General features: G+C 60.5%; 54 protein-coding genes and 2 pseudogenes (2 of these 56 cut by a window edge). 22 read left to right on the top strand and 34 right to left on the bottom strand.

Going from position 1 to position 55,940, the window contains the following annotated elements; translation table 11 throughout:
- The 3 genes from AWB69_RS16585 to adh all read right to left on the bottom strand — a co-directional run.
- Positions 1 to 1,768: the 5' portion of a sigma-54-dependent Fis family transcriptional regulator gene (locus AWB69_RS16585; protein WP_156528876.1), read on the bottom strand. Its footprint begins 128 nt before the window's first position; the window shows 1,768 of its 1,896 coding nt (coding positions 1–1,768); it begins with the start codon at positions 1,766 to 1,768; its stop codon lies off the left edge, out of view.
- A gap of 195 nt (positions 1,769 to 1,963) precedes the next feature.
- Positions 1,964 to 2,356: a DUF779 domain-containing protein gene (locus AWB69_RS16580; protein WP_062086556.1), complete on the bottom strand. Its 393-nt coding sequence runs from the start codon at positions 2,354 to 2,356 to the stop codon at positions 1,964 to 1,966.
- Positions 2,357 to 2,430: 74 nt separating this feature from the next.
- Positions 2,431 to 3,951, bottom strand: a complete 1,521-nt coding sequence (gene adh, locus AWB69_RS16575; RefSeq protein WP_062086554.1) for an aldehyde dehydrogenase — start codon at positions 3,949 to 3,951, stop codon at positions 2,431 to 2,433.
- A gap of 274 nt (positions 3,952 to 4,225) precedes the next feature.
- On the opposite strand from adh, the gene AWB69_RS16570 reads away from it, so the two are divergent.
- On the top strand, positions 4,226 to 4,951 hold the full coding sequence (locus AWB69_RS16570; RefSeq protein ID WP_062086552.1) for a haloacid dehalogenase type II: 726 nt from the start codon (positions 4,226 to 4,228) through the stop codon (positions 4,949 to 4,951).
- A gap of 55 nt (positions 4,952 to 5,006) precedes the next feature.
- Here AWB69_RS16570 and AWB69_RS16565 read toward each other — a convergent pair whose 3' ends face one another.
- The 4 genes from AWB69_RS16565 to araD form a co-directional block, all read right to left on the bottom strand.
- Complete coding sequence (locus AWB69_RS16565; protein ID WP_062086606.1) at positions 5,007 to 6,077, bottom strand: LacI family DNA-binding transcriptional regulator; 1,071 nt, start codon at positions 6,075 to 6,077, stop codon at positions 5,007 to 5,009.
- A gap of 83 nt (positions 6,078 to 6,160) precedes the next feature.
- On the bottom strand, positions 6,161 to 7,495 hold the full coding sequence (locus AWB69_RS16560; RefSeq protein ID WP_062086550.1) for an MFS transporter: 1,335 nt from the start codon (positions 7,493 to 7,495) through the stop codon (positions 6,161 to 6,163).
- Positions 7,496 to 7,547: 52 nt separating this feature from the next.
- On the bottom strand, positions 7,548 to 8,282 hold the full coding sequence (locus tag AWB69_RS16555; protein ID WP_062086548.1) for a ribonuclease activity regulator RraA: 735 nt from the start codon (positions 8,280 to 8,282) through the stop codon (positions 7,548 to 7,550).
- A 19-nt stretch (positions 8,283 to 8,301) separates the two neighbouring features.
- Positions 8,302 to 10,095: an L-arabinonate dehydratase gene (gene araD / locus AWB69_RS16550; RefSeq protein WP_407923043.1), complete on the bottom strand. Its 1,794-nt coding sequence runs from the start codon at positions 10,093 to 10,095 to the stop codon at positions 8,302 to 8,304.
- 256 nt (positions 10,096 to 10,351) lie between these two features.
- Here araD and AWB69_RS16545 point away from each other — a divergent pair, with 256 nt between their 5' ends.
- From AWB69_RS16545 to AWB69_RS16525, 5 genes are all read left to right on the top strand, one after another.
- Positions 10,352 to 10,603, top strand: a complete 252-nt coding sequence (locus AWB69_RS16545) for a type II toxin-antitoxin system Phd/YefM family antitoxin (RefSeq protein WP_062086546.1) — start codon at positions 10,352 to 10,354, stop codon at positions 10,601 to 10,603.
- Between the two features lie 99 nt (positions 10,604 to 10,702).
- Positions 10,703 to 10,921 (top strand): type II toxin-antitoxin system RelE family toxin, encoded by a 219-nt coding sequence (locus tag AWB69_RS16540; protein WP_197500252.1) that lies wholly within the window; start codon positions 10,703 to 10,705, stop codon positions 10,919 to 10,921.
- Between the two features lie 744 nt (positions 10,922 to 11,665).
- Positions 11,666 to 12,739 carry a fatty acid desaturase gene (locus AWB69_RS16535; protein WP_062086544.1) on the top strand — a complete coding sequence of 358 codons (1,074 nt, stop codon included), beginning with the start codon at positions 11,666 to 11,668 and terminating at the stop codon, positions 12,737 to 12,739.
- Between the two features lie 32 nt (positions 12,740 to 12,771).
- Positions 12,772 to 13,122 carry a non-heme iron oxygenase ferredoxin subunit gene (locus AWB69_RS16530; protein ID WP_062086542.1) on the top strand — a complete coding sequence of 117 codons (351 nt, stop codon included), beginning with the start codon at positions 12,772 to 12,774 and terminating at the stop codon, positions 13,120 to 13,122.
- Positions 13,119 to 13,322, top strand: a complete 204-nt coding sequence (locus AWB69_RS16525; RefSeq protein ID WP_062086540.1) for a hypothetical protein — start codon at positions 13,119 to 13,121, stop codon at positions 13,320 to 13,322. The genes AWB69_RS16530 and AWB69_RS16525 overlap by 4 nt, the downstream gene beginning before the upstream one ends.
- Here the strand turns inward: AWB69_RS16525 and AWB69_RS16520 are convergent.
- Positions 13,312 to 14,352, bottom strand: a complete 1,041-nt coding sequence (locus AWB69_RS16520) for a LacI family DNA-binding transcriptional regulator (RefSeq protein WP_062086538.1) — start codon at positions 14,350 to 14,352, stop codon at positions 13,312 to 13,314. The genes AWB69_RS16525 and AWB69_RS16520 overlap by 11 nt on opposite strands.
- A gap of 120 nt (positions 14,353 to 14,472) precedes the next feature.
- Between AWB69_RS16520 and AWB69_RS16515 the strand changes: the two genes are divergently transcribed.
- Positions 14,473 to 14,700 carry an ABC transporter permease gene (locus AWB69_RS16515; RefSeq protein WP_062086536.1) on the top strand — a complete coding sequence of 76 codons (228 nt, stop codon included), beginning with the start codon at positions 14,473 to 14,475 and terminating at the stop codon, positions 14,698 to 14,700.
- On the top strand, positions 14,697 to 15,038 hold the full coding sequence (locus AWB69_RS50350) for an ATP-binding cassette domain-containing protein (protein WP_062086534.1): 342 nt from the start codon (positions 14,697 to 14,699) through the stop codon (positions 15,036 to 15,038). Before AWB69_RS16515 ends, AWB69_RS50350 begins: the two co-directional genes overlap by 4 nt.
- 98 nt (positions 15,039 to 15,136) lie before the next feature.
- Here AWB69_RS50350 and AWB69_RS16505 read toward each other — a convergent pair whose 3' ends face one another.
- The 4 genes from AWB69_RS16505 to AWB69_RS16490 all read right to left on the bottom strand — a co-directional run bounded on the left by AWB69_RS16505 (position 15,137) and on the right by AWB69_RS16490 (position 19,062).
- On the bottom strand, positions 15,137 to 15,712 hold the full coding sequence (locus AWB69_RS16505) for a hypothetical protein (RefSeq protein ID WP_156528871.1): 576 nt from the start codon (positions 15,710 to 15,712) through the stop codon (positions 15,137 to 15,139).
- Positions 15,713 to 15,822: 110 nt separating this feature from the next.
- Positions 15,823 to 17,508: a fibronectin type III domain-containing protein gene (locus AWB69_RS16500; RefSeq protein ID WP_062086529.1), complete on the bottom strand. Its 1,686-nt coding sequence runs from the start codon at positions 17,506 to 17,508 to the stop codon at positions 15,823 to 15,825.
- Between the two features lie 199 nt (positions 17,509 to 17,707).
- Positions 17,708 to 18,604, bottom strand: a complete 897-nt coding sequence (locus tag AWB69_RS16495) for a patatin-like phospholipase family protein (protein WP_062086527.1) — start codon at positions 18,602 to 18,604, stop codon at positions 17,708 to 17,710.
- A 164-nt stretch (positions 18,605 to 18,768) separates the two neighbouring features.
- Entirely contained in the window at positions 18,769 to 19,062 is a 294-nt protein-coding gene (locus AWB69_RS16490; protein ID WP_062086525.1) for a hypothetical protein, read from the bottom strand.
- Positions 19,063 to 19,661: 599 nt separating this feature from the next.
- Between AWB69_RS16490 and AWB69_RS16485 the strand changes: the two genes are divergently transcribed.
- Positions 19,662 to 19,871, top strand: coding sequence for a hypothetical protein (locus tag AWB69_RS16485; RefSeq protein WP_062086601.1), 210 nt, complete (start codon positions 19,662 to 19,664; stop codon positions 19,869 to 19,871).
- Between the two features lie 288 nt (positions 19,872 to 20,159).
- Here the strand turns inward: AWB69_RS16485 and AWB69_RS50345 are convergent, their stop codons facing one another.
- Positions 20,160 to 21,758, bottom strand: coding sequence for a methyl-accepting chemotaxis protein (locus tag AWB69_RS50345; protein ID WP_082913435.1), 1,599 nt, complete (start codon positions 21,756 to 21,758; stop codon positions 20,160 to 20,162).
- Positions 21,759 to 22,065: 307 nt separating this feature from the next.
- On the opposite strand from AWB69_RS50345, the gene AWB69_RS16475 reads away from it, so the two are divergent.
- A complete protein-coding gene (locus AWB69_RS16475) occupies positions 22,066 to 23,130 on the top strand; it encodes an SGNH/GDSL hydrolase family protein (RefSeq protein ID WP_062086523.1) in 1,065 nt (354 codons plus the stop codon).
- 9 nt (positions 23,131 to 23,139) lie between these two features.
- Here AWB69_RS16475 and AWB69_RS16470 read toward each other — a convergent pair whose 3' ends face one another.
- The 5 genes from AWB69_RS16470 to AWB69_RS16450 form a co-directional block, all read right to left on the bottom strand.
- Positions 23,140 to 23,991 (bottom strand): carbohydrate ABC transporter permease, encoded by an 852-nt coding sequence (locus tag AWB69_RS16470; protein ID WP_062086521.1) that lies wholly within the window; start codon positions 23,989 to 23,991, stop codon positions 23,140 to 23,142.
- A gap of 14 nt (positions 23,992 to 24,005) precedes the next feature.
- Positions 24,006 to 24,914 (bottom strand): carbohydrate ABC transporter permease, encoded by a 909-nt coding sequence (locus AWB69_RS16465; protein WP_062086519.1) that lies wholly within the window; start codon positions 24,912 to 24,914, stop codon positions 24,006 to 24,008.
- 75 nt (positions 24,915 to 24,989) lie between these two features.
- Positions 24,990 to 26,234 carry an ABC transporter substrate-binding protein gene (locus AWB69_RS16460; protein ID WP_062086517.1) on the bottom strand — a complete coding sequence of 415 codons (1,245 nt, stop codon included), beginning with the start codon at positions 26,232 to 26,234 and terminating at the stop codon, positions 24,990 to 24,992.
- Positions 26,235 to 26,269: 35 nt separating this feature from the next.
- The gene (locus tag AWB69_RS16455) at positions 26,270 to 28,210 is read right to left on the bottom strand and encodes a beta-galactosidase (RefSeq protein ID WP_062086515.1); all 1,941 of its coding nucleotides are present in this window, start codon (positions 28,208 to 28,210) and stop codon (positions 26,270 to 26,272) included.
- 11 nt (positions 28,211 to 28,221) lie between these two features.
- Positions 28,222 to 29,364 (bottom strand): ABC transporter ATP-binding protein, encoded by a 1,143-nt coding sequence (locus tag AWB69_RS16450; protein ID WP_062086513.1) that lies wholly within the window; start codon positions 29,362 to 29,364, stop codon positions 28,222 to 28,224.
- 291 nt (positions 29,365 to 29,655) lie between these two features.
- Here AWB69_RS16450 and AWB69_RS16445 point away from each other — a divergent pair, with 291 nt between their 5' ends.
- Positions 29,656 to 30,672: a LacI family DNA-binding transcriptional regulator gene (locus AWB69_RS16445; protein WP_062086511.1), complete on the top strand. Its 1,017-nt coding sequence runs from the start codon at positions 29,656 to 29,658 to the stop codon at positions 30,670 to 30,672.
- Positions 30,673 to 30,701: 29 nt separating this feature from the next.
- On the opposite strand, the gene AWB69_RS16440 is transcribed toward AWB69_RS16445, so the two are convergent.
- Positions 30,702 to 32,087, bottom strand: coding sequence for a dihydrolipoyl dehydrogenase family protein (locus tag AWB69_RS16440; RefSeq protein WP_062086508.1), 1,386 nt, complete (start codon positions 32,085 to 32,087; stop codon positions 30,702 to 30,704).
- Positions 32,088 to 32,408: 321 nt separating this feature from the next.
- Here AWB69_RS16440 and AWB69_RS16435 point away from each other — a divergent pair, with 321 nt between their 5' ends.
- On the top strand, positions 32,409 to 33,326 hold the full coding sequence (locus AWB69_RS16435) for an AraC family transcriptional regulator (RefSeq protein ID WP_062086507.1): 918 nt from the start codon (positions 32,409 to 32,411) through the stop codon (positions 33,324 to 33,326).
- Positions 33,327 to 33,345: 19 nt separating this feature from the next.
- On the opposite strand, the gene AWB69_RS16430 is transcribed toward AWB69_RS16435, so the two are convergent.
- The 3 genes and pseudogenes from AWB69_RS16430 to AWB69_RS16420 form a co-directional block, all read right to left on the bottom strand.
- Complete coding sequence (locus tag AWB69_RS16430) at positions 33,346 to 33,699, bottom strand: DOPA 4,5-dioxygenase family protein (RefSeq protein WP_062086597.1); 354 nt, start codon at positions 33,697 to 33,699, stop codon at positions 33,346 to 33,348.
- 130 nt (positions 33,700 to 33,829) lie between these two features.
- On the bottom strand, positions 33,830 to 34,258 hold the full coding sequence (gene tssE / locus AWB69_RS16425; RefSeq protein WP_062086505.1) for a type VI secretion system baseplate subunit TssE: 429 nt from the start codon (positions 34,256 to 34,258) through the stop codon (positions 33,830 to 33,832).
- Positions 34,255 to 35,010 (bottom strand): annotated as a pseudogene (locus AWB69_RS16420) (AAA family ATPase); the annotation flags it as partial. The pseudogene AWB69_RS16420 and the gene tssE, both read right to left, overlap by 4 nt.
- Positions 35,011 to 35,029: 19 nt before the next feature.
- On the opposite strand from AWB69_RS16420, the pseudogene AWB69_RS16415 reads away from it, so the two are divergent.
- The 3 genes and pseudogenes from AWB69_RS16415 to tssJ form a co-directional block, all read left to right on the top strand.
- Positions 35,030 to 35,809 (top strand): annotated as a pseudogene (locus AWB69_RS16415) (type VI secretion system baseplate subunit TssF); the annotation flags it as partial.
- A 74-nt stretch (positions 35,810 to 35,883) separates the two neighbouring features.
- Complete coding sequence (tssG, locus tag AWB69_RS16410; RefSeq protein ID WP_062086595.1) at positions 35,884 to 36,852, top strand: type VI secretion system baseplate subunit TssG; 969 nt, start codon at positions 35,884 to 35,886, stop codon at positions 36,850 to 36,852.
- 17 nt (positions 36,853 to 36,869) lie between these two features.
- Positions 36,870 to 37,553, top strand: coding sequence for a type VI secretion system lipoprotein TssJ (gene tssJ, locus AWB69_RS16405; protein WP_063977825.1), 684 nt, complete (start codon positions 36,870 to 36,872; stop codon positions 37,551 to 37,553).
- A gap of 126 nt (positions 37,554 to 37,679) precedes the next feature.
- Here the strand turns inward: tssJ and AWB69_RS16400 are convergent, their stop codons facing one another.
- Positions 37,680 to 39,191: a CoA-acylating methylmalonate-semialdehyde dehydrogenase gene (locus AWB69_RS16400; protein WP_062086501.1), complete on the bottom strand. Its 1,512-nt coding sequence runs from the start codon at positions 39,189 to 39,191 to the stop codon at positions 37,680 to 37,682.
- 108 nt (positions 39,192 to 39,299) lie between these two features.
- Between AWB69_RS16400 and AWB69_RS16395 the strand changes: the two genes are divergently transcribed.
- Positions 39,300 to 40,241, top strand: a complete 942-nt coding sequence (locus AWB69_RS16395) for a LysR family transcriptional regulator (protein ID WP_062086593.1) — start codon at positions 39,300 to 39,302, stop codon at positions 40,239 to 40,241.
- Between the two features lie 4 nt (positions 40,242 to 40,245).
- Here AWB69_RS16395 and AWB69_RS16390 read toward each other — a convergent pair whose 3' ends face one another.
- A complete protein-coding gene (locus AWB69_RS16390; protein WP_062086499.1) occupies positions 40,246 to 41,469 on the bottom strand; it encodes a diaminopropionate ammonia-lyase in 1,224 nt (407 codons plus the stop codon).
- On the bottom strand, positions 41,469 to 42,677 hold the full coding sequence (locus AWB69_RS16385) for a M20 aminoacylase family protein (protein WP_062086497.1): 1,209 nt from the start codon (positions 42,675 to 42,677) through the stop codon (positions 41,469 to 41,471). Before AWB69_RS16385 ends, AWB69_RS16390 begins: the two co-directional genes overlap by 1 nt.
- A 153-nt stretch (positions 42,678 to 42,830) precedes the next feature.
- Here AWB69_RS16385 and AWB69_RS16380 point away from each other — a divergent pair, with 153 nt between their 5' ends.
- Positions 42,831 to 43,322 carry an Lrp/AsnC family transcriptional regulator gene (locus AWB69_RS16380; RefSeq protein ID WP_062086495.1) on the top strand — a complete coding sequence of 164 codons (492 nt, stop codon included), beginning with the start codon at positions 42,831 to 42,833 and terminating at the stop codon, positions 43,320 to 43,322.
- Positions 43,323 to 43,374: 52 nt separating this feature from the next.
- Here AWB69_RS16380 and AWB69_RS16375 read toward each other — a convergent pair whose 3' ends face one another.
- Both AWB69_RS16375 and AWB69_RS16370 read right to left on the bottom strand, forming a co-directional pair.
- Complete coding sequence (locus tag AWB69_RS16375) at positions 43,375 to 44,562, bottom strand: pyridoxal phosphate-dependent aminotransferase (protein ID WP_062086493.1); 1,188 nt, start codon at positions 44,560 to 44,562, stop codon at positions 43,375 to 43,377.
- Between the two features lie 103 nt (positions 44,563 to 44,665).
- Positions 44,666 to 45,601, bottom strand: a complete 936-nt coding sequence (locus tag AWB69_RS16370; RefSeq protein WP_062086491.1) for a LysR family transcriptional regulator — start codon at positions 45,599 to 45,601, stop codon at positions 44,666 to 44,668.
- A 77-nt stretch (positions 45,602 to 45,678) separates the two neighbouring features.
- Between AWB69_RS16370 and AWB69_RS16365 the strand changes: the two genes are divergently transcribed.
- Positions 45,679 to 46,350 carry an HAD-IA family hydrolase gene (locus AWB69_RS16365; RefSeq protein ID WP_062086489.1) on the top strand — a complete coding sequence of 224 codons (672 nt, stop codon included), beginning with the start codon at positions 45,679 to 45,681 and terminating at the stop codon, positions 46,348 to 46,350.
- Complete coding sequence (locus AWB69_RS16360; protein WP_062086488.1) at positions 46,347 to 47,489, top strand: DSD1 family PLP-dependent enzyme; 1,143 nt, start codon at positions 46,347 to 46,349, stop codon at positions 47,487 to 47,489. The genes AWB69_RS16365 and AWB69_RS16360 overlap by 4 nt, the downstream gene beginning before the upstream one ends.
- Before the next feature lie 17 nt (positions 47,490 to 47,506).
- Here AWB69_RS16360 and AWB69_RS16355 read toward each other — a convergent pair whose 3' ends face one another.
- Entirely contained in the window at positions 47,507 to 48,967 is a 1,461-nt protein-coding gene (locus AWB69_RS16355; RefSeq protein ID WP_062086486.1) for a purine-cytosine permease family protein, read from the bottom strand.
- 416 nt (positions 48,968 to 49,383) lie between these two features.
- Between AWB69_RS16355 and AWB69_RS16350 the strand changes: the two genes are divergently transcribed.
- Positions 49,384 to 50,643 (top strand): MFS transporter, encoded by a 1,260-nt coding sequence (locus AWB69_RS16350; RefSeq protein ID WP_062086484.1) that lies wholly within the window; start codon positions 49,384 to 49,386, stop codon positions 50,641 to 50,643.
- A 37-nt stretch (positions 50,644 to 50,680) separates the two neighbouring features.
- Here AWB69_RS16350 and AWB69_RS16345 read toward each other — a convergent pair whose 3' ends face one another.
- The 4 genes from AWB69_RS16345 to AWB69_RS16330 all read right to left on the bottom strand — a co-directional run bounded on the left by AWB69_RS16345 (position 50,681) and on the right by AWB69_RS16330 (position 54,023).
- Entirely contained in the window at positions 50,681 to 51,349 is a 669-nt protein-coding gene (locus tag AWB69_RS16345) for a YceI family protein (protein ID WP_062086482.1), read from the bottom strand.
- Between the two features lie 57 nt (positions 51,350 to 51,406).
- Positions 51,407 to 51,919, bottom strand: a complete 513-nt coding sequence (locus tag AWB69_RS16340; protein ID WP_062086480.1) for a DUF3455 domain-containing protein — start codon at positions 51,917 to 51,919, stop codon at positions 51,407 to 51,409.
- Between the two features lie 100 nt (positions 51,920 to 52,019).
- On the bottom strand, positions 52,020 to 52,625 hold the full coding sequence (locus AWB69_RS16335) for a superoxide dismutase (protein ID WP_231937134.1): 606 nt from the start codon (positions 52,623 to 52,625) through the stop codon (positions 52,020 to 52,022).
- A 381-nt stretch (positions 52,626 to 53,006) separates the two neighbouring features.
- Positions 53,007 to 54,023 (bottom strand): 1-aminocyclopropane-1-carboxylate deaminase, encoded by a 1,017-nt coding sequence (locus tag AWB69_RS16330; RefSeq protein WP_062086476.1) that lies wholly within the window; start codon positions 54,021 to 54,023, stop codon positions 53,007 to 53,009.
- A 160-nt stretch (positions 54,024 to 54,183) separates the two neighbouring features.
- Between AWB69_RS16330 and AWB69_RS16325 the strand changes: the two genes are divergently transcribed.
- Positions 54,184 to 54,693, top strand: a complete 510-nt coding sequence (locus tag AWB69_RS16325) for an Lrp/AsnC family transcriptional regulator (RefSeq protein ID WP_062086474.1) — start codon at positions 54,184 to 54,186, stop codon at positions 54,691 to 54,693.
- 149 nt (positions 54,694 to 54,842) lie between these two features.
- Entirely contained in the window at positions 54,843 to 55,163 is a 321-nt protein-coding gene (gene ppnP / locus AWB69_RS16320) for a pyrimidine/purine nucleoside phosphorylase (RefSeq protein WP_062086472.1), read from the top strand.
- A gap of 85 nt (positions 55,164 to 55,248) precedes the next feature.
- Here the strand turns inward: ppnP and AWB69_RS16315 are convergent, their stop codons facing one another.
- Together AWB69_RS16315 and AWB69_RS16310 are read right to left on the bottom strand one after the other, a co-directional pair.
- Entirely contained in the window at positions 55,249 to 55,644 is a 396-nt protein-coding gene (locus tag AWB69_RS16315; protein WP_062086470.1) for a hypothetical protein, read from the bottom strand.
- A 283-nt stretch (positions 55,645 to 55,927) separates the two neighbouring features.
- Positions 55,928 to 55,940 carry the end of an alpha/beta hydrolase gene (locus tag AWB69_RS16310; protein ID WP_269447483.1) on the bottom strand. Its footprint extends 878 nt past the window's final position, so 13 of the gene's 891 nt are visible here — the last part of the coding sequence; its start codon lies off the right edge, out of view; its stop codon occupies positions 55,928 to 55,930.

Here is a 55,940-nt window from a genome sequence, read left to right as displayed (position 1 = left end):
ACGCGAGATCGTCCAGGCGCACGCTGTCCTTCGTCGGCGTCGCCGATATCCCGGCATCACGCTCGTCATCGAAGAAATCTTGCGGCAGATGGTCCAGGCCGATACACGTTTCATCGTCGTCGAGCATCGCGCATGCGGTCCTCAGCACGTTCGCGAGTTGGCGGAAGTTTCCGGGCCACGAATGCCGCATGAACGCCGCCAGCACCTCGGGTGAAACCCTGATAGTCGTACCGGTCGCACGCTCGCCGCGCAGAATTTTTTCGACGGTCATGGCCAGATCGGTGCGCTGGCGCAGCGGCGGCAGCGTCACGAGCAAGCCGTTGATCCGGTAATAGAGATCCTCGCGAAACTCTCCCGCAGTGACGCGTTCGCGCAGGTTGCGATTGCTCGCGCAGATCAGCGCGAAATCCACGGGCACGGCCCGCGTACTGCCAAGCGGTGTCACCGTGCGCTCTTGCAGCACGCGAAGCAAACGGCTTTGCAATGAGAACGGCATATCGCCGATTTCATCGAGGAACAAGGTTCCGCCATCAGCTTGCAGAATCTTGCCGCAAGCACCGCGCTTCGATGCTCCCGTGAAGGCCCCTTCCTCGTAACCGAACAACTCCGCTTCAATCAACGTGTCAGGTATCGACGCGCAATTCACGGCAACGAAAGGCCCTCCACTGCGCGGTGAATCACGATGCACTGCGCTCGCCAGGACATCTTTGCCGGTGCCCGTCTCGCCGCCGATAAGAATCGGAATGTTTTTACCGATCACCTTGCGCACCCGTTCAACAAGTGCTGCGACCTGCGCGTCGCCGGTCATCAGGTAACGCAGGCCGGAGAGCTTCGGCTGCGGTTCCGGCATGCGTTTGCTCGGGACGACGTCGGTGACATCGTGCGTATCTGCCGAGAGTGCGACGGCCGCCGAGCGCCTCAGGTCCACGCTCGCAAATACGTTGACGCCGCTATGCAGCCGCAGCGAAATCGTGCGTTCGACGGGCGCACCCGCGCTGCTGCGAATCCGGTCGATCAGTTCACCCGACGAGACGTTGAACAACGACGACAAGCTATGCGCGCGCAACGAAGCCAGCGGCAAGCCGAATTGAAATTGTGCACTGCGATTCGCCGATAAAAACCGGCCATCGGCCCTGAACGCGGCAAGGCCTTCCATCAACGTGCCGATGAATTCGGGGCGCCCGTGAAAATGGATTCGCAATGCTTCGGGAAAAGCGCTCGTGAACAAATGGTTCTCGATCATCTGCGCGGACATCTTAGCGAGCGCCATCGTGTGGCGGCTATGACCGCGGCAATCGCCGGTTACATCGAGAACACCCAGCAGTTCGCCGAAGGGATCGAGAATCGGCACGCTGGAACACGCGAGAAACCGGTTCGCGCGCAGGTAATGCTGATCGCCGAAAACCATGGTGGCGTCGCCCGCGGCAATGGCCGTGCCTATGGCGTTGGTGCCCTGCTGCTGTTCGCTCCATAGCGCGCCGGGACGCAGTGCGACACGGTCGGCGCGGGCGAGGAAATCGTCGTCGCCGAGCGAATGCAGGATCAGCCCTTGGGAGTCGGTCAGTACGACCATGCTGTGCGTATTGGCGATCTGCCCGTAGAGCGTTTCTATGACGGGCAGCGCATGCGTGCAGAGCGCGCGGTTCTGCTCGCGCTTGAGTATGAGATCGGTTTCGCCGAGCACGCCGTAATCGGGACGCATGGTGTCCGTCAGGCCGAAGCTGCGGGAACGTTCGTGCGATTGCCTGATGATATCCAGCCCTTCCATACGGCCGGCGGGGTCGCCAACCAGCAGCGCGGATAGACCTGATCCGCTTGAACGGTCGATAGAAACCGGGTTCATAACCATTGTCTCCTCCGCCAGCATTCGCGGAGGGAGCGTCTCACAAGCTCCGCCCGTCGCGTGGTCGATCGCGACAATGTACCACTGCTACCGTGCTTGACTCCGTGTTTAACCCTACGTTTAACCAGTGACGCGCTCCACCGGATGACGTTCGAGCCAGGCAGATTCGGTGTCGTCGAAAAGACGTGATCGCGTCAGAAAACGCAACCCGCTGGGGCGTTCCAGCGAAAACATGCCGCCATTGCCCGGCACGCAGTCGATGATCAACTGCGTGTGCTGCCAGTACCCGAATTGCGATTCGCTCATGTAGAACGGCACGCCGGCTATCTCGCCAAGCTTCACATCCGACGAACCGACCATGAAGTCGGAGACCGGGAAACACATGGGTGCGCTGCCGTCGCAACAACCGCCGGACTGGTGGAACAACACCTGCCCGTGTTCGGCCTTCAGCGTCTCGATCAACTCGATCGCCGCCGGCGTGGCGACCACGCGCGAAACTTCTTCTTCGGTCATAAGGGTTTCCACTGAACGGGCAATAGGGCGAGCCGCAAAAGCGGCCCGCCATTCAGATCAAACAACCGCTTCGATCAGAAGAAACCGAGCGGCTTCTGGCTATAACTCACCAGCAGGTTTTTCGTCTGCTGATAGTGGTCGAGCATCATCTTGTGATTCTCCCGGCCAATGCCCGATTGCTTGTAACCGCCAAACGCCGCATGCGCCGGATATGCGTGATAGCAATTGGTCCACACGCGCCCAGCCTGGATGTCGCGGCCGAAACGGTAGGCTCTCGTACCATCGCGCGTCCACACGCCCGCACCGAGGCCATAGAGCGTGTCATTGGCGATTTCCAGAGCCTGCGCTTCGTCCTTGAACGTTGTCACCGACACCACCGGCCCGAAGATTTCCTCCTGGAAGATGCGCATCTTGTTGTGACCGCGGAAGACGGTCGGCTTAACGTAATAGCCGTTTTTCAACTCGCCGTCGAGCGCATTGCGTTCGCCGCCAATCAGGCATTCAGCGCCCTCCTGCTTGCCGAGATCGATATACGACAGGATCTTTTCAAGCTGCTCCTGCGAGGCTTGCGCGCCGATCATTGTCTTCGAATCGAGCGGATGTCCCTGGCTGATCGCCGCCACGCGCTTGAGCGCGCGTTCCATGAAGCGGTCATAGATGCTTTCTTCAATCAACACGCGCGACGGGCACGTGCAGACCTCGCCCTGGTTCAACGCGAACATGGCGAAGCCTTCCAGCGCCTTGTCGAAGTAGCTGTCGTCGGCGTTCATGACATCGGCGAAGAAAATGTTCGGGCTCTTGCCACCGAGTTCAAGCGTCACCGGAATCAGGTTCTGGCTGGCGTATTGCATGATCAGGCGGCCAGTCGTGGTCTCGCCGGTGAACGCAATCTTCGCAATCCGCTTGTTCGATGCCAGCGGTTTACCCGCCTCCAGCCCAAAGCCATTGACCACGTTCAGTACGCCGGCCGGCAATAGATCTTCGATCAACTCGATCAGCACCAGCAGCGAAGCGGGCGTCTGCTCAGCGGGCTTGAGCACGACGCAATTGCCGGCGGCCAGCGCAGGCGCCAGTTTCCACACCGCCATCAGGATCGGGAAGTTCCACGGAATGATCTGTCCCACCACGCCTAGCGGCTCATGGAAGTGGTACGCAACCGTGTCTTCATCGATCTGCGAAATCGAGCCTTCCTGAGCCCGCACACAACCGGCGAAATAGCGGAAATGATCGATCGCCAGCGGGATATCCGCGGCCATGGTTTCGCGCAGCGGCTTGCCATTGTCGATGGTTTCCGCCACAGCGATGCGCGTCAGGTTCGCTTCCATCCGGTCGGCGATCTTGTTCAGGATGTTCGCTCGCTCGGCGGGCGAGGTCTTGCCCCAGGCGGTCTTGGCTTTATGCGCGGCATCGAGTGCTAGTTCAATATCAGCTTCGCGCGAGCGCGGGATGGACGTGAACGGTTCGCCCGTGATCGGCGAAATATTATCGAAATACTCACCACCTACCGGCTTGACCCATTGACCACCGATGAAGTTGCCATACTGCTTTTTATACGGGAAATCGGTGTTCAAAAATTGCATCTCGGCGTGATTCATGTGCGTGCTCCTCGCATGTCGGTGAGAATGACCGTCGCGGCGATGATTGCCTTGACCGGTAGGAACATGCTTGCCAGATGCGTGCCAATGGGCGTCTTGTACATAAGCAGAGGCTGAGCGGGTTTTTCGCTTGGCGCAGAGGGTGATCAATCGTTCCGTTTCGGAACACCCGCGTCGAAAAACGTGTTGAAACGGAACAGTGACGCGCCGCGAATTTCTTGTGCAATATGTTGGTTCTAACCCTTGGCGTGGGAGCAAACGAGAGAGGGAAGCGATGGCATTGAGCGGCTTGGTAAAAGCATTCGTATTCGATGTATTCGGCACGGTTGTGGATTGGCGCAGCGGCGTCGCGCGTGACGCTGCACCGTTTCTCGCGCGGCATGGGATCAGCGGCGTCGAGCCTCTGGAATTCGCCGATGCGTGGCGTCGCCGGTATGGCCCCGCCATGGAAGAAGTGCGCAGCGGCAGGAGAACGTTTGTCCGGCTCGACGTGTTGCATCGGGAGAACCTGCTGGCCGTGCTGGCGGACTACGGAATCGATCCCTCCCGCATTCCGGCCGAGGAACTGGATGAACTGAACCGGGCATGGCATCGGCTGGATCCATGGCCCGATTCGCTCAGCGGCCTCACGCGGCTCAAAGCCAGGCACATCATTGCGCCGCTTTCGAATGGCAACATTATCCTGATGCTGGACATGGCGAAACGCGCCGGTATTCCGTGGGACGCAATTCTGGGTGCGGAAGTCGTACAGGCGTACAAGCCGATGCCCGAAGCGTATTTGCGAACCGCCGATGTCCTGGGCCTTCAGCCGGAACAAATGTGCCTGGTCGCTGCGCACAACAGCGATCTCGCGGCAGCAAGGCAATGCGGGTACAAGACGGCGTTTGTCGCGCGCCCGACGGAACATGGGCCAGGGCAGACCACGGACCTGACAGCCGAAGCGGACTGGGACGTGGTCACGCGTGACTTCAATGATCTCGCGGATAAGGTGGGGGCTTAGGGCGGCTTAGGGCGGCTTAGGGCGGCTTATCGTGGCTTAGGGCGGCTAACCCAACTCAAACCGTCTGCCGCTCGACAATTTGAAAGCCGATATCAATCACATTCGCTTCCTTCACGCCTTTCAGGCGCTCTAACAAACAGCGCGCCGCGTTTATGCCAATACGCTTGCCGTCCACGCGTACGGTCGTCAATTGCGGGCTGGTTTCCGAAGCGAACTCCAGATCGCCAAAGCCGCAGATGGCCAGTTGAGAAGGTACGTCGATACCCCGGCGTTTGGCCTCTCCAAGCACGCCGATAGCAAGCAGGTCCGAGCCGCAGAAAACCGCATCGAGTGATGACGTCTGCTCCAGCAGCTTGGGCAACGCTGCCTTGCCGATGGCCACCGAACTCGGCGGCGCGACAATCACCTCCGCTATATCGTGAATTCCGGCGCGCACCAGGCGCTCACGAAAACCGGTGATACGTGCAATCGCGCGATCGTCGTTGGCCGATACCAGGCCGGGATGCGAAACGCCTCGCGCAAGGAACCGCTCCGCAACCGCAACGCCTACCTGATAGTGCGAGAAACCGACGAGCATATCGATCGGCGTCTCAGTCATGTCCCACGTTTCCACAATCGGAATACCGACATTGCGCAGCCTCTCGCGCAACGAATCCGTATGCGCGACGCCCGTCAGCAACACCCCTTCCGGGCGCCGGCTCAACACGGCGTCGAGCAGCGTTTCCTCGTTTGAATCGCTGTAGCTGCTCAACGCGAGCAGTACCTGATAACCGGCCTTCGACATGGTCTCGCTGAACACCTGAACGGTCTCGGAGAACAACGAGTGCGAGATGGTCGGGACAATCGCCGCGATCAGCCGCGACTTCGACGACGACAAGCCGCCCGCCAACCGGTTAGGCACGTATCCAAGCTTCTGCACGACCTGACGAACGCGTTCGAGCGTTTCCGGCGCAACCGATTCCGGGTTGTTGAAAACCCGTGAAACCGTGATAGGCGAGACACCCGCGACAGCCGCGACATCGGTAATGCGCAACCCTTTCGGACCGCCGCGCGAGCGCTTGGGCGGAGCGCTCGGAGCTTCGTCCGGGGTGTCGATAGGAAAGTCTGTCGGCTTGTCGTTCGGCATGGTTTGCTTGAGTGAGGAAGGCTCGGCGTGGCTATTGCGGGTATTGTAGTCAACGCAGGCCGAGCCTTGTCGCAGGAACAATTCTAGGTCGCTTCCACCCTCCTCCGATTGCCCGCCTCCTGCGTACCGTCATGACGGTTACGCCGAATCAAGATCAGCGTGACAACACCGAACGTAAAGAGGCATGCCGCAGGAATCAGCATGGGCGCCTTCGTGCTGCCGCTCACCTGCCGGACCCACGGCACGAGGTTCTGCGCAATAAAACCGCCCACGTTACCCAGCGAATTGATCGCCGCAATTCCCGCCGCGGCGCGCGCGCCGGTCAGGAACTTCGGCGGCAGCGTCCAGAAACACGGCAGCAGCAAATACATACAAGGCGCTCCAAGACTCAACGCAATGAAACGCAGCGTGTTGGTCGGCAGGAACACGCTGCCGAGAAAGAACATCACGCCGAGCGCCGACGCACAGAGCATCGCGGTCATCGTCCGGTCGGCTGCGCGCAACTTCGAAGGCAACCACACCAGCACGATAGTCGCGAGCAGCCACGGCACGATGTTGATCAGACCGTTGACGGTATTGCTGACACCGAAGCCCTTGACCAGCGTCGGCAGCCAGTAGCTCACGCCATACACAGACATGGACAGCATCATGTAGTACAACGCCATACCAATCACGCGCGGTTCCGTCAACACGCTCAGGAAGTTTGTCTTGCCCGCTTCGGTTTGCGCCGCGAGGGTGCGTTCGTTGTCGAGCGTATCGGCCAGCCATTTCTTTTCGGCATCCGACATGAATTTCGCCTTGAGCGGAGACTCGGGCAAATACAGCAGCACGACGGCGGTCAGGAGAATGGACGGTATGCCCGTGACGATGAACACGAGCTGCCAGCCTTGCAGGCCAAGAAGCCCGCCCTTGTCCAGCAGCCAGCCGCAAATAGGCGCGCCCACCATGTTGCCCAGGCTGCTGCCCACCGTGAAATACCCCAGCATCCGCACCCGGTGCCGCGACGGAAACCACAACGTCAGGTAATAGATCACGCCGGGATAAAGCCCGGCTTCGGAAGCGCCGAGCAGGAAGCGCAGCACGTAGAACGTTGTGGCGTTTTTCGTGAACGCGAGCAGCACGGTAACAATGCCCCACGTCAGCATGATCCGTGCGATCCAGCGCGGTGCGCCGTACTTGTGCAGCAGCACGTTGCTCGGCACTTCGAAGATCAGGTAGCCGATGAAAAACAACGACGCGCCCAGTCCATACGCCACTTCGCTCAAGCCGAGACTGCCCAGCATCTGCAACTTGGCGAAGCTGATATTGGAACGATCGATATACGCAATCAGGTACAGCAGGCCAAGCAGCGGCATCAGCCTGAATGCCAGCCGGTTGATCAACGGAATTTCATCTATCGCATGCGGAACAGTATTCACTGCGTCTCCTGCGCCCGCTGCGTGTCAGCGAGCCGTTATAGGTCGAACATCGTTATTGTTTTTGCGCGCGCCATTGCGCGTAGGCTGCGAGCGTTTCTTCATTCGGTGGATAGGTGCCGCGCAACGGCCTGCCTTCATCAATACGCTGTGAGATGAAGATTTCCAGCTGCTCCTGCTCGGCCGCATCGCGCGCCACATCTTCCGCCATTTCGTGCGGCACGATTACGACGCCATCCACATCGGCGACGACAATATCGCCCGGATACACTGCCACGCCGCCGCACGCTATCGGCACGTTCATATCCACCGCGTGATGTTTGGCGAGGTTCAGCGGCGCGCTCGCGCCCGCGCACCACAGCGGCAGGCCGAGGTCGGAGATCGTGCCGCTGTCGCGGACGGCGCCGTCCGAGACCATGCCCGCCACGCCGCGCTTCGCCAGCCGGAGCGCGAGAATCGATCCCACCGACGCCACCGAGCGGTCGCCGCGACAGTCCTGAACCAGCACGCTGCCCGGCGGCGCGCTCTCCACGGCCTTGCGCTGCGGATGGTCAGGGTCCTGGAACACACCGACGTGATCGAGGTCTTCACGCGCCGGAATATTGCGCAGCGTGAATGCCGGTCCAACCAGGTTCGGTGCACCCGGCGCGGGTTTGACAAGCGGGGCGACGCCTTGCAGAAACACGTTGCGCAAGCCGCGCTTGAACAACTGCGTGGTGAGTGTAGCCGTGCTGACGTGGCGCAACAGTTCGAGCGCGGCGCTGCTGACAGGGGTATCGGATGAGGTCATGGAAAGGTTCTGGATAAGGTTAGTGAATCTCGGGTTCGTCGCGATGCGCGCTCGTTGCCGCTGCCATGGTCTCAGACGACGCGGTCACCGGCTCCTCCAGGAAATCGAAGTCGCAGCCCTTGTTTGCCTGCGTGACGTGAAGCTGATGCATCACCCCAAAGCCGCGTTCGAACGGACGTTTCGGCACCTTCCACGCTTGCTTCCGGGCGGCGAGTTCCTCGTCGCTGACATCGAGATGAAGACGTCGGCCGGGCACATCGAGTTCGATCATGTCGCCGTCTTTCACCAGCGCAAGCGGGCCGCCGACAAACGATTCCGGCGCCACATGCAGCACGCACGCGCCGTAGCTCGTGCCGCTCATGCGGGCGTCGGAGATCCGCACCATGTCTCTTACCCCTTGCTTCAGCAGCTTCTGCGGGATCGGCAACTGGCCCCACTCCGGCATGCCGGGCGCGCCCACCGGACCCGCGTGTTGCAGCACGATCACGGACTGCTCGGTGATGTCGAGTTCTTCGCTGTCGATGCGCGCCGCCATATCGGCGTAATCCTTGAATACGACGGCCGGTCCGCGCGCCTTCAGCAAGTGCTGCTCCATCGCGGCCGGCTTGATGACGGCGCCATCCGGCGCGAGGTTGCCGGTCAGCACAGCGAGGCCGTCGCGTTCCACCACCGGGTTGGCGCGTTTGCGAATCACGTCTTCGTCGAAGATCTCCGCGCCCGCGATGTTTTCACCGAGCGTCGCTCCGCTCACCGTCATCTGCGTGCCGTCAATGAGGCTACCCAGTTCAACGAGCAACGCGCGCAAACCGCCTGCGTAGAAGAAGTCTTCCATCAGGTATTTGCCGGCCGGGCGCAGGTTCGCGAGTACCGGCGTGATGCGCGCGAGTTCATCGAAGCGCGCGGTTGTCAGGTCGATACCCGCCCGGCGCGCGACCGCCACCAGATGCACGATCGCATTCGTCGAACCCGACATGGAAAGCACGGTGGTGACGGCGTTATCGAATGATTTCGCGGTCAGGATGTCCGATGGTTTCTGGTCGGTCCAGACCATTTCAACGATCCGCTGGCCGGTCAACGATGCGAACTGCGCGTGGCGAGAATCGACTGCGGGTATCGACGAAAATCCAGGCAGCGTCAGGCCAAGCGATTCCGTGGCGGTGGTCATGGTCGAGGCGGTGCCCATGGTCATGCAGTGGCCCGGCGAGCGCGCAATGCCGCTTTCGATGCCCTTCCACTCTTCTTCCGTAATCTTCCCGGCGCGCAGTTCCGCCCAGTATTTCCATGTGTCGGAACCGCTGCCGAGCGTGCGGCCGTTCCAGTTGCCGCGCAGCATGGGGCCAGCCGGCAGAAAGATTGTCGGCAGGTTCATGCTGATCGCGCCCATCAGCAGGCCGGGCGTGGTCTTGTCGCAGCCGCCCATCAGCACGCAGCCGTCGAACTGGTACGACTTCAGCAATTCCTCAGTCTCCATCGCGAGGAAGTTTCGATACAGCATGGTCGTCGGTTTCTGGAACGGCTCGGCCAGCGTCATCACGGGCATCTCGACCGGGAAACCGCCGGCCTGCCAGACGCCGCGCTTGACCTCCTCCACGCGTTGCTTGAAGTGTGTATGGCACGAGTTGAGCTCGCTCCACGTATTGACGACGGCAATGACCGGCTTGCCCATGTAATCGGATGGGTGATAGCCCATCTGCGCCGTGCGCGAACGGTGCCCGAACGAGCGCAGGTCGTTCACGCCATACCAGCGGTAGCTGCGCAGTTGTTCAGGGGTCTTGCGGGGGGGCTTGGGGCTTGATGGCAAATTCGAAGACAAACTTGTTCTCCTTGGTAGCGTTACCAATTGCTCTTGAATTGACGAATGGTAGCGATATCATTTCGGAACGTCCGTAGGGGATTTCACGAATAGGGAGAGGGTTGTTTGCGAATTAAATCTGGCCCGGAGAGGGACCGGGGTCGAAACGGAGGCAAAGAAAAATGGCGCGGCGCAAACAACCCTCTGATCTCACGAGGGCTTTCTGACCAAAGACGGTGTAAAACAGGTCTAAATTATTGACCTATCTGGTGTCGCCATGGAAAACATTCATAGCCTGCTGTCCGTCAGCATCTCGCAATTTGAGCAAAACCCCGGAAAGGTAGTCGAGGAAGCACATGGCCAGCCTGTGGCCGTGCTCAATCACAACCGGCCGGCTTTCTACACTGTCTCGCCTGAGCTCATGGCCCAGATGGCCGAGCTCTACGATGAGCGGCAACTGGCAATGCTAATGCAGTCCCGCCTCAAGTCGGTGAGCCGGGCAGTCAAGGTCAACCTCGACGACATCTGATAGCGCACGAAATCCGATTCGTGCCGAAGGCGCTCGTTTGACTGGGCGGACCTTGATGGCTCGCCAAAGGCGTTGTTCAAGAGCGAGTTGAAAAAGCGTTTGTTGACGCCTAGGGTCCCGGGCGCAGAACTCCGATCGCCGCTCGTCGATTGCCACAAAATCAAGCTGCGGGGTGTCGGATACCGGCTGCTCTACCTGGTCCGCGATAGCGAAAATCCACCGGATATTGTCGTGCTGGCGGTTGGGCGTCGCGACGGAGGCAACTACGAGGCCGCAGCGGCTGCGTGGGAGGAAGGGCAGGGCCTTCAAGGAGACTGACGCGCAGGACATAGCAACACGAATGCTTGGGACGTTACTACCCTGCAGCGGAGTATCAGCCGTCTAATGGCGGTCGCACGACACTTGTCATGAGACGCAATCTCGCTTGCCGTGCTGTAACTTTGCGTTCCTGCCAATCTCGACGCCATGGTCGACAGGTTCCAGGAACTACCTGCATAGGCCCACGACTGAAGTGTGCCGCCCTGCCGCCGTCACTTCGTGGGCGTGGCCCCGCTCTGGCCAGTATCCAGTCCAGTTCTACGTCAATTGGCCGGGAGCTATGCCGGCGGGCACGCAGCGAAGGCGCATCCCGCGACGCTTGTGTGATCGCGGTCACCGGCAGGACAGATCTGCGAATGCGCACTGCGCCCGGTCCGCGCAGCAGCGCTTCAACCACCCCTTCAGGCGTCACCACACTGACTTCCATGCTGTTCACAGCAGTCTCCTTGACGATCAACGCAGCACTCCGGCTGCTAGTTCAAAGAAGCATGGAAGACCGCCTTCATCAATGCAAAAGAAATTTCACACGCAAATTTTGTGGAATCTAATTTCTATTTCGATCAGCCATAGCTGACGCGGCGTGCAGCCGTGTTTGATGGAAATCCATCATTTTTCTGAGTGAGCGGCAAGCGCAGGTCATCTATCGTTCTCTCAACAAGAAGGCCGTCCAGCAGTTGGCAGTGACGGGAAGCGCTCAAACATCGCTTGAAGATCGCCTGAACATAATCAAGCAGGAGACAACCTATGTCCTCGACTCCCGACGTCAGTGGCGGCGACGCGGCCAAACCCGGCCTGACCGACCCGACGCTCGACGAACGTATCGGCCAGCAGTGGTATCAGCCGCGCATTCCGCGCGCCGTTCTGAAAGAGCTGATGAAGCGCAGAGATGCCGAAGGCCTCCGCAACTTCGTACCGTGGCTGTTGCTTCTGCTCGCGTCCGGTCTGGTGGCGGCGTTCTGCTGGGGCACGTGGTGGGCGGTGCCGGCCTTCCTGGTCTACGGCACGATCTATTCGTCCAGCGACGCGCGTTGGCACGAGCTCGCCCACGGCACGCCGTTCAAGACCCGCTGGCTCAACGACGCCTTCTATCACCTGTCTTCGTTCATGACGATCCGCGAAGGGTACTGGTGGCGCTGGAGTCATGCGAGGCATCACACGCACACGTATTTTCAGGAGCGTGATCCGGAAATTCAGGTCGCGCGGCCGACGAAGGTCTGGCCGATCATCGTCGATTTCTTCGGACTGCTGGGTAGTTCGCTTGAGATCCGCAAGATCGTCCGGCATGCATTCGGCCGGGTGGATGCCGCTACCGATGCATTCCTCCCGGCAACCGAAAAGCCGAAGATGATCTGGTCATGCCGCATCTATCTGCTGGTGATCCTGGGCACGATCGGACTTGCTATTGCGCTCCGTAGTTTCCTGCCGCTGATGTTCGTATGGACGCCCCGTTTTTACGGCGGCTGGCTGCATCAGTTGCTCGGCCTGACGCAACATGCTGGCCTCGCGGTCAACGTGAAAGACCATCGGCTGAACACACGCACGGTCTACATCAATCCGGTCTTCCGCTTTCTGTACCTGAACATGAACTACCACCTCGAACACCATCTTCTGCCGATGGTGCCGTTTCACGCGCTGCCGCGTTTGCACGAAGTCATCAAGGATCAGTTGCCGCCGGCTTATCCGAGCCTTTACGCGGTGTATCGCGAGATGGTGCCCGCGTTATGGAAACAGCGTTCCGACCCGGGTTATGTGATTGAACGCAAGGTGCCGGTTGAAAACACTCCGCACGGCTCATTTGCGACCCAGTCGGGCATCTGAACCCGAACCACTCCAACAATCCGGAGGCTCTTGTGGCCGTTGAACCGAATGACATCGAATGGGTCGCCGCCTGCGCTGCCAGCGAGATCGCCGAAGAAGACGTAATCCGCTTCGATCACGCTGGTGCAAGTTACGCGGTGTATCGCATAGCCGAGGGGTTTTTTGCGTCGGATGGCTGGTGCACGCATGAACGCGCGCATCTCGCCGATGGTTTCGTGCTCAATCGCGAGATTGAATGTCCGCTGCATCAGGGACGTTTCGATATTCCCACCGGCAAGCCCAAAAGCCCGCCCGTCTGCGTGCATTTGAAGACTTACCCCGTGCGTATTGAAGGGGGTGAAGTGCTGCTCGGCTTACCGGCGCAAGCGAAGGCAGCTTCATGAAACGCCAACCCGCAATGGTGATTATCGGCGCCGGGCAAAGCGGAGCACGCGCCGCCCGTGCGTTGCGCGACAACGGCCGGGACGGCAACGACACGACCGACCGCTGGGCCGAAGGCCTTCTGATGCGTGACTGGATTCGCGAACTCTGGAATGGCCTGACGCCGCAAGACACGTTCGCGCCGCTGGCGCTTAGTCGCTAAGTGGAAGGTTTTCGCGCAACAACACCGTGACCGGAATCTGCTGCGGCAACGCCACGCCGGGGTCGCGATGATAGTGCCGCAAGATGATTTCGATGGAACGCATTGCTTCGGCGGCCGGGTTCTGGTCGAGCACGGCGTCGAGCGTTCCTTCAATGAGCAAGCGCCGCGAAATGTCGTTGAGTTCGTGGCCCACGAACACCGTCGAGCGAACGCGGTCGAGCGCCTGGAGCGCCGCGCCAACGCCTTCGTCGCCGACTGAAATGTTGTAGATGCCGCGCAGGTCGGGATAGCGCCGGAAGGCGTCGCGAGTCAGGCTTTCGGTGACCGCCGATTGCTCGCGGCTCTCAACCGTCTCCACGATGTCGCAGTTAGGGAAACGCCGCCGCAGCACCGAACGGAAACCGCTTTCACGTTCTTCATGGCCGAGGAAATCATGCATGCCTGTCATCACGAGCACCTTGCCTCCCGCATCGCCGAGAAAGCGGCCCATCAGCTCGCCCGCCACCCGTCCCGCGCCGCGATTGTCGATCCCCACATACGCCAGCCGCCCCGTTCCCGGCAAATCGCTGGCAAGCGTGACAACCGGCATCGCGCGGCTGACCTGATGCAGTGCCGCCGTGATGTCGGGGTGCTCGTACGCGACGATGATCAGCGCGTCGGCCTTCTGCGTCGCGCGGTTGATGGTCTCGACCACGCGCGCCGGTTCGAGGTTGTCGAAATAAGTCACCGCGCAGATCACGCGTTGCGCTTCGAATGCCTTCTGGGCGATTTCAAAACCCTGCTTGAGATAGATGTAATACGGCGCAACAGGCTGCTGCAACAGGATCGCAATGCGCAACCAGCGCACCGATACCGCGTCGAGCGCCCGATCGATCTTGAGCTTGCGCGCCCATTCGAGCACGCGCCGCTCCTTCTCGCGCGAAACGCCGCCGCGGCCGTTGAGCACGCGGTCAACGGTTGCTTCGCTGACGTCGGCGGCCTTGGCGATATCGGCCATGCTCGTCTTGCGGCGGTGGGTCAGGTCGGGCATGAGCCTTACACGTTTTAGGAAAGTAACCACGGGGCTGGCCCGATAATCGCATCAACTCATCGGGCCATCAAGCTGGTGCAGGTGTGAAGCGTTGACAAGTCACCGGCCAGGAACGGCGAGGTGGTGGCGGCTGCGGTGATTGGCGGGACCGCCCTGTCAGGCGGGATCGGCAATGCGCTTGGCGCAGTGGTGGGTACCTTGCTGATTCGCGTGATCGATAACGGACTCGTGCTGACCCAGGTCGATGCCAACTGGTTCAAGTTCGCGGTCGGCAGCCTGACAATTTTCGCGGTGGTCGCCAACGCATGGATGCGCCGCACGGCGCGACATCTGAAGGTACAGCTATGAACACACTCTCCTCCGCGGCTCACCATACCGGTCTACGTTCGCATGAAGACGGCGCCGCCGCTGATGCGCTAAGCACGTCGACCTCGCTGATGGCCGTGCGCAACCTGCACAAGTGGTACTCCGGCGTGCATGCGCTCAAAGGCGCGAGCCTGGACTTCAAACGCGGCGAAGTCGTGGGCCTGCTAGGTGACAACGGCGCGGGCAAGTCGACGCTCATCAAGATTCTCTCGGGCGTGCATCGGCCGGATGAAGGCGAGATCCTGTTCCAGGGTCGGCCTGTGCGCATCCCCACAAGAAGTGACCGAGATGCTTTGATCGAATACAGGATGGAGGGATAAATCGATAAACGCGCCGCATCCGGGGACCGCGCTTTAGAGCGCGTGATCAAGCCGGCGGAACCGTTGCGCGGGTCCGTCGGCCTATGTGCCCTCAAACCTCAATCAGCTAATTTGCCCGCCATCCGGAACGGGTCAACGGCCCACATTTCGTCGGCCCGAATTCGGGGCTGTGCAAGCGCCAACCACTCCGCCAGCGGTGTAAGGCTTATCCCGGGCTGCGATGAACTACCGAAGGACTCGGAAACGAATGGCGCATCATCGTCCGGGCGACGAACGACCTGGACAATGTGCGTAATCCCGCGCGGACGCGGGTGATTGGCCGCCCATGCAGGCTCTCCCATCTTCAACCCGATAGCCGCGCATCGCGGCAGGCTGGCAGCCGTGATCTTGCATGCCTCAAGAATGAAGCCGGTCCGGGTTTCAATCTCGTGAAGGATCCTATCCGACCACGTTTGCAAAGCAAGCATGTCGTCAGCGCCAAACACTTCACGGCCAGCCGCCTCGTTCTCCGCTTGCATGGCTTGCGTGAGAAGCAGCGCTGTCCATCCCGAGCAATCGATGACCGGCGGGTTGGCGGACAGCCCTTCGGACTTCACCCCACGCTGATACCCGACTTGACCTGTGTAGCGCTGCACAAGCCGCCACATGGCCACCTCCCCTGCCTCGAAGCTCATGGCGCAAACCCTCGTCTTGTCAGAAGTGCCGTCATGAAAGCTGTCCAGCATTAGCGCAATGCTGGAATCATCCAGGAAAACGCGCGGTCATGTACTGACAAGACCGCGAATCAGCTTCGACGCGCCTTGGAAAGCGTGATGGTCTCGAACAGCTCATAAGTTGCAGTCGGCGTCTGGTCGGCGCCGGGCGCGTGATAGTAGTTCATCGTAATGGTGGTCTTGCCACCCGGCGTGCCGGGATCATGATCGAACACCGCAATGCCATAACCGGTGCCGGTATCGCGTTGCGCCGACCAGATGGCGTCTTCCAGCGCATCAGCCGGCTGGCGCACGAACGTGTTCGCCGTGGTCCCGGCTACCGGACGGTTAGGCTTGGTGAACACCTTTGCCTGCACCTTGCCGGTTCCGGTGTCCAGGCCGTACACATCCAGAGGCGCACTGGTGCCGCCGCCGCCCAGGATCAGGTGAATCGTCCCCTGGCTGGTATCGAAGGCGCCGTCAGCGGGATTCGACGTCATGACCGGCCGGGGCTGCAGCGTCTCCACCGGTTCGCCCGTCACGGCGTCCATGCCCGCATGGTGGTTGCACCCACGCACGGGATAGCTGCGCTCGTAGTCGTGATCATGGCCACAGAGCACAAGATCGACGCCATAGCGGTCGAACAGGGGCAGCCACGCCTCCCGGATGCCCTTGTCCGAGCCGTTGCCGGTCTTCGACGATGTAAGCGCGTCCTGGTGCATCTGGACGACGATCCAGTCGATGTCCTTGTTCTCGGCCGCCTCGCGCAACGTCTCGCCTAGCCAGCGCGTCTGCTCACCGCTGCTATAGCCACGCACATAGAGCGACGTACCGGGAGCGATCGGCGGGTTGCCCGTGCTCCCGGCCGGCACCAGCGGATCCGGACCCGCGACAAATGCGGCGGCATCCTGGTAGACCACGTCGTCCGCATCGAGCGAGACGAACAACACCGAACTCACACGAAAGCTGTACCAGCGGCCGGGAAAGCGGGTGCCGTTCTCCGGCAGCGTATAACGCGCCAGATACGAGTCAAGTCCCTGCTCGCCGTTGTTGAATTCCAGCTCATGATTACCCGGACAAGGCATCCATGGGCGATTGGCCGCCGACGTCTGGGCGTTGTTGCCGAAGTCGCGCCAGACCTCGGGCTGATGCGCCGGGTTCAGGTTGGCATAACAAAGATCACCGTTGAGCAAATGAAACAGCGGCTGGAACCGCTCGACTGCCTGGACGGCAAAGCGGCTTTGTGGCGAAGAGAGCACCCAGTTGGTATTCGGCGTCGCGAGGTCGCCATAGCTGGTCCATCGAAACGCGGCCCGGCCGTGTGGCGCAGTCTGGAAACTCGCCGTAAAGGGGCGGCCCGTGTTGCTGTCGTTGTCGGCAGTGACTTCGTACTCGTAGCCGGCTGCGGGTTTCAGTCCATGAAGGCGCGCGTGATACGTGCAGACAATCTCGCCGTTGAGCCCATCGGTATAAGTGCGCTGCACGCCATGCACCGTCGTCTTCGTCTCGCCGGTACGGCCAAAGCGCACTCGCGGATTGACCGCCGGGGCAAGCGAGGCCCACGAGATCACCACCTCGGACCACGGCTCCTTGCCCCAGGTCAGGTGGATCTGTTCGGGCGTGCCATCCGGACTCGCCGCAGCGGCCCGGCTCGCTGAAGCCAACCCGCCTGCAGCCGTTGCGAGCCCGGAAGCACCGGCAAGCTTGAGAAAACCACGCCGCGAAACGGAAGCGCCCTGCTCGGCCGGCGAAATATCATCAATGTTCTTGTTTGGCATGTCTGGTGTTCCAATCCTTGAGGGGATAAGCCAGCGCAAGCCGCCCACGGCGGCGAAGAGAGCGGACCGGCTCGAAGGACTCCATTATTGCCAGATGTGTTTACCGGGCCATGACATGGTTGCGATGACGCGTTTTCGACGTGAAATGTGCGTTGTCCCGCCAGCAATTGGCGTACGGCCTTTTGGCGCACGCCCTTCGCTAACCCGCCTGGGCATGCTCATGCTCGTGCAGTTCGGCCGGGACAACCCCGCGTTCGAGACCACCGTCGCTCAGCCACGCAAGCGTTTGCTCGGCGGCACGTTCGATCAGGCGATTGCACTGCGTGTAGTCGTAAGGCGATACATCGAGCGGACACAAGGGCGGTACGACAACAATCTCCGCACGCGACGAATAGAACGCCAGATCACGCACAAGCTGCCGCGCGACGACAAGCGTCAACGCATGAATGGCCTGCGCAATCGCATTGGCCGGCGGCTTCTGCAGCGCACAAGCGAAACCGGCCGGCAGCACGATGATGCGTGTCGCGCCGAGCCCGATGGCTACCGAGATCGGCGTATTGTTGGCCACGCCGCCGTCGACCAGATCGATTCCGTCAATGCGTATTGGCGGAAACACGCCGGGAATCGCTGCGCTTGCAAGGACGGCATCCACTACCGGGCCCGACGAGAGAACGACTTCGTTGCCGCTCAGCATGTTGGTAGCGACAACATGGAGCGGGATGACCGCTTGCTCCACTCGCTTGTAGGGCAAATTGTTTTCCAGCAGGACGCGCAGCGCCTTCGCTTCAACGAGGTTGGAACGGCGGCGCAGGATCATCTCGAACAGCCCGAACATGCTGAGCGGCATGATGTCCCGCCGCCTGATTCCGCACCACAGCAATTCGAGCTTGGCGATGCCCTCGGCATCAGGACGGCCTGCAAAATACGCCGCGTTGATGGCGCCCGCCGACGCGCCGATCACGCAATCCGGGCGCACGCCCCAGTTGAGCAACTCGCGCAGCATGCCGACCTCGATCGCACCGAGGCTGCCGCCGCCCGCGAATACGAAGGCGGTCAATCCCGATGAAACGGCTGGAGGGGGATTATCAAGGGACATGTCTGCCACTCCTGCGGGGCAATACCGGATGCAATGTGCTTGAACCACCAACGGCCAACCCGGCCCGTCCGCGCCGCCCAAGCGTTGAGGTTACCGAAACTGCCTCGTGCCGGAACACCAGCATTGTGCCCGAAGCAGCCTAGGTAGATCATCCCCCGGCCGGACTAGTGGCCCTTGAAGAGATCCAGCAGCTGGTTCTGCATCTGCATCATTTCGTGCTCGTGCTTCATCTCCATTTGAGCCATGGCTTCCTTGTGGTCCATCTCCATCTGCATCATTTTCTGCTGAATGGTGATGGCCTGGGTCCGCTGTTCCGGCGTGAGCTTCTCCATCATCATTTGATAGTCCTGTGGCATCAGATACGTACCGGCATGCCCAATACCCTGAGCATGCGCGAAGCCTGTCGCCAACGACAGCGGAAGCATTGCGCACAGGATGATTTTTCGAATCGATTTCATCAGATCTCCAGTTTCATGTTGAAAATAAAAATATAAGGATGACTATGCAATTGGCTTGTATCGATCCGGTTGAGAACACTGTCTTTGAACCGGTTTAAGTTTCTCGCGCCTTGCACTCTCCAAAACGGTCGCTTACGACTGTTGTCCAGTCAACGTGCGGCAGTCTCGCGCTGCCGACGTCATAGGGTATTTCGCCCAATGACCGGCAACGGTTACAGGGCACCCAAAAAATCGCGGGGAGGATCGTGCTTTTGCACGCGTTATCGACGCCTGAATATCGCTCCAGCCCTGGTGCCGGCGAGATGATCGGGTCGATTGGAACGCGGCTGAACAGAAACCGGGGAGGTCTCTAACAAGAATTTACAGTCTCGCGGTTCATGCAGTGTTATTGTCATTGACGATGGCGGGCAGACGTCCGCCATCGTCAATGACGTCCCCCTCGTTGTCATGCGATCCGGCTGGCGTACTCGTCAACGAGGCTGATAGGGAAAGAAGTGTCGCCGGTGGGAGATGCCGCTGAAGGTCCCAACCGCGACGTCCTTTGATAGGCGTGAGCGTGAAATAGTGCGCGTTCACGTTCAACATATACGGTGATCGACATGGGATTTCTGGATGAGGTAGGTAAGGTCGCGGGTGCCGTCGCAGCAGTGGAAGCAACGGACAAGGTCGATCCGGATGCGTCGATTCTGACGAAAGGGATTGCGGCCGTGGCCGGCTTTAAAGGCGCTGGCGCCCTGGAGTCGCTGATAGAAAAGAAAGAGAACGAAGCCGCTCCGGACGATGCGGACAACGCTGGAACACAAGCCTGACTTCCTGCCGCGCCAGGCCAGCCTCTGTGAAAGACACTGGCCTGGCGCCTGAAGTTCACTCGTCGCGCCGCATCAAGCGGCGCTCGCCGTCATACTCGCGAATTCTCGACTCGAACTGACGGTTTCAAGCTGACAATTAGCTGACGCAATCGGCCGTCACGCGCCGAAGAAGCCGTGGCGAGCGACGCGATCGATTCAGTCTTCTCCGAAGACGGCCTCACCCGCGCGCTTCAGGCCATGGAATCGCAACGCGGTTGAATGCGCAAGCCAGGCGTGCACACCCGCGCCTTAAAGCCGAAACACCTCCACCGCCTCGCTTAATGTTCTAGCCTGACTCTTCAGGGACTGCGCCGCGGCGGCGGCCTCCTCGACGAGCGCCGCGTTTTGCTGCGTGCTCTGGTCCATGGTCGCGACCGCCTGATTGACTTGCTCGATTCCCTTGCTTTGTTCACCCGCCGCAGCGGAAATTTCCGTCACGATCTGGCAGACGCGTTCAACCGCGCTCACCACGCTGCCAATAGTCGTCCCTGCACTTTCCACCAACGACGATCCGGCGTCGATATGCGCGCTCGAGTCCTGAATGAGCAGCTTGATCTCCTGAGCCGCCGCGGCACTGCGCTGCGCCAGACTGCGTACCTCACCGGCCACGACCGCAAAACCCCGCCCCTGTTCGCCTGCGCGCGCGGCCTCGACTGCCGCGTTGAGCGCCAGGATGTTCGTCTGGAACGCAATGCCGTCGATCACGCTCGTGATCTCCGAAATTTTCTTCGAATGAGCGGCAATGCCTTGCATGGTGGTCACCACATTGCTGACCACCGCGCCGCCCTTGACTGCCATTTCCGATGCTTGCGTCGCCATCTCACTCGCTTGCCGCGCGCTCTCGAAGCTGGCTTTCGCCGTCGCCGTGATCTGCTCCATGCTGCTCGCCGTGGTTTCCAGCGACGCCGCCTGTTGCTCTGTCCGAATGGAAAGGTCATTGTTGCCGCTGGCGATTTCCGTTGCGCCAACGTTGATCGATTCGGTGCTGGCTCGCACGGTCGTCACCGTCTCAACCAGCGATTGCTGCATCTGCTCGAGCGCACGCAATAGCGCGCCCATCTCGTTGTCCCGGCCGGTATCCACCGGATTCGTCAGATCGCCCGCAGCAATTCGCTGAAACTGGCGGATCGCTTGCCCGACCGGTTTGACGATTGCGTTAAGCAATGCATGGCGCGCGAACGTGCCAATGGCCACCGACGCGAACGCCGCCGCGGCAAGGAGCCCCAGCATTGTGTGGAAGCGCTCTTGAGCGCTGGTATAGCGCGCCTTCTCACGCTCGGTGAGAACACCCTCCAGTGCAGCTACCTGGGCGCCAAAGTTGTTAGCCAGCGCTTCCGTGTCAGCGCCCTGAAGCTGCTTATAGGCTGAGAAATCGCTTTTACCCAGTGCTTCGAACGAGGCGTCCAGACCGTCATGCAGATACTTCTGACGCGCGGCGACAAAGCGGGCGCGCAACGCTGTTTCGGCATCGTCCGCCGACGCGGTCGCCAGGTAGGCCCTCACTTCCTCATCGGATTGACGCAGGTCGTTGTGCGCACCTTCAAGCAAGGCCGGCTGAACATCGCCTAGTCCATAAAGCGCCGCAAAGCTACCCAGCGCGAGACGCGCATGCATCACGTGTTCATAGCTGCTTTTGATTTGAAGAAGCGAGCGCGTGTCTTCCGTGTACATCTTTTCAATCGCGGCGTTGCTGGTTTGCAGCGCAACGCCAGCCAATGCGCTAACCGCGATCAACAACCCGGCAAAAACCGCCAGCACAACCGTGATGCTGGTACGCAAGCTCACGTGACCAAAGAAGCTGGCATATCCCGAAAAATGGGATACGGCAGGCGTTTTTAATGTTTTCATCCGATTGTCTCCGACTCGTCGTGTACCTTCTATCGAAGGTATATCGGCGGGTCGGAGTCAGGACTGGAGGGTCTTTGATGAATAAATCAAATCTGCCCAATTAACGGGATTTATCGCGGCTAAAGGCGCTTTTCCTTGACCGCGGGATGGCCGATTAAAACAGGTATATGGATAGACGAATCTCGTTGTGCCATGAGCAATTTCGAAGACGGCAAGCGAACTCCCCGCTGAAGCGTTAAAGCATTGAGGTAGTGCTTAGCACCGAAACCCGGGTATTCTTCGATAGCCCAACTACCCGGAGCACCCCATGACAGTCCGCCGTTTTGCGTTCCTCGCGTTGACATGCGGGTTGATCGGTTTGGCGCCTTCATCGAACGCATCGGCCGATTCTGCCGATCCGCAACGAAGCCTCTTGCAGGTAGTCTCGTTCGGGGACAGTCTGTCAGATGTTGGCACCTATGCGTATGCCCGCCGATTTGGCGGAGGCACCTACACCACGAATCCGGGCGCGATCTCCGTTCAGCTTATAGCGGAACATTATGGGTCGAGCCTCACGCCTGCACTGACTGGCGGATTTGGACAGCCAAGCGTGATTCATCCCGAAGGATTCGGGTACGCTCAAGGGGGCGCCCGGGTGGCAGGGGCGCCGAACCCCGGTGATGCAACGGGCGACACCGGCGAGTTACAGACGCCGCTGACCTCGCAAGTGGCCGCTTATCTCCAGTCGCATACGCGCTTCACCGCAAAGCAACTGGTCCTCATGCAAGGCGGAGCCAATGACGTTCAGGACGCCTATGATGCGTGGGCGGAAATGGTTGCGACCGGCGGCAATCCGGCTGCCTCTTTACAGTCGGTCCTACCGGCGCTGCAACAGGCGGCGCAGCAACTTGCGGGATTGGTGCACAACGTGCAACAACACGGCGCCACTCATATCGTCGTACAAAACGTCCCCGATATCAGCAAGGCGCCAATCGCAAACCTTGCCGATCAGCAGTTGCCGGGCTCCTCGAAAGTGCTGCGAAAACTGGCGCGGGCGTTCAACGCCGCGCTGGATGAAGCGCTCCCTTCATCGCCGGCCGTATTGCGGATCGATGCATTCACGTTCATTGATGAAGCGTCGGAGAACTATCGTCAGCTTGGTTTTCGCTTCAACGGCAGCATTGGCACCAACGTAGCATGCGCGCCGGCAAACCTGCCCCCGGCGTTTCAAGCCGACGACACCAGCGCGCTCTTCTGCTCGCCGTCGACGTATGTCTCCCCCCATGCTGACAACATCTACATGTTCGCCGACGCTTATCATCCGACGACTCACCTGCAAAAACTCATAGCGGACTACGTCGTGGTCCAGATCGACACGTGGTTGCACGAATAGCTCATCGCTCTAGCCCTTCGTTGCCCCGAACGTCAGCCCGGCAACGAAGTGCCGCTGCATGGCGAAGAACATCATGACCGACGGCAGCGCAGCCAGTATCGATCCCGCCGAGACCAGGTTCCACGCGGTCACCCACTGGCCCTTGAGCGCGGCGACACCCACGGTAATAGGCGCGGCCTCGTCTCCGGTGGTGAGGCACAGCGCCCAGAAATAGTCGTTCCACACGAACGTGAAGACGAGGATTGCCAGCGCGGCCAACGCCGGGCGAATCAGCGGCAGGACAATGCGAAAGAACACCGTCCACTCATTCGCGCCTTCAATGCGCGCGGCTTCGACCAATTCGAACGGCAACTGCTTGATGAAATTGCGCAGGAACAACGCGCAAAATCCGGTCTGAAACGAGACGTGAAACAAGATCAGCGCTCCGACGGTATTGAAGATTCCTAACTGCAAAGACAGGTCCCGCACCGGGATCATCAGGATCTGGATAGGCACGAAGTTGCCCGCGACAAACGCCGCGAACAACGTGGTGTTGCCCCGGAACGAATAGATCGCCAATGCAAAACCGGCCATGGAAGCCAGCACGATCGAACCGACTACAGCCGGTACGGTAATGAGCACGCTGTTCCACAAATAGTGGAGCATGGGTGAAGTCGTCAGCGCGTCACTGTAGTTGGCGATCAGCGAAAAATGCCGTGGCCAGCCCCAGTAATTGCCTTCGACGAGTTCATCGGAAGAGCGGATGGACGTCACCATCACGGCTATCAGCGGCAACAACCAGATCAGCAGCGCGACCGGCAACGACAACTTGTAAAGCGCCCGGTTGACGGGCTTCCACTTGGCGACGGGCATTGGAAACATGGCGCGCTCCTGGCTTATTGCTCGGTGCGCAACATTCTGCGCAAGTGATAAACGATGTACACCATCATGATCGCGAACAGCACCACGGCAATCGCGGCAGAATAGCCGATGCGGTAATACTTGATCGCCTGGTCGTACATGTAATAAGCCAGCACGGTCGAGCTTTCGAACGGGCCGCCGCCGCTCATGACGGCAATCAGGTCGAAGCTTCGCAACGCCCCGATGATGGTCACCACGATCGCCATGAAGGTGGTGGGACGGAGTTGCGGCAGGACGACGTGCCACAGCATGGTCCAGCCCTTCGCGCCTTCCATGCGGGCGGCTTCTATCTGCTCGGAATTAAGCGATGTCAATCCGGTCAGGTACAGGATCATGCAGTAGGCAGTCTGCGGCCATAGTGCCGCGAAGATGATGCCGAATGTCACGTAACGCGGGTCCCCGAGCACCGGCACGCCATGCCCGAGAATCAGCTTCAGCAAGCCGAACGTCGGGTCGTAGAACCAGCTGAACATCAAGCCGACCACCACGCCGGACAACACGAACGGCGCGAAGAACAGCGACTTCACCATGCGAATGCCTCTTACCGCCTGGTTCAGGTACAACGCCACGGCAAGTCCCATGGGCGGCGCCAGCAAGAACAGGATCAGCCACAAGACATTGTTCTTCAGCGCGGTATAGAAGGTGGGCGCGTGGAACAGTTCGATGTAGTTATCGAAGCCGACGAAGGTCTTCTCCGTCATGCCATCCCAGTTGTAAAAGCTGAGCCTGAGGCTGGAGAAGATCGGCCACATCACGTAGATCGCGACCATGATGCACGCTGGCGCAAGGAACAGGAACGCGGCCAGCCGCTGCTGGCGCGCGGTGGCCGACATCTTTCTGCGGCGCTTTGTTTTAATCCCCGGAACGCTGAGGGTTTCGGACATGCGGTGCTCTCCTGATCCTGATGCTGATACCGATCGCTGAGGCGGCTCGCGATAATCGCGAGCCGCCGTACCACACTACTTCTTGTAGATACGCTTGCGTGTAGCTTCGAGCTGGGCCAGGATCGAGTCCAGCTGGGTCGGATCGGACACGAACTGCTGCATGCCCTTCATGCCTTCGTCAGCCATCTCCTTGGTCATGTCGCGGTCGTAGAACTGCGCAATACCGCCCTTCGTCTGCGAGAGAATCTGGAAGCCGATCTTCGAGATGGGATCGTCCGGTTCCGGCGACTTGCTGTTGGCCGGCAACGAGCCCAAACCCTTCGCCAGCTGTGCGCTGATATCCGGCGTTTCCGCGAATGCCAGGAACGTGTGCGCGTCCGCCTTGTTCTTCGCCTTCGACGGAATATGCAACGACTCCACCGGACCATCTTCCGCGGTCGGCACATTGCTGTCGATAATCGGGAACTGGAAGAAGCCCATCTGCGGCTTGATGTTCTCCGGGAATCCGCCGGTAATGAACGTGCCCATCAGCATCATGGCCGCCTTGCCCTGGAACAGGAACGGCTGCACCGCATCAAGGTCGTAGGACAGCGAGTTGTCGATGAAGTCCTTGTCGTCGATCAAGCCCTTCCACGCCGTATAAACCTTCTTCACGCGCGGGTCCGTGTAGGCTATGTCGCCTGCCATCAGCTTCTGATGGAACGTGTTGCCGTTGATGCGCAGGTCGAGGTAGTCGAACCAGCCGGCGAGTGTCCACGCATCCCGCCCAGCGACCGCGATCGGCGCAATGCCCGCTGCTTTCAGCTTCTTGCAGGCGTCCAGGAATTCGGGCCATGTCTTCGGCTCCGCGGTAATGCCCACCTTCTGGAACAGGTCCTTCCGGTAGAACATGCCCCACGCGTAATACACGGTCGGCGCCGAATATTGCTTGCCGTTGTACGTGGACGATTCCTTCGTCGACGCGTACATCCCGTTCCAGCCGTTCTTGTTCCAGTCGGGCGTCAGGTCTTCGAACAGGCCGCGCTTCGCGTAGTACGCCATGCGCTCGCCGTTGTGCCAGTTGACAATATCGGGCGCGACAGTGGTGAGCCAGCCGGGCAATTGCACCTTGTAGGCTTCTTCATCGACGAAGGTCACCTTCACGTCAATATCCGGATGCGCTTTCTTGAAGGCGTCGAAGGTCTGTTGCCAGACCGCGCGCTGGCTTGCTCCTTTGAACGCGATGTTCGCAGTCAAGGTGCCCGCCTGCGCAATGCTGGTCGTGGCTAAAGCAACGGCCAGCGCCGCACCGGTCAGTCCGTGGCGAATCAAGGTTTTCATGCGTGTCTCCTCATCGATGAGTGTTGTTTGCTTCGCTATGCTCTGTAAATCGCGACGCCCTGCGGTTCTACTTCCTCCTGCCCCACTATGAAGCTCGCAGCCGCCTGAATCTTGTATGGCGTCGCGTTGTAGTTGAAGACATAGGTCAAGCCACCACGCCGGCTGATCCGGATACCCTCGGGCAGCAGTGAGGCTTCTAGTCCGGCTGCTTTCGCCACGTTCAGGAAGATGTCCTGCGTCAGGGTTTCATCGAAGAGGCTGGCGAGATAAAGCACGGAACCGCTGCGGACGATGGCGGGATGACCATCGGCGAAGGTTGCTTCAATCTGCACGCCATTGCTCGTCTCGATGAAGTCGCGCCAGTGACGCGCCTCGCCGCGTTGGCCCACTTTCTCGGTCACGTTCGGCCGCATTGATTCGACGCGCCACACGCGGATGGGAATGAGCTTCGCGATACTCTCGCCCGGCGGCAACGCAGCGGGAATTGTCAGGTTGACCGTCTTCGACCCCGTGCGCGGCCCAAGCACCACCTGCGCACCGCTCGCCGCGAGCCTCGCGGCAAACTCCGCCGACACCACCGGCAGCGGCGGCACGACGATCATCTTGTATCCGTCCAGCGGCGCATCGGCCGGAATCACATCGACGTCGAGTCCAAGGCTGCGCAACGCGCTGTAGTATTCAAACGCGAAACGTGGATAGTGAAAATCAGCGCCCTGCGGATGAATCTCGAACAGCCATTTTGCTTCGTAATCCCAAGCAAGTGCAACTTTGGTGGATACCGTCGATTCACCATCCGCTTCCAGCACCTGTTCGATTTCCTTCGCCACCACCGACGCTTCCGCGCCGCCCAGATCCAGCCGGTTATCCGGTGTATTCAGACCCGCGTGCATCTGCTCTTGCGCGAACGGCGCCTGCCGCCAGCGAAAATACGATACGCACCCGGCCCCATGCGCGAACGCTTCCCAACTCCACAGGCGCACCATGCCCGGCAGAGGCGCGGGATTCCAGTGCGCCCAGTTCACCGGTCCCGGTTGCTGCTCCATCACCCAGAACGGCAACTTCGACATGCCGCGATACACATCGTGATTAAACGACGCGAAGTCGGGATGCCCCGTGCGCAGCCACTGCAACTTGACCGACGGATCGAACCACTGTTCCTCCAGCGCGCCGAGCGGATAGCTGTCCCATGTCGCTATATCCAGGTCTGCAGCCACCTTGTAGTGATCGAACTCGGTGAATAACTGCATGAAGTTATGTGCGACTGGCCGCTGCGGCGAATGTGCGCGAATGATCTCGGTCTGCATGCGATTGAATCGCACGATTTCGTCCGAAGCGAAACGCCGGTAATCCAGCCGATGGCTTGGATGCGCTTCCGTCACGGTGCCAACGGGCGGATCGATTTCGTCGAAGCTGCGGTACTCCATGCTCCAGAAGACCGTGCCCCATGCGGTGTTGAGCGCGTCGATGGTGCCATAGCGCTGCTTTAACCACCCACGAAAACGCTGCACTGCGGCGGGCGAATAACTGACCACGGTATTGTGGCAGCCGAACTCGTTGTCCGTTTGCCAGAACGCGACGGCGGGATGTTTGCCATAACGCTCGGCCACGGCCGTGCAGATCTTCTGCGACGCCTCGAAGTACGAAGGCGACGAAAAATCGTAATGCCGGCGCGAACCGAACGCACGCGGACGGCCATCGGCGCCAACGGGCAGGATGTCCGGATGACGATCGATCAGCCACTTAGGCGGCGTCGCGGTCGGCGTGCACATGACGACTTTCAGCCCTGCTTCGGCAAGCACATCGATTGCGCGATCCAGCCAATCCCAGTTGTATTCACCAGGCGCTGGTTCGATACGGCTCCATGCGAACTCCGCGATCCGGACGCGGTCGATACCCAGCGCTTTCATCCGCGCGGCATCGTCTTTCCACATCGATTCCGGCCAGTGTTCCGGGTAATAACAGACTCCAAGACGCATACGGTGCGCTCCTACGCAAATTGTTGGATTGCTGCCGATGTGACGGCGAAGCCGTCCTCGGTGAAGAGATGACACGAGGCGGGCGGCACGTTAAAGGCCACGCTCTCGCCCTGCCGCGGTGTCTTGTCGCCCGGTGCCTTGGCGATCAGCACCGCGCCGTGCGGTTGATCGAGATGCAGATAGCTGTGCTCGCCGAGTTGTTCGACCAGCGACACCGCGCGACTGATTTGTTGAACCGAACCTCCGCTTGCGGCCGGTTCGAGATGCTCGGGACGAATGCCGAGCGTGACTGCCTGATCGGGCCGCAAAGCCTCGCCGTTAGCGTGAACCTGCAGTCGCTCGTTGGTTCCATCGAGGACGATCGACACGCTTTCCGCGCTGCCCAATACCACCCGCGCGGGAAGGAAGTTCATGCGCGGCGAGCCGATAAACCCCGCCACGAAGCGGCTTCTCGGCCGGTGATACAACTCGAGCGGCGCACCCACTTGCGCGATGCTGCCGTACTTCGCCGTGTCCGCCCCCGAATGCAGCAGGACGATCTTGTCGGCGAGCGTCATGGCTTCAATCTGGTCGTGCGTCACATAGACAACGCTGGCCGTATTGAACTGTTTGTGCAGGCGCGCGATCTCGACCCGCGTCTGGCCACGCAACGTGGCATCCAGATTGGAGAGCGGTTCGTCGAACAGAAACACGCCCGGACTCCGAACGATTGCCCGGCCGATTGCCACGCGTTGCCGTTGGCCTCCGGACAACTCCTTCGGCCTGCGTTCAAGCAATGCCTCGAGTTGCAGCACGCGCGCGGCTTCCTTCACTTTCCGCTCGATCACGTCCTTCGGGGTCTTTGCCAGCGTCAGGCCGAACGCCATGTTCTGGTAGACGGTCATGTGCGGAAAGAGCGCGTAGCTCTGGAACACCATCGCGACGCCGCGCTGTGCAGCCGGCACTTCGTTGACGATTTTTCCGTCTATGTACAGGTCACCGTCCGTGATGTCTTCCAGACCTGCGATCATCCGCAGCAAGGTGGATTTTCCGCATCCCGAAGGGCCGAGGAACACGCAGAATTCATGCTCGCCGATCTCCAGATCGACATCGCGAATCACGGGTGCGTGATCGCCGTACGCTTTTTGAACCGATCGTAACGAGATGCTCGCCATGCCGACGTCTCCGTGTTTTACCGGGGAGACAAAGTAAGGTTAAGCGCTTAACCTTCTGCCTGCGAAAAAACGATCCGTATTCGGGATCGCGTTGACCGGCTGTCTCCGTCCTAATGTTTTTTAACTGCCTTGGGTCTCAAATCTAGCGGCGTCGGCTGATTTATACAAATGCCGGGAAGCCATCCCAAAATGTGGGCGTCCACGGGAATAGCCGGATGAAGTTGCCACCCTGGCGACAGTTCACTGAACTTGGCCGATGTTGAACCGCTTGAGCCCTTGCTGCGAGATTCGATGACTACTTTGGCCGAGGTTGCCTTACGCGCCGGCGTCACGCCGGCGACCGTCTCCAACGTGCTGCGCAAGCGCGGCAAGGTGGGGGCCGCGACACGTCAGCGGGTGCTCGACGCGGTGGAGGCACTGGGCTACCGGCCGCACCTGACCGCGCGGGCGCTGGCCGAAGGGAGCGCACCTACGCTGGCCTTGATGGTGACCAGTATCGCGAACCCGTTTTATCCGGAGTTCGCGCTGGCGGCGGAACGCGCGGCACGCAAGAACGGGCGTTTCCTGATCGTATGTAATACGAACGAAGATCCGGTGATCAGCCGCGCGTACCTGGATCAGATTGCGGGGACCTTGTCCGAGGGTGTGCTGGTGATGAACTCCCGGATCGGTTTCGACGATCTTCACACCACGCGCGCACGCGGCACACCGGTCGTGCTGTGCATGTGGGAACGGCCGGATGTATCGCCGGGATTGCCTTGCGTAGCGGTTGATTTTTTTGCGGCCGGGGCGCTGGCCGCGCAGCATCTGCTGGACCTTGGGCATACGCGAATTGGCGCGATCATCGGGAGTCAGCCCGAAGGCGTGCAGGCGGCACGATACGCCGGCTTTTGTCACACGCTGAGGGCTGCGGGCGTGGCGCATCCGGCGCAGGAGGCGCGTTTCACCCGCGATGCCGTCCAGGGGGGCTACGAGGCCGCGTGTGAGTTGCTGACGGAGCACGCCGACCTGACCGCGATCTTCGCGACCAATGACTTGCCTGCGTTGGGTGCAATGCATGCGGCCGCGGATCGCGGCATGCGTATTCCCGACGACCTCTCGGTCATCGGGATTACCGACATTCAACTGGCTCGCGAATCACGGCCGGGGTTATCGACGGTTGCTGTTCCTACTGACGCCGCCGCTGCGATGGCCGTGGAGCTGCTGGAAGCGTTGATCGAAAGCGGCGGCCACTGCGAGACGCCCATGCGTGTCGCGCCCCCGCCCGTGCTGGTGCAACGCGCATCGACGGGACGGGTACGTAGTTGAAGCGTCGTTGAAGCCTTATTGAAGCCCTCTCACGCTCTCTCGGGGATCTTCGCGAACAGCAGGTTCAGCCCTTCCACGATGGTCGGATGCGAGAGGATCGCGTCCCGAATAGCGGTGTACGGGAGATTGCCGAGCATGGCCATCTGCACCGTCGCAACCACTTCGCCCGCGTTCGATCCGAGCATGGTGAAACCGAGGATGCGATCCGATTGCGTATCGACAATCGCTTTCATGAAGCCGTGCATATCACCGGTCGTGCGGGCGCGGGGGACAGACGCCATCGGCAGTTTCGCCACGCGCACGGCGATACCTTGCCGTTGTGCATCGCTTTCGTTGATACCAATGCGCGCAAGCTCCGGTTCGATGAACATGGCGTACGGAATCACGCGATCGCGCGTAGTCAGATTGCCGCCCGCGAGTTGCGACTTGAGCACGCGATAGTCATCGAATGAAGCATGCGTGAACATCGGCGTGCCCGCGACTTCACCAATCGCCCATGTGTTCGGAGCGGACGTTGCCAGGCGTTCATCCGCTTTGATAAATCCGCGTTCATCGAACGCTACGCCCGCCACGTCCAGTCCAATGCCTGCCGTGCGCGGCACCCTGCCCGTCGCCACCAGCAGATGCGTGCCCGTCAAGCGTGTGCCGTCGCTGAGTTCGACCGTGACGGATTGCCCTGAGCGGCCGCTGACTTGCAAGGGCTTGACCGCCACCCTTATGTCGATCCCTTCGCCTGCCAGGATCGATTCGATTGCATCCGTAACGTCGGAGTCCTCGCGCATCGCAACGCGTGGCGCCTCTTGCACGACAGTTACGTTACTGCCCAGCCGCCGGAACGCCTGCGCCATTTCCAGCCCGATATATCCTCCGCCGATCACAATCAGATGCTCCGGGAGCGAGTCCAGTTCGAGTGCTTCAACATGTGTCATGGGGGCGGCGTCGCGCAGCCCGGGAATATCCGGAATCGCGGCGTACGTCCCAGTGTTGATGAACACATTAGTGCCTTCAACCACGCGTTCCCGTCCATCGTTCATCGCCACCTGAATGCGGCGTGGTGCTATGAAATGTCCAGTGCCGAGGATCAGGTCGAAGCCCGATGCTTCGAACGCTTTTGCGTTGATATCGACCATGCCGTCCACAACCGCACGCACGCGGCGATGAACCTCCGTCATGTCCACCTTCGCGTCGTGAACGGCGCCCTTCAATATGTCTGCGGATTGCACGGCGTGCATGATGTGTGCGGTTTGAATCAGCGCCTTGCTCGGAATACATGCCACGTTGATACACGAGCCGCCGATCATTCCCTCCTCGACTACAGCGACGCGCTTGCCTGATTTGGCCAGTTCCATCGCCAGCGTCTTGCCGCCCTTTCCGCCGCCCAGAAACACATATTCGAATTGTTCGACCGTCGACATCTTCAGCTCCCTTTCAAAGGTTTGGACATAGCTGAACCTAGCTGGTAAGGAAGAATTCGCACTATGCCGAGAGAGCGGGTTCGTTTCGATGCCACCCTGCCCCCGCCATGAGGTAAATGTAGGCGCGCACGGCCCAAATCTCCATGCCGGAGCGGCTCGAATGGCTGCTCGTTCGTCTCATTGCCAGGGCTTCGTTGCGGACGAATTGCGTAAGGTCAACGACATTCGCGCAAGTTGCGTCCGATCAGCGCGGGTTTTGTTCTCCGGTAAGATCGCTACGCCGGCTGTCATGCCTTGCCCCTCACGTCGCCCAGCTCAACCATGGATGCACTCGACCGACTGATCCAGTTGTCCCGCCTGCAAGGCGCGCTCGACCTGCGCTGCCTTCTTAGCGGCCAGTGGGAACTGGACCATCCGCCCGCTCCACCGAGCGAAGCGGTATACCACGTAGTGCTCGCCGGAAGCTGCCTCCTCAAATTCCGGGGGAAAGCGGACGTGCTGCTGGAAACCGGCGATATTGTCATGTTGCCGCGCGGCGATGCCCACGTGTTGCGGGGACTTGAACCGGCTAACGGTAGCGAACCGGTTGAGATGGAGAGCCGCGATAATGGCGTGGTGACGGTGCGCTCCAATTGCGGGCCGAATGCCGCGAGCCTCGATTTGTTATGCGGCCGCTTCAACTACGCAGCTAACGCATTACTCATCGACGTGCTGCCGGATCTCGTGAAAATGTCCTTTGCCCACGCCGATGTCCCCGACCTCACGTGCATGGTCGGCATGATGCGCAAGGAGGCGAGCGAGGCAGCGCCCGGCGCGTATTCCATTGTGTCGGCACTCTCTACTGCACTGTTTACCCTGTTGCTGCGCGCGCACCTTGAACAGCAGCCCTCCACCACCGATGTACTCGCGCTGCTCGCGCATCCGCGGCTTGGGGCATCGGTCATTGCCATGCTGGAACGGCCGGCTGAGCAATGGACGATCGAGATGCTGGCGCAGCAATCGGCAATGTCACGCGCCACCTACATGCGAACCTTCAGCGCACTCACCGAAGACTCGCCGATGACCCTGCTCACCCGCATTCGCATGCAGCTTGCGGGAACGCTGCTGACGCGTACATCGAAGAGTATTGCGGAGATTGCGGACGACGTCGGGTATCAGTCGGAATCCGCATTCAGCAAGAAGTTTAAAGATGCATATGGGGTTGGGCCGGGTGGATTCAGGCACGCGCGGGGGGTGTGAGCGGAGTGGACTGATTCGGTCAGGCCATGAAGTTGTCGAGCAGCAGCTTGTGCGAGTGGCCGATCCACACGGCCGCGTCGCGATGGTCTCGCAACGGATCTCCGGTGTTGGGATGGAGGAAAACGTCCAGCACGCCGTGGTTAAGCGTCAGCCATTCGACGATATCGGCGAATTGTGTGCGTTCGAAAGCAAGCTGGTACGACCATTTAGGATGCGGGCCGACAGGCTTCTCGTGGAACCGGCCCAGTTGCAGGGTATCGCCGAACCGCGTCGCGATTTCCTCGCGGAGTTGCCACGCGGCGTCGCGGGTGGGGGCGTCGAAGTAGATGTGGGCATGCCAGGTTTGGATAGGCGAGGCGGTGGGGAGGGTCATGGGGTGGGGTTGGTTGCGCGGGCGGGGATCTGGATATTCTATTACCTCGACGCCCAGCTTGGTCGCGTTAGCTTTCAATACCCTCTCCTTCGTGCGTCGCGTCTCCTGTGCGACGCACACTAAAGGCCTGCTACCGGTCGATATCCTCACACGTTGTAAGCCGGGCTTGTCCCTCTGGCGTGAAATACGTGCCATAGCGCACAAGTCCCCCTTGGTGCAGTTCGCAGGTCATCGTGAAACTGAGCAGCATGCCGTCCTCTGGATCGGCGGAAGTTATATCGATCGATTTCAAACGTGGCTCATACTTGAGCAACGTGTGTTCAATCTCGCGCCGAAGTGTATGTGCCGAGGCCGGCATGTGCCGGTAAATCTTCGATAGATCACCCAGACCGTAGTCAGGCAAATGCGCGAGGCTCTCGCGGCGACTATTCAAAATGCGCTGGATGTTGTCGCGCACAGAAAGGAACGTTTGCTGGTTCCGGCTGTGAAGACCAATCGGGTCACCGTTCGCAAAATGCCCCGTCACCGCTTCGAACAACCCAGGTCCGCCGCGCGTCATGGCGTGACTTCTTCCCTGTTCGACACCGCATGAACATCGTTTGGTGCCTCATCGAAATCGACCGCGATTCCGCCGTCATCCGAGTACGACAGCCTGACCGCATGAAGCGCCTGAGCTTGCGACACACGCACCAACAACTCGCGCGAAAGCACGGGCAGTATCTGCTGGTCGAGCAGGCTATCAATATTGCGCGCCCCCGAATCCGGTAACTGACAAGCACGCACCAGCTCACCGATCAGCGCGTCGTCGCAAATAAGCGGCAGGTTGAACTTACGCTGGATGCGCTGTGCGACCTTCGCAAGCTTCATTCGTACGATCGTGGTCATGGCGTATGAAGAAAGCGGCCGGTACACGACCGTCTGGAATCGGGCCAGCAACGCCGGCTGAAAATGTTCGATCAGCGTCGGCCTGATCGCCTCCATCAGCATGCCGGTGGTGACCTCACCGCCGGCTTCGACCACTGCCTCCTGTGCCGCCATGATCTGGTCACTGCCCAGATTCGATGTCATCACAATCACCGTATTGCGAAAGTCAATCACACGTCCTTCACCGTCGCGCATGAAACCACGATCGAATACCTGGTAGAAAACGTTCAACACATCGCGATGTGCTTTTTCCACTTCATCGAGCAGAATCAGGCTATAGGGCCGTCGACGCACGGCTTCGGTCAGCACACCGCCCTGGCCGTAACCCACATAGCCTGGTGGCGAACCCTTGAGCTGAGACACCGTGTGGGCTTCCTGATACCGCGTGCATACGGTGGATACGTCGGGCGATTTTGTCGAAACCTATTCGGTGGAGTCGATCGTCGGGTTCGAAACATCCAACGGTACCCGCTTCGAGTACGCGCCGTTCTCGTCGTTCCGGCACCGCGGCGGCATGCTGCGCCATGAGATGCCCGAGTGATATTTCCATACGCGGGCTCGACGCGGCCCGTCAGGACGGTTCGACACGTGGGTGGTGTTGGGCGGCCATGCGTGGGAAGGTGAGACCACGCTTCCGAAAGAAACGCTATCGCTTTCGATTACAGGCACAAACGGCATGCTGCCACGCAAGGGCCTTCGAGAAGCAAGTATCAACCGCACGCGTGGTGGTTTTACGAACGTAGCATCGGTGAGAAACCTCACGGCTCCAACCTTGCCTGTGTATCCACCAACAGGTGACCGCTTTCATTGGCGTGTGCTTTCGCATCTCGCACCGAACTATCTCTCCCTGCTGGATGCAGAAATCCTGCGCGGCAGTCTTGCGCTCTACGACTGGACCGATGGAGAACTGAACCGGCGGCGTATTGATGCGATCATCGACGTCAAACATCGACCTCTGCAAAAGCTCGTCAAGGGTGGCTTGCTGCGCGGCGTGGAAATCGAAGTCACGCTTAACAGCGACAAGTTTGCTGGCGATGGCGATCTCGCGTTGTTCGGCGAGATGCTGAATCGCTTCCTCGCGTTGTACGCGACGATGAATATCTATACGAAGCTGGTAGTCATTTCGTTGCCGAGTGGACGCCGGAAAACGTGGCCCGATAACAAGGCCGAGGGAGCACCGTTTTGAACGCGCCTCATCGAGAGTTTCCGGTGCTTGAAGAGCGCGCCCTCTTGCCCGCTTTGCTGCACGACGCGACTCGTATGAACTTCATACGCTTTTGTGAGCTGATTGAACTCGCCGCGCCAAACCTGCCACCTCTCGGCTCGACCGACTCACCGGCAAACGAACCGGTGCGGTTTCGCTCGGGTGCCCGACTCGGCTTCCCGGGCAAAGAAATTGATGCGGTCGAATTCGACTACGACGACACATCAAAACCCGCCGCCATCCGCACGACGTTCCTCGGACTCTACGGCGTCGATGCGCGCATGCCTTCATATTTCATCGATGAAGTCGCGCAGAACCGTGACGGCGCTGAACCGTTGTCGGCCTTTCTGGACATGTTCCATCACAGGATCGCGACGCAATTTTACCGGGCGTGGCGCAAGTATCGCTTCCCGATAGGGTTTCGAAAAGACGGTACCGATGACGTCTCCCGTTGTCTGGTCAGCCTGGTGGGATTGGGTATAGGCAATGCCGATATCGAGCAGACAGTCGGCACGCGCAAGCTGCTGTCAATGCTCGGACTCGCCAGCCAGCGCACGCGCACGGCCGAAGGACTCGCGGGCGTGCTGCAACACGCCGTGCCTGATGCAACGATTACGGTCACCGAGTTTCATCCGGTATGGATTCAGTTAAACGAGTTTGAGCCAACGGCGCTTGGTGAGAACTGCGTACTCGGGCGCGGCTTCTACGATCGAGGCAATTGCGCCCGCGTAGTCATCGCACCAACGACACCCGAATCGGTGTTGGGCCTGACGCCCGGACGTGAGGTACACGGCCAGATCATGGCGCTGCTGCGCTTCTATCTCGGCTACGAAGCGAACGCGCATCTGGAGATGCATGTCTCGCCCGACCTGATGCCAAGAGCGGAGCTTTCATCTGACCAGGTGAGCCTTGGTTACACAACCCAACTCGCGCAAGCTGAACGACCCCATACGACAGGCGCCATCACCCGGGTGCAGCTTGGCACGTGGGACGGTCGAACCGCCAAGACCTACCCGACACATTAAAACAATGGAATGCAAGCATGAAGCCCACAACGATCCGACAGACGCAACTCGCCGCCGCGGCGTGCATCATTCTTACTTTCGCGGGATGCGGGGTAGGGCAAGCCGTTAAGAGCGGCACCGTGGACGCGGCGAAATGGGCATTCACCACACAGGTGAAAACCATGAACCTCGACTTCGTCAGCCGGTCTTCGTCGAATACAAGCGGCACCGGACAATCGCTCTCGACCGTGGTGCGAATCTATCAACTGAAGACACCGCAAGCGTTCGATCAACTCGACTACGCGCAATTGCAGACGAATGATATAGACGCACTGAAGGCTGACCTGCTTGGGTCAACGGATCTTGTACTCCGGCCCAATGCGAACGCCAGTATCAGCGAGCCGATGAGTGACGACGCGGAGTACGTCGGCATCGTTGCATTCTTCCGCGATGATGGACGGGATGCGAAATGGAAGCTGGTGCTGCCGAAGAAACAGTGGAAGAAGACCGATCCGGTCAAGGTTGAAGTGCGGGACAGCTCGTTAAGCGTCGCTGGTATCGGCACCGAGGCCTTCAAACGGCACAGTGCACCGCAAACGGTGAACAGCCCGCAAACCGCAAGTCCCAGCGCGCCACAACCCGTCAGGCCGGGTGGGACGCCGTCGGTCAAACCAGTAAGCAAAACGGCGCCCGTTGGAGATGATTGGGCACAACCAGCCTGATTGCGGTCGATCAACCTTCGGTCGGACAAACAACTGCACGGTGGTTACCGACCGATCCACCAATCGACCGCAGGAACGGCGAAAACCACCCGCGCCGCGGTCACCATCGGCGAGGCAAAATCCCCCTCACTTCGCCGTAGGCATCGCGAATTCAGCGCCCTTCTCCGTGCTTTCCGGCCACCGCTGCATGATCGACTTCTGCCGCGTATAGAACCGCACGCCCTCTTCACCATACGCGTGCATGTCACCGAACAAACTGCGCTTCCAGCCGCCGAAACCATGCCACGCCATCGGCACAGGAATGGGTACATTAATCCCGACCATTCCCACTTCAATCCGCCGACCGAATTCACGTGCAATGTGTCCGTCACGCGTATAGCAAGCAACCCCATTACCAAACTCATGCGCATTGATCAGATCAACCGCTTCCGTAAAGTCCTTCACGCGCACACAAGCCAGCACCGGCCCGAAAATCTCTTCCTTGTAAATGCGCATCTCAGGCGTCACGTTATCGAACAACGTGCCACCCGTGAAGAAGCCTTCTTCATGTCCCGGCACCTTCAGACCACGTCCATCGACGACCAGCGAAGCACCCTCTTCCACACCCAGCGCGATGTAACCTTCAATGCGTTCCAGCGCCTGACGCGTGACGATCGGACCCATTTCGGCATCAGCCTCCATGCCGTTCTTCACGATCAGCGTGCGTGCCCGCTCAGCCAATCGCGGAATCAGTTTGTCAGCCACATCACCCACCAGCACGGCCACAGAAATCGCCATGCAGCGCTCGCCAGCCGAGCCATAACCGGCACCAACCAATGCATCGATAGCCTGATCAATATCCGCATCCGGCATCACGACCATGTGATTCTTCGCGCCGCCAAGCGCCTGCACGCGCTTACCGTGTTGCGCGCCGGTCTGATAAATGTAATTCGCGATCGGCGTTGAACCCACAAAGCTGATGGCCTTCACATCGGGATGCACGAGCAGAGCATCGACCACGACCTTGTCGCCTTGCACCACGCTGAACACGCCATCGGGCAGACCCGCTTCCTGCAGCAACCCCGCCATGAACAACGACGCCGACGGATCGCGCTCGCTCGGCTTCAATACGAACGCATTGCCTGCCGCAATAGCGACCGGGAACATCCAGCACGGCACCATGCACGGGAAGTTGAACGGCGTAATGCCTGCCACCACGCCAAGCGCCTGACGCGTCGTCCAGTTGTCGATACCCGTGGATACCTGCTCCGTGTAGTCACCCTTCAAAAGCTGCGGAATGCCGCAAGCGAATTCGATTACATCGATACCACGCGACACCTCGCCCTGCGCGTCGCTGAATACCTTACCGTGCTCGGCGGTGATGATCGCGGCCAGCTCGTCGCGGTGCTTGTTCATCAGTTCCAGAAAACGCAGCATGACACGCGCGCGCCGGATGGGCGGCGTCTCGCTCCAACCCACGAATGCCTTCTTCGCGCTGGCGACGGCGGCGTCCACATCGGCGACATCGCCCAGACGCAGTGTGCGTGCTTCCTGCCCGGTCGCGGGATTGAAAATCGGCTGGGTGCGCGTGCCCGTGCCGGGAACACGGCGGCCCTGGATAAAGTGGCCGACGTCCGCGCGATCGCTGAAGCTCTGCATGATGAGGCACCTGTATGAGTTGGGAATGCTCAGAGTGTAAGAACCCCGGACGTGTCTGCAAAGACGCTATGATTGAAATGATTGTTTTCTATGGCGAACAATGAAGATATGGAAACGCAACGTGTCGAGTCGCTCTGGACCCATCTCTATTGGCTGACAATTCTCGCGCAGCAAGGCAGCTATACCCGCGCCGCCACACGGCTCGGCGTGAGCAAGGCCGCCATGAGCCAGCGGATTGCCGAGCTGGAGCGCGCAGCGGGCGTTTCTCTGGTGCAGCGCACAACACGCAGCGTGCGGTTGACGGAGGCGGGACAGCGTCTTGTCGACCAGACCCGCGGCCAGTACGAGGGAATCGCGCAAAGTTTTGCGGGCGTGCGCGATTCGGCGGGTATCGCCCGCGGCGAGCTGCGCGTCACCGCCCCCGTGGCGTTTGCGCGGCAGCAACTCGTGCCGCATCTGTCGGCTTTTCTTCGGGCAAATCCGGAAGTGCGCGTGCAGCTTGAAGTGTCAGACCGGATCACCTCGCTAGCCAGCGAAGGTTTCGATCTTGCGATCCGTCATAGCGCCGCGCCGCCCGAAACGCATGTGGCTTGGACTCTATGCGCCACACGCTCGGTAATCGTGGCAACGCGAGCGTACCTGCGCCGGCGCGGCACACCCGCCTCGCCACAGGACCTGGCCGCGCATGACTGCCTGTTCTATCCGCGTGCACAAGAGGCGCCGGCCTGGACGTTCGAACGCACGACGGGACGCAAGACAGCCGCCGGGCGCGTGACCGTGCCAATCTCCGGGCCGTTTTCCGCGAACAATAGCGAAACCTTGCGCGACGCAGCACTCGACGACCTGGGCATTGCGCTCCTGCCCGATTTCAGCGCACAAGCTGCGCTGCGCGCGGGGCACTTGATCCGGGTGCTGCCTGAGTGGCAGCCCAAGGGCGGGTTCGCTGAACAGCTTTATATCGTCAGGCCCTACGCGCCACACGTGCCGCGTGCCGTGACCGCGTTTGTAACCTATCTGCGCAAGACCTTCGAAAACGGTTTCTCCGACTAGAAGGCTATGCACCCTCCTTTTGCCGCGCAAGCCAGCCTCTCTGCGCTGCCAACACATCGTCGGCGCGCAGTCCCGTTAGCTGCCGGTACAAAGCCGGCGCGGTCGCGCCTTCGGTGTTCAGCAGCAGCACGTTCGAGCGCTCGTCAAGCCCGAGCGCAGAGCGATCCTCCACGCTGCTGCTCGCCTGAACAAGCCCCGCGAGTCCTGCCGCGCCCGACTCCCCAGCCACAAGAGGCACATCGCGCTCAGCGCCAACGGCCAGGATCCGCATGGCATCGACGGCGGCATCGTCGGGAATGGTCATGAAGACATCGGCGAGAACATGCAGGAAGCGCCAGGCCAGCGGCGACGCTTCCCCGCACGCAAGCCCAGCCATGATCGAGTCGACAGAGCCCGTTGCCAACGCCGCCTGTCCTTTGAGTGCGCTTTGAAACAGGCAATCCGCCTGCTCCGGTTCGACAATCACGCAGAACGGCCGCCGCTCGCCAAAACGCTCGGCGAAGTAACTGACGACACCAGCCGCCAGTCCACCCACGCCACCCTGAATGAACACGTGCGTGTAAGAACCTTCATTGCATTGCTCGATTGCTTCAGCGGCAATCGTCCCGTATCCCTGCATCACATCGCGCGGGATGGTTTCGTAACCCTCATATGAGGTGTCGGAAACGACATGCCAGCCGTGCTCATCGGCGAGACGCGCGGCTTCCTTCACGGACTCGTCGTAGTTGCCGTCGATCTGCACAATCTGCGCGCCCAACTGTTCTATCGCGAGTCGCCGTTCATCGTTCACGTGTCGATGCAGCACGATCACGCAGCGGCATCCAATGCTGCGCGTAGTCGCGGCCAACGCACGGCCGTGATTGCCATCGGTCGCGCTGATGACCGTGAAATCCTCCAGCCGCGTCTTGTAGTGGCCGCCCGTCAACTTGGCCGGGACAAAGTTCTCGTCGGGCCAAAGGCGTCGAATCAAACGGATCAGCGCTATCGGCGCACCCAGCGCCTTGAAACTGCCAAGCGGGGAACGATGGCCTTCGTCCTTCATGCTGATCGATCCAACGCCCAGCCGTGCCGCAAGATCCGGCAAGTCCCACAACGGCGTAGGACCGGCATTCAGCCCATCCCACGTCGATAACCACGCTCGGCTTTCATCTGCGGCTTGAATGTTCAGGATGTCGCGAAGCGATTCGTCGTAGCGGCTCCGGCGCGCGCCCGCGTTATGTTGCAGCATTAAATTTTCCTCGGATTCGGGTTATGGCTAGGGACAACCGGTAGTTTCGTGCGCACGATCTCGGCAAGATAGCGCGCGCCAATGGGCAAGACTGTGTCGTTGAAATCGTAGCGGGCATTGTGAAGCGGGGTCGCACCCGGCTCGCCCTCAGCACCATTGCCGATGAACGCAAAGTTGCCGGGCACCACCTGAAGGAACGCGCGTAAGTCTTCTGAAATCATCATCGGGGCCACGTTGCCGTCCACGTTCGCGGCGCCCACAATTGCGGTTGCAGCCGCGATCGCTGTCGGAACGCATTCCGGCGTGTTCACCGTAGGAACAAACTCGTGCGTGTATTCGAATGAACATTCAGCGCCGTGCGCCGTGCAAATACCCTCGCTGATTTTGCGCATCCGGGTCTCGAGTAACCGCTGCACGTCAGGCGTATAGCTGCGTGTATCGCCCTTGATGATCACCTGTCCGGGAATCGCATTGCGAATGCCATCGGTGAACAGCTCGGTGCAGGAAATCACAGCAGACACACCGGGATCGACACTCCTCGATACAACCGTCTGCAAAGCGAGCACAACCTCCGCTGCAATCACAATGGGATCGATGGTCATATGCGGTCGCGCCGCGTGCCCACCTTGACCATTGATACGGATAACGAAATTGTCTTCACTGGCCATGATGCCGCCGGCCCGCGTCGCAATGGTTCCGGCGCATTGACCGGGAATGTTGTGAACGCCGTAGATTTCATCTACGGGGAAACGCTCGAATAGTTTGTCGGCGATCATCGCCTTTGCGCCCTTGCCGTGTTCCTCGGCGGGCTGGAAGATAAACCGCACGGTCCCGCTGAAATCGCGCCGCTCGCAAAGAAGCTTCGCGGCTCCCAGCACCATGCTCATGTGGCCGTCATGCCCACAAGCGTGGGACTTGCCGGCGCGCACGGACGCGTAGCTGCGCTCCGGTGCTTGCTCATGAATGTTGAGCGCATCCATCTCCGCACGCAGACCAATCACACCGCGACCATCGCCGCAAGACAGGCTCGCGACAAAACCCGTCCCGCCGATACCCCGCGTCACCTCAAGCCCGAAACCTTCAAGCACGCCCGCTGCGAACGTGCTCGTTTCGTGTTCCTCGAAACCCGTCTCAGGCGCGCGATGAAGCCGGTGCCGCCACTGCGTCAGTTGCCTGTCGAAGTCCAACGCCTCGTTGCTCGTGTCCATTGTGTTTCCCCCATGTCCGCCCGATTCCTGTCGTGCTCCAGTATAAGAACCTGTGGATGAGAAAAAATCTCACTTAAGATGCAATCTTCGATAAATTGATTCTATTTACGGCCTTTAAACTTCACGACCGCTGCGTTCACCCCAGGACACCCCATGGCACTTGACCGGCTGGACGTTCGAATCCTCAACCTGCTGCAGGAAAATGCGGCTACGCCGCTACGCGTGCTCGCCACCGAGGTCAATGCGTCGGCTGCGACCTGTCAGCGCCGGATCGCGCAGTTGCGGACGGACGGCGTGTTGCTGAAAGAGGTCGCTATTGTCGACCGCATGCGGGTCGGACGGCCGCTGACCGTATTTGTATCGGTGGAGTTGGACAAGCAGAACGACGCGCTATTGCGCGCGTTCGAGCGTCGCATGATGGCGGAAGGCGATGTGATGGCTTGCTACGAAGTGTCGGGCGAGTTCGACTTCCTGCTGATCGTGAACTCGGCGTCCATGGAGCGTTATCACGCGTTCACGCGCCGGTTGTTTTCGTCGAACAACAACGTGCGCAACTTCAAGAGCAACTTCGCGATGAACTGCTCGAAGTTCGAGACGAAGATTTCGATTGATGACCCGGAAGAGCCGGACGACGGGTCGGCATAAAACGGCACGACGCGGCATCATTCATGCAGCACCAGCACCGCCCGCCCCTGGTTCAACCCTTCGCCTTCCCCACCAAACTCCCAACGAACGCGGCAATGCGATCGCAAGCCTGCGCAAGCCGTGCTTCATCGACCACAAAACCCAGCCTCACATAACCGCTCGCCGTCTCGCCGAACGCGCTTGCATCGAGTACTGAAACACCTTGTGCACGGAACAACTGCCAACTGAAATTGTAGGCATCCAGCCCCGTACCGGTCACATCGACCATCATGAACATGCCTGCCTCGGGCAACAGACAATGCAAGCCCGGCACGTCCCGAAGACGATTGAACACGACGTCGCGCCGCCGCCGGTAGATCTCGCGCATGTCCGCCACAATCTGCGTCCGGTTCTCGAGTGCGGTCACCGCCGCTTCCTGGATGAAACCCGGCAAGCCGTAGAGCATGCACAGCGCAAGCCGCCCCAGATGCTCGATCAGCGTCTTCGGTCCTATCACCCAGCCCACGCGCCAACCGGGCATGGCATGCGACTTGGACAGGCTGCCGATAGTCACGGTGCGCTCGGCCATGCCTTCCAGCGAAGCAATGCTCACGTGCTCGCGCTCAAAGGTCAGGTCCGCATAGACCTCGTCGGCGACGATCCAGAGATCGTGCTTGCGAGCCAATCCAGCAATGCGCTCAAGGTCTTCACGCGGCATCACCACGCCGGTCGGATTGCATGGCGTGGCGAAGAAGATTGCCTTCGTGCGCGGGGTAATGGCTGCCTCGAGCGCCGCGCAGTCCAGATGAAATGCTCTCCGCGGATCAACGGCCACAGGCACCAGCGTCGCGCCCGATGCCCGGACGCTGGCCTCGTAGGTCAGGTACATCGGCTCGGGCACGATGACCTCGTCGCCGGCTTCGCACAGGCACAAGGACGTAGCGAAGACCCCGTTCTGCGCGCCCGCGACCACGATCACATTGCTCGCATCCGCGCTCGTGCCGGTCTGACGCGAATGATCCCGCGCGATAGCGGCCCGCAACGGCTCGCGTCCAATCACTTCCGCGTAATGCGTGTCGCCGCCGCGCAGCGCCGCCACGGCGCGATCGACAATTACCTCGGGGGTAGCAAAGTCCGGATCGCCGACGCTCAGGACAATGACGTCCTCGCCTTTCTGCAAAGCCTGCTGCGCGGCATGATGAATTTCCCATGCAGCCGTGCGCTTGCCTTGCAGGCGCTCGACGAGGTTCGAATACTTCATGCGCTCACTCCCTGAAGCGTGACCACCGACCCGGCACGCGATGATTGATCTCTATTCCCTTCGATTATAAAGTCCGCCATGACGCGAACGTCAAGCGGCTGCGTCAGCGCCCTTTCGTCTTCTCTCCCGCAGCCTCCGCGCCAAGATTCTCCACGAGATAACTCAGCAACGCCTGGATCCGCAGCGAACGCCCCTTGCGCGTGGGCACGAGAGCAATCACCGGCGCGCTGCCGAAATCCCAGTCACTCAGCAACCTCACCAGCTTGCCCGCCGCGACTGCATCGGCCACGTCCCATTGCGAGCGCAGCACGAGGCCGAGGCCTTCTTCCGCCCAACGGCGCGCGACACTGCCGTCGTTCGTGGTGAACGCCGGCGTAACGCGCAGCGTGGTTGGCGACGACAGTTTCCTGCCCGCCTCCGACCTGCGCCGACGCACGCGCCAGAGCGTCACGTCTTCATCGTTTTCGCGGATACAGATGCAGTCGTGTTCCAGTATCTCGCGGGGTTCGCCCGGGTAACCGCGTGCCGCGATATAACCCGGGCTCGCGCACAACCAGCGCTCGTTCGCCAGCAACGGCCGCGCGCTCCAGGAGGAGTCGCGCACCGTGCCGATCTGGATCACGACATCGGCGGCATGGCTGTGCGGCCAGGGCGTTTCCAGCAGGTCGAGTTGCAGGCGAATCCCCGGGTTCGCGCGGGCGAACCGCGCGAGCAACGGCGCAATATGCACGCGTCCAAAACCGAACGGCGCGGCAATCCGAATGTGTCCGGCGAGTTGCGCGGTCTGTTCGCGGAAGGTGTCGGGAAGTGCCTCGATAGCGCTGAGCAAGCCCTGCGCTTCGCGCGCCAGCCTTGCCCCGTCCGCGGTCAACGACATATGCCGGGCATCACGCGTGGCAAGCGTCACGCCCAGCGTTTTCTCGAGCTTCTTGAGCCGCATGGAGAGCGCCGACGGCGTCACGTTCAGGACGCGCGCCGCCGCGCTCAGTGATTCCGAACGCGCAAGCATGGTGACGAGCCGCAGGTCAGCAAGTTCCATCGTTCAATTTTGCTTAAGGATAGATCTGACTGGATTTAAACACAGCTTAGGGTTTCGTCAGTAAAGTCACGTCCATCATGCTCAATCAAACTACTGAAACTTATCCCAAGGCAGTGCTGTTCGACCTGCTCACCGCATTGCTCGATTCATGGAGCCTGTGGAACCGGGCGGCCGGCAGCGAAGCCACCGGCCGCGCCTGGCGCGCGGAATACCTGGCGCTGACCTACGGCTGCGGCGCCTACGTTCCCTACGAAGAACTGGTGCGCCAGGCCGCGGTGCAGGTCGGCTTGCGTGAATCGGCCGCACGCACGCTGGAAGCGCAATGGCTGCAACTCGCGCCGTGGAGCGGCACGAAGGAAGTGCTGCGCAAGCTCGCACCGCACTGCCGGCTGGCGATCGTGACCAACTGCTCGAAGCGTCTCGGCGAGCAGGCCGCCGGCCTGTTCGATGTCGATTGGGACGTGATCGTGACCGCCGAAAGCGCGGGCTTCTACAAACCCGACCCGCGGCCGTATCAGATGGCGCTCGACCGCCTGAAGGTCAACGCGAATGAAGCCGCGTTCGTGGCCGGTTCAAGCTACGACATGTTCGGCACGGCCAAGACTGGCTTGCGCACATACTGGCATAACCGCGTGGGCCTGGCGCTCGTGGAAGGCGCACAAGCGCCCGAGATCGAATCACCCACGCTCGACGCGCTGCTGCCTTGGCTGCGCGGGTTCAACTCATCGAAGGGAACGTCCACGTCATGATCCTGGATCAGATCGAAACCCCCGCCGCGTTGATCGACCGGACGCGCATGCAACGCAACATCGCACGCATGCAGAGCCGGATGGACACGCTCGGCGTTGCGTTCCGGCCGCATGTGAAGACGTCGAAGTGCGTGCAGGTTGCGCAGGCTCAGCGCGATGCGGGTGCTCGCGGCATCACGGTGTCCACGCTCAAGGAAGCCGAGCAGTTTTTCGTGGCAGGCTTCAGTGACATCCTGTACGCGGTGGGGATGGTTGCATCGAAACTGCCCCGGGCGCTGGCGCTGCGGCGCGCGGGATGCGATCTCAAACTGATCGTGGATAACCTGGAGGCAGCGCTTGCCGTCGCGGAGTTCGGCCACGATCATCGCGAAACCTTCGAGGTGTGGATAGAAATAGATACCGACGGTCATCGTTCCGGCGTCCAGCCCGATGAAGCTCGCCTGATCGATATCGGGCGGGCGCTGCATGGCGATGGCACGCACCACGGCGCGCGTCTGGGTGGCGTGATGACCCATGCCGGTTCGAGCTACGACCTCAATACGCCCGACGCACTCGCCACGCTGGCCGAACAGGAACGCGCGGGTTGCGTGCATGCGGCCGAGCGTTTGCGCGACGCGGGCCTGCCGTGCGATGTCGTGAGCATCGGGTCCACGCCAACGGCGTTGGCCGCGCAACATCTCGAAGGCGTAACGGAGGTACGGGCCGGCGTGTATGTGTTCTTCGATCTGGTCATGTGCAACGTTGGAGTCTGCACGACCGGCGATCTTGCGCTGAGCGTATTGACGACGGTTATCGGTCATCAGGCCGACAAAGGCTGGGCTATCCTCGACGCCGGCTGGATGGCGATGAGCCGCGACCGGGGCACCTCGAAGCAGACGCACGACTACGGTTACGGGCAACCCTGCACCCTGGACGGTGCGCCGCTCGACGGCTATGTGCTCATGGGCGCGAACCAGGAGCACGGCATTCTCGCGAACGTCGATCATCCCGACAGAGATATCGCCAGGCATCTGCCGGTCGGAACACGCCTCTTGATCCTGCCGAATCATGCGTGCGCGACGGGTGCGCAATTTCCCGCTTATCACGCACGCTCGGACGATGGGGAAGTGGCCGTATGGGACCGCTTTTACGGCTGGTAGATCGGGCGCCCTCCTGGTTACCTCGACACGGCTTGCGCGTCCATCGGTGTATCGATACGACCTGCATCAGCGGGCAGGATCAGATGCGCCGGCACATGGCGCGCCCCGCGACGTGCTACAAGGAAATAGAGCACCGCCGGAACGATGAGGCCAACGATCCACGAGATGTCCGTGCCGTCGAGCCGGTCAACGAGCGGACCCGTATAAAACGCGGTGGAAATGAACGGCATCTGCACGAGCACACCGAACACGTAGATGCCGATCCCCGTCATGTTCCAGCGCCCATAGCGGCCATCCGGGTCGTACAGGGCCGGCACGTCATAGCGATCGCGGGTGATGAAGTAGTAGTCGACCAGATTGATCGCGCTCCACGGCGTGAAGAAGGCGAGCAGGAACAGGATGAACGACGAGAACTCATGCAGGAACGCATGGCGTCCCGCCAGCGCAAGCGCCATCGCCACGCCGATCATGCCGAGGATGTAAAGCAAACGGCCGCGCCCCGACAGCTTGTTGTCGCCACGCAAACCGCTGACCACCGTCGCGATCGACATCACGCTGCCGTAGGCGTTAAGCGTCGTGATGGTGACCTTGCCGAAGGCAATGACGAAATAGAGCAACGCCGCGACCCCGCCGCTTGCACCCAGCCCAACGACAAACGACACCTCGTGCCCCGAGAACTGCTTGCCCGCCAGTGCCGCCGCGAACACCCCAAAGGTCATGGATGCCTGCGCGCCAATAGCCGAGCCCGCGAAGATCGCCCAGAACGTCTTGCCTGGGGATGTCGAGCGCGGGAGGTAGCGGGAGTAGTCGGCCACATAGGGACCGAACGCGATTTGCCAGGAAGCGGACAACGACATCGCAAGCAGGAAACTGCTCACCGTGAAGTGACGATTCGCCAGCAGCAAGCTCATGTCGTGACCCATGAGCAAGCGCGTGAACATATAGATGAACGCAACAACGCCGACGACGCTGGCGATCCGGCCGATCGCATGAATCACGCGATACCCGAACACCGTGAACGCAATGATCACTGCGGTAAACAACACAATGCCGACCGCGTCGTCCACATGAAATAACTGTGCGACGGCCTGACCCGCCAGCACCGAGCCGCTGGCCGAGAAGCCCACATACATCAGGCACACGAGCGCGATGGGAATCATTGCGCCGTACACGCCGAACTGCACGCGGCTCGAAATCATTTGCGGCAGTCCAAGCTGCGGCCCTTGAGCGCCGTGAAGCGCCATCACCGCTGCGCCGAATACCTGCCCGATCACCAAACCCACCAGCGACCAGAACACGTCTCCACCGAGCACCACGGCAAGCGCACCCGTCACGATCGCGGTGATCTGAAGATTCGCGGCCAGCCACAGCGTGAACTGGCTGACGAGACTGCCGTGGCGCTCGGCGTCCGGAATGTAGTCGATCGTGCGGCGTTCGGCGAGAGCGCGTTCAGGGGCGTCACGGGTGGGGACAGACATATCGATTCCTCTTGATCGCGGCGCCGCTTCATATGCGTGCCGCCAGTTCAGAACACTTAACCGCACGCTTGTTTCGTGCGATGCGGGAGGCCGGGGGACGCGTGCCCCGACACTCCGGCACGGACTATATGACGGACAAAATGTATAGACAAGTTTGTCAGAGTAAGTATTTATACCAATAATGGTAAAGCCATACCGCTAAGCATTCAACTCTCTTTCTATTCATTCATTAATCATATTGACTCTTGTTGTATAGACAAGTAAAGTCGTTTTACTCGCTTTTTCATGCATGCTTTCACAGCATGTTCAGGACTGCGCTGTGCATCGCGGGAGGAACGGCCGTGGCTGATCGAGGCCATGCGGCGCGCGGGCGCCGAGCTTGTCCAACGCCACCTGCCGGTCAAAAGGAATTGACGATGAAAACCAGAATATTCCCGGGCTGGTATGTGGTGTTCGCAGCGCATTTGCTGCTCGCGCTTATCTTCGGTGCCGCGTACTCCTTCGGCGCATTTTTCTCCCACATCCAGGCCAACTTCGACGCGGGACGTTTCTCCGTGGCGTCGGTGTTCTCGCTGACGGCTTTCATCTACTACACGACAGGCGTGTTTTCCGGTTCGCTCGCGGACCGTATCTCGACCCGGGTCGTGGTGAGCGCGGGTGTCGTACTGCTGGCACTCGGTTTTTTTGCCAGCAGTCTTGCGACAGGGTCGCTGCAACTGTTCATCGGGTCTTTTTGTTCGCTCGTCGGGTTGGGTGTCGGTCTCGTCTATGTTCCGACTGTGACGGCAGTCCAGCGCTGGTTCGTGAGAAATCGCAGCAAGGCCTCGGGAATCGCGCTGGCAGGTACGGGACTGGGCACTTTCGTTGGCCCCACCGCGGCGGGGCTGCTGATGCAGCACGTCTCCTGGGAGTCGACCATGCGCATCTTCGCGGCAGCAATCGCGGTAGCCGGAGTGCTGGCAGCCATGCTGGTGAGGAGCAGTCCTCAGGAACTCGGCCGGCTTCCCGATGGGGACCGCCAAGCCGGTACGGGCACCGCGGCGCGCGCTCGGGCACAGTCTGGCGTGCGCCTTGCCGAAGCAATGAGGACCGCGCGTTTCTGGTGGTACTTCGGGGCAATTTTTCTCGGCTCGGTCGGTATGTTTCTCGCAATCGTGCACATCAATCCGTATGCGCGGCAGCTTGGCATATCACCTACCGAGTCGAACCTGCTGATCGGGTTGATCGGCGTGGGCAACGTGGCGGGACGGCTTTTCCTCGGCAGCATAGGGGACCGCATGGGAGCGCGCCGGCTCCTCGTCTACCTGACCCTGGCACTCGCGATCCTGAATATCTTCTGGCTCGGTGCCCATACGTTCGTCTCACTCGCCCTGTTCGCCGTCCTCTTCGGCATGGCCAACGGCGGTTGCATATCGCTTTATCCGTCTGTTACCGCAAGCTGGTTCGGAACAGCGAATCTGGGTGCGATCCTCGGCGCGCTCTATATTGCGGTCGGCATTGCGGCTGTGGCGGGCGGAAGCATCGCTGGACTGCTTTTCGACGTCTATCAAAGCTACTCCGCCTCGATCGTGCTCGGCGCGGTCTGCGCGCTGATGTCCGTCGGGTTCATCCTGATGTCCGGACGACAAGCCCGGCCACTTCCGCTGCGGGATCCGTCCGGCCGTTCCTTCGATTGACCCAGCCGGCGCGTGCTTCCCGCACTCACGCCGCCAATCACTGAGACGCCGCTTCCGGCGTGGCTGCGTCAAACTCCGCCTGGATCGCCACATGTACGTCGTCGCCCACGGCCGGATACCACGTCGATAATCCGAACTGCGCGCGGCTGAAATGTCCGTCGGCGGAAAAACCGAGCGTCTGCAGCTTGGTCAGTGGATCCCGTGCATGCCCGTTGAACGTGACCGCGAGCGTGACCGGCCGCGTCGTGCCATGAATGGTGAGGTCACCGGTCAGTTCGCCCTTGTTGTCCGCTGTGCGCCTGAATGCCGTGCTAACGAAATGAATGGTCGGAAAACGCTCGACGTCGAGCATATCGTTGCCCTTGACCATCTTGTCGAGGAGCGGCACGTTGGTGTCCAGGCTGGTTGCGTCTATATCCGCCGTCACCGTGCTGTGCTCCATGCCGGCCGCATCCCAGTTCAACTGCGCGGTCGTCTTGTCGAAGCGCATGACAAAGCGCGAATACTTGAAGTGATCGACATCGAAACTGACGTTCCAGTGATGCGCGTCGAGTTGATAACGGCCGGCCGGAACGCTCGCTTCATCGGTTGATACCGAATGTGTCACCACGCTCAGTGCGGTGCAGGCCGACATCGACCCAACGACTGCAATGAGCAAACCCGTTCGAAGCGCGCGTAGGCCGGGCAGGAATCTGGAGTCATGCATGCTTGTCCCCTGAAGAAGTCGGCGCACGGGATGCGGTCATCGTGACCCTCGCCCAGGCTACTTGTAGAAAATGTAATTGGCGATGTAAGGCGAGTTGCCAATCTGATGTTCGGTTGAGCAGAGAGCTGTCGGCATCACGCCGCCTGCCGTGTTCACGCGCTGCACATAGCGAATGGCGGACAGTGTGCCGCTTGCCGCGGTGCTGCGGGCTTCGAGCAAGAGTTGCGGCACGCTGGCGGGAGAATCGCTTGGCGTTTGCGCGATCACGTGACCCACGATCCGGCTGCCGTCGTCCGCCTCCCACGAAGGCCCGGCCGAGTGCCGGATCACCGCGTGGCCGCTTGCGTCGTAGAGCGTTGCCTGCGGGTTCTTGAACACCCAGCCCAGACGATGCTGGGCATCGTACTCGCATGAGTAGACCTGCACGCCGGACGCTGTGGTCTCCAGCGCGCGCTCTGCCTGTGGGGGGTCGATGGGAGAAGCGGCGAACGCGGCGGTACTTGCCACGCAGGCTGCGATCACAGCGGTTGCACAACGGACACCGCCCGCACGGTCGAAAATGGTGAACATGAAATCCCTGCTGGAATGGATTGAAGAAAGTGCTCACGAACGAACTGACGATAGATTGTGCGCCCGCGGCCGCGCTGCAGGCAAAATGCCCTCGCCCGCCTCAGACCCGGTCCAGGTTGGCCGACGCGAACGCCCAGTTCAAGTGACCCGACACGGTCGCGACCAGGTAGTCGGGGCGGCGGTTCTGATAGTCCAGGTAATACGCATGCTCCCACACATCCACCGTCAGCAGCGGCACGAGGCCGCGCGTGAACGGCGTTTCAGCGTTGCTCGTCTTGACGACGGCAAGCTCGCCCTGGTCGAGCACCAGCCAGCCCCAGCCGCTGCCGAACTGCGATGCCGACGTGCTCACCAATGCCTTCGTCAACGCTTGCGTTGAACCGAACTTCCGCGCGATTGCCGCCTGGAGTTTTTCGCTTGGCTGGGTCGTGACCGGGCTTAGCGAATTCCAGTAGAAGTTGTGATTCCAGGCTTGCGCGGCGTTGTTGAAAACATCGGCGAGAGCGGGTTGATCGTGGGATTGCATGATCACCTGCTCCAGCGATGCCTGCGCGAGCGGCGTGCCGGCCAGCAGCTTATGCAGGTTATCGAAATACGCCCGATGATGCTTGCCGTAGTGAAAGCTGATGGTGCGCGCCGAGATCACCGGTTCGAGCGCATTGTCAGCGTAAGGCAAGGGCGGAAGCGTTTGCGGCGATGAACCCAGGTACGCGGGAACGACGCTGAGCGGCGCTTTTGCATCGGGAGATTGGGCCGATGTGTCTTGCGTGGAGGCGCCGAACGCAAGCTTCGAGAGTGCGATACTCACCGACGCTAACGATCCGCTTGCGATCAGACGGCGACGGGAAATGAGCGAATTGAGCATGTTGAAACCCGTAAGTGTGGAGTGGTTGCAGCCGTGACCGGTTCACCGGTCTTTGCTGACTGCACTCACACAACACCTCGGGTTCAATGTCTATTCCATCAAGAGCGGCGATTCCTGGCTGGGTATGGATCGACTGCGGGCGAAGCCGCTGGCCGCGTACACGTCACGAACTTCGGATGGGCGCACAACGGGCGTGTGCGTCCCGCACGCTAGTTCAGCCGCTCAACCTTCGCGAAACAGGAAGCTGTAAGCGTTCAACGCCGGCACGCCGCCGAGATGCGCATACAGCACCTTCGAGCCTTCCGGGAACTCGCCACGCTTCACTTTATCGATCATGCCGTGCATTGACTTGCCTTCATACACGGGGTCGGTCAACACACCTTCCAGCTTCGCGCAAAGGCGAATAGCTTCCAGCGTGCCTTCGTTCGGCAGACCGTATTCGGGACCGCCATAACGTTCGTCGAGCACGATGTCGTTCAACGTGATGTCGCGTCCCAGTTCCACTTGCTCAGCCGTTTTCCGCGCGATCCGGTGAATTTGCTCACGGGTCTTTTCAGGCTTGGCCGATGCATCAATACCAATCACCCGGTCGGCGCGTCCATCTGCCGCAAAGCCCACGACCATACCCGCCTGCGTGCTGCCCGTGACCGAGCAGACCACGATGTAGTCGAACTTGACGCCGAGCTCCGCCTCCTGCTGGCGCACTTCTTCCGCGAAACCCACGAAGCCCAGGCCGCCTAGCGGATGGTCCGAACAACCGGCGGGAATGGCATAGGGCTTGCCGCCCGCCTTCCGGACATCTTCCAGCGCGTCTTCCCAGCTCTTGCGAAAGCCGATGTCGAAACCATCGGCGACCAGGCGCACATCCGCGCCCATGATCCGCGACATCTGGATATTGCCGACGCGGTCATACACCGCGTCCGAGTAGTTCACCCAGTTCTCCTGCACCAGCACGCATTTCATGCCGAGGTGCGCGGCAACGGCTGCGACCTGACGCGTCTGGTTCGACTGAATCCCGCCGATGGAGACCAGCGTGTCGCAGCCTTGTGCGATTGCTTCGGGGATCAGGTACTCGAGCTTGCGGGTTTTATTGCCGCCGAATGCGAGGCCGCTGTTGCAGTCTTCGCGCTTCGCGTAAAGGTCGACCTTGCCGCCAAGATGTTTTGACAGCCGCGCGAGCGGCTGGATCGGCGTCGGGCCGAAGGTGAGCGCGTGACGGGGAAATTTCTTGAGGTTCATGTGTCGCTCCGGTAGACATCCAGGTCGTCGCATTAATTTGCGTCGATGAGAAGTATGGTAAAAAACTTTGTCCGAAGCGTGGTTGCGAATAAATTGTCGTTTGTTTAATTCCCACTGGACGAAAGGTGGATCGACCTAATTAACATGTGGGTAAATTGCCATGAGCGCAACAAAAGTTCGTGCCGGTTCACGTGTCAGCGACCCGGCGGGCGCCGAGCTGGACCGCGTCGACCGCGCCATCCTCAGGCAGCTTCAGCGTGACGCCTCTATTTCCAACGTCGCGCTGGCGGACAAGGTGAACCTGAGTGCGCCGGCTTGCTTACGCCGCGTGGAACGGCTTAAACAAGCGGGCCTGATCCGCGGCACGGTCGCGTTGCTGGACCCGAAGAAGCTCAACGCGGGCATGCTGATGATCATCGGCGTGGTGCTGGATCGCTCCACGCCGGAGTCTTTCGCCGCGTTCGAGAAAGCCGCCCAAAAGGTTTCGGGATGCATGGAGTGCCACATTACGACAGGCGAGTTCGACTGCTTCATGCTGGTCCGTACGCGCGACAGCGAGAGCTTTAACCGCCTGCATGCCGAGCAGTTGCTGTATTTGCCGGGCGTGCGCCAGGTCAGGACATTCATGGTCCTGAAGGAAATCCTCTCGACGACCGGTTTCCCTATCTAGCATTTCCGTGCCTGCCGGCCGGGCGCGTGACACGTGCACGGGGTCATTGCCAAGCGGCAGGATAATGACTATGTTTTGCGGGGCAGCAAACCACGCTTAAAGGGTTGGCCATGCCGATCCAACAAACCGGACTATAGGAATTTCAACGCATGACAACGACCGCACAATTCGACAACGCCTCGATCCTCAAGCGCGCAAACATTTACTTCGACGGCAAATGCGTGTTGCATACCGTCCTTCTGAGCGATGGCACGCGCAAGACGCTGGGCGTCATTTTTCCGGCGTTGCTGACGTTCTCGACGCAAGCCCCTGAACAGATCGATGTGAACGCCGGCCGGTGCCGTGTACGTAATCCGGGAGAAGACGCGTGGCGTGAATACGGCGCGGGCGAGTCCATCACCGTGCCGGGCAACACCAGCTTCGAGATCGAAGTGATTGAAACCGTCGACTACGTCTGCCACTACTTCTGAAACGCAGACCGGTCGCTCGCAGCGTGCGCCGCGGCCAGACCTGACCCGCACCTGACCCGATTGACGGCAAACGCCCGCAGCACCGTCAATCGCTCGCCTTCGGCCCTCGCACATCGCGTGCAGGGCTTCCCGACTCGATCTGCCGACGCGCCGCCACCGGACAAAGCTCGGCGTACATCTGAACCAGCCACGCGTGCGGGCAGCCGTCGCTGATGAAAATACCGTTCGCGTTGACGTCGCTCAACCGGATCTGGCGCGTCTGCAAGGCGGCCCTGAACGCGCAGCGTGCCTTGTGCCGCACAAACAGCGCACCGAGCACCGCGATACCGAATAACGTCGCCCTGTGCCCGAACGTGCCCGGATCATCCAGCGGCACGTGCAGCAGCAAGACGATGCAAAGGCAAACCGCCGTCAGCACCGCCACCGACGCCGACAACAGCACCGCGTGGGCGCGCAATGCGATCGACAGGGTGGTTTGCATGACAATCTCTCCGGGCTCGCGCCCAAACGGAATTTGCTTTCGATCTCGAACAAGGCCCGCGTCCATCCGATGCTGCGCCCATGTCGACCGGCAGCGCGGAATGCGGCACGTCGGTAGTTCAAGGGAAATCGGCCGCCGCATGCATGATTGAATCCGCGCTCCTCGTAGAGTGAGCGGGACATGCTTAAGCCACGCTTATCCGCGCGCGGAGCGTTCAGTTACCAAAAATTGTTTTGAAAGCTTCGGCGCCGCTTCAGGCCGCCGCCGGGCTGCTGCCCGGGCTTTATTTGCCGATG

This window comes from Caballeronia udeis (assembly GCF_001544555.2).
Lineage (GTDB): Bacteria > Pseudomonadota > Gammaproteobacteria > Burkholderiales > Burkholderiaceae > Caballeronia > Caballeronia udeis.
This window is presented reverse-complemented; position numbering and strand designations above follow the sequence as displayed.

What these genes read in the sequence shown, in the direction of transcription:
- AWB69_RS16580 (WP_062086556.1), bottom strand. Translation starts at nt 2,356, where the DNA reads ATGACCGAAGAAGAAGTTTCGCGCGTGGTCGCCACGCCGGCGGCGATC.
- adh (WP_062086554.1), bottom strand. Translation starts at nt 3,951, where the DNA reads ATGAATCACGCCGAGATGCAATTTTTGAACACCGATTTCCCGTATAAA.
- AWB69_RS16570 (WP_062086552.1), top strand. Translation starts at nt 4,226, where the DNA reads ATGGCATTGAGCGGCTTGGTAAAAGCATTCGTATTCGATGTATTCGGC.
- AWB69_RS16565 (WP_062086606.1), bottom strand. Translation starts at nt 6,077, where the DNA reads ATGCCGAACGACAAGCCGACAGACTTTCCTATCGACACCCCGGACGAA.
- AWB69_RS16555 (WP_062086548.1), bottom strand. Translation starts at nt 8,282, where the DNA reads ATGACCTCATCCGATACCCCTGTCAGCAGCGCCGCGCTCGAACTGTTG.
- AWB69_RS16545 (WP_062086546.1), top strand. Translation starts at nt 10,352, where the DNA reads ATGGAAAACATTCATAGCCTGCTGTCCGTCAGCATCTCGCAATTTGAG.
- AWB69_RS16535 (WP_062086544.1), top strand. Translation starts at nt 11,666, where the DNA reads ATGTCCTCGACTCCCGACGTCAGTGGCGGCGACGCGGCCAAACCCGGC.
- AWB69_RS16525 (WP_062086540.1), top strand. Translation starts at nt 13,119, where the DNA reads ATGAAACGCCAACCCGCAATGGTGATTATCGGCGCCGGGCAAAGCGGA.
- AWB69_RS16520 (WP_062086538.1), bottom strand. Translation starts at nt 14,352, where the DNA reads ATGCCCGACCTGACCCACCGCCGCAAGACGAGCATGGCCGATATCGCC.
- AWB69_RS50350 (WP_062086534.1), top strand. Translation starts at nt 14,697, where the DNA reads ATGAACACACTCTCCTCCGCGGCTCACCATACCGGTCTACGTTCGCAT.
- AWB69_RS16505 (WP_156528871.1), bottom strand. Translation starts at nt 15,712, where the DNA reads ATGAGCTTCGAGGCAGGGGAGGTGGCCATGTGGCGGCTTGTGCAGCGC.
- AWB69_RS16500 (WP_062086529.1), bottom strand. Translation starts at nt 17,508, where the DNA reads ATGCCAAACAAGAACATTGATGATATTTCGCCGGCCGAGCAGGGCGCT.
- AWB69_RS16495 (WP_062086527.1), bottom strand. Translation starts at nt 18,604, where the DNA reads ATGTCCCTTGATAATCCCCCTCCAGCCGTTTCATCGGGATTGACCGCC.
- AWB69_RS16490 (WP_062086525.1), bottom strand. Translation starts at nt 19,062, where the DNA reads ATGAAATCGATTCGAAAAATCATCCTGTGCGCAATGCTTCCGCTGTCG.
- AWB69_RS16485 (WP_062086601.1), top strand. Translation starts at nt 19,662, where the DNA reads ATGGGATTTCTGGATGAGGTAGGTAAGGTCGCGGGTGCCGTCGCAGCA.
- AWB69_RS50345 (WP_082913435.1), bottom strand. Translation starts at nt 21,758, where the DNA reads ATGAAAACATTAAAAACGCCTGCCGTATCCCATTTTTCGGGATATGCC.
- AWB69_RS16475 (WP_062086523.1), top strand. Translation starts at nt 22,066, where the DNA reads ATGACAGTCCGCCGTTTTGCGTTCCTCGCGTTGACATGCGGGTTGATC.
- AWB69_RS16470 (WP_062086521.1), bottom strand. Translation starts at nt 23,991, where the DNA reads ATGTTTCCAATGCCCGTCGCCAAGTGGAAGCCCGTCAACCGGGCGCTT.
- AWB69_RS16465 (WP_062086519.1), bottom strand. Translation starts at nt 24,914, where the DNA reads ATGTCCGAAACCCTCAGCGTTCCGGGGATTAAAACAAAGCGCCGCAGA.
- AWB69_RS16460 (WP_062086517.1), bottom strand. Translation starts at nt 26,234, where the DNA reads ATGAAAACCTTGATTCGCCACGGACTGACCGGTGCGGCGCTGGCCGTT.
- AWB69_RS16455 (WP_062086515.1), bottom strand. Translation starts at nt 28,210, where the DNA reads ATGCGTCTTGGAGTCTGTTATTACCCGGAACACTGGCCGGAATCGATG.
- AWB69_RS16450 (WP_062086513.1), bottom strand. Translation starts at nt 29,364, where the DNA reads ATGGCGAGCATCTCGTTACGATCGGTTCAAAAAGCGTACGGCGATCAC.
- AWB69_RS16445 (WP_062086511.1), top strand. Translation starts at nt 29,656, where the DNA reads ATGACTACTTTGGCCGAGGTTGCCTTACGCGCCGGCGTCACGCCGGCG.
- AWB69_RS16440 (WP_062086508.1), bottom strand. Translation starts at nt 32,087, where the DNA reads ATGTCGACGGTCGAACAATTCGAATATGTGTTTCTGGGCGGCGGAAAG.
- AWB69_RS16435 (WP_062086507.1), top strand. Translation starts at nt 32,409, where the DNA reads ATGGATGCACTCGACCGACTGATCCAGTTGTCCCGCCTGCAAGGCGCG.
- AWB69_RS16430 (WP_062086597.1), bottom strand. Translation starts at nt 33,699, where the DNA reads ATGACCCTCCCCACCGCCTCGCCTATCCAAACCTGGCATGCCCACATC.
- tssE (WP_062086505.1), bottom strand. Translation starts at nt 34,258, where the DNA reads ATGACGCGCGGCGGACCTGGGTTGTTCGAAGCGGTGACGGGGCATTTT.
- tssG (WP_062086595.1), top strand. Translation starts at nt 35,884, where the DNA reads ATGAACTTCATACGCTTTTGTGAGCTGATTGAACTCGCCGCGCCAAAC.
- tssJ (WP_063977825.1), top strand. Translation starts at nt 36,870, where the DNA reads ATGAAGCCCACAACGATCCGACAGACGCAACTCGCCGCCGCGGCGTGC.
- AWB69_RS16400 (WP_062086501.1), bottom strand. Translation starts at nt 39,191, where the DNA reads ATGCAGAGCTTCAGCGATCGCGCGGACGTCGGCCACTTTATCCAGGGC.
- AWB69_RS16395 (WP_062086593.1), top strand. Translation starts at nt 39,300, where the DNA reads ATGGAAACGCAACGTGTCGAGTCGCTCTGGACCCATCTCTATTGGCTG.
- AWB69_RS16390 (WP_062086499.1), bottom strand. Translation starts at nt 41,469, where the DNA reads ATGCTGCAACATAACGCGGGCGCGCGCCGGAGCCGCTACGACGAATCG.
- AWB69_RS16385 (WP_062086497.1), bottom strand. Translation starts at nt 42,677, where the DNA reads ATGGACACGAGCAACGAGGCGTTGGACTTCGACAGGCAACTGACGCAG.
- AWB69_RS16380 (WP_062086495.1), top strand. Translation starts at nt 42,831, where the DNA reads ATGGCACTTGACCGGCTGGACGTTCGAATCCTCAACCTGCTGCAGGAA.
- AWB69_RS16375 (WP_062086493.1), bottom strand. Translation starts at nt 44,562, where the DNA reads ATGAAGTATTCGAACCTCGTCGAGCGCCTGCAAGGCAAGCGCACGGCT.
- AWB69_RS16370 (WP_062086491.1), bottom strand. Translation starts at nt 45,601, where the DNA reads ATGGAACTTGCTGACCTGCGGCTCGTCACCATGCTTGCGCGTTCGGAA.
- AWB69_RS16365 (WP_062086489.1), top strand. Translation starts at nt 45,679, where the DNA reads ATGCTCAATCAAACTACTGAAACTTATCCCAAGGCAGTGCTGTTCGAC.
- AWB69_RS16360 (WP_062086488.1), top strand. Translation starts at nt 46,347, where the DNA reads ATGATCCTGGATCAGATCGAAACCCCCGCCGCGTTGATCGACCGGACG.
- AWB69_RS16355 (WP_062086486.1), bottom strand. Translation starts at nt 48,967, where the DNA reads ATGTCTGTCCCCACCCGTGACGCCCCTGAACGCGCTCTCGCCGAACGC.
- AWB69_RS16350 (WP_062086484.1), top strand. Translation starts at nt 49,384, where the DNA reads ATGAAAACCAGAATATTCCCGGGCTGGTATGTGGTGTTCGCAGCGCAT.
- AWB69_RS16345 (WP_062086482.1), bottom strand. Translation starts at nt 51,349, where the DNA reads ATGCATGACTCCAGATTCCTGCCCGGCCTACGCGCGCTTCGAACGGGT.
- AWB69_RS16340 (WP_062086480.1), bottom strand. Translation starts at nt 51,919, where the DNA reads ATGTTCACCATTTTCGACCGTGCGGGCGGTGTCCGTTGTGCAACCGCT.
- AWB69_RS16330 (WP_062086476.1), bottom strand. Translation starts at nt 54,023, where the DNA reads ATGAACCTCAAGAAATTTCCCCGTCACGCGCTCACCTTCGGCCCGACG.
- AWB69_RS16325 (WP_062086474.1), top strand. Translation starts at nt 54,184, where the DNA reads ATGAGCGCAACAAAAGTTCGTGCCGGTTCACGTGTCAGCGACCCGGCG.
- ppnP (WP_062086472.1), top strand. Translation starts at nt 54,843, where the DNA reads ATGACAACGACCGCACAATTCGACAACGCCTCGATCCTCAAGCGCGCA.
- AWB69_RS16315 (WP_062086470.1), bottom strand. Translation starts at nt 55,644, where the DNA reads ATGCAAACCACCCTGTCGATCGCATTGCGCGCCCACGCGGTGCTGTTG.